We start from the raw sequence: 57671 nt of genomic DNA on the forward strand, positions 1-57671 counted from the left end.
AACTTCGGAACAGGCACTATCAGCCTTAAATAGTTCCCATACGAAGAATTCAAGCCAAGTATTGAGCACTATCAGCCTTAAATAGTTCCCATACGAAGGATTCAAAATCACGAACAAATAGGAGGGGTTTTTTGGATATTTTAGAGATCATTCATTCTCGACGCAATATAAAGAAGTTTAAATCGGACCCGGTCGATATGGAGAGTATTAGCAAATGGCTAAAGGCAGGAACGATGGCGCCCAATCATAGAATGACGGAGCCATGGGAAGTATATGTGGTTGGTTCGGAGACAAGGGAAAAGTTGAATCACAAAGCTGATTTTTGGAATGCCCCTGTTGTGCTTGCTATTTTATCCAAAAAGGGTGCAACAGAAATTGAAACCTATGAAAATATCCTTGCGACAGCCTGCTTTGTACAAAATTTTAATCTAGCTGCGTGGGCAGAAGGGGTTGGAACCTTCTGGTCATCGTTAGGGAACAATGCGCAAAAGCGTGAAATTCTAGGAGTTCCAGAGGGCCATGATGTGATTGGGATATTTGGTGTCGGCTATCCAGAAGAAATCAATCAACCAAAAGAAAGAATGCCGATTCAAGAAAAAATGAAGTTTCTACCGTAAAAAAAACAAGCACCCCTAGACGAGGTGCTTGTTTTTAACTAGTTTAATACTTAAATTGGGAAACCGCTCCGTATAATTCTTCTGCCATATCAGAAAGAGATTTTGAGGAAGCTGAAATTTCCTCCATTGAAGATAATTGTTCTTCCGTTGCTGCTGCCACCTCTTCTGAAGTCGCTGCATTCTCTTCAGCAATCGCGGAAAGCTCATTCGCAATCGCGGTAACCTCTTCAACGGCAGCTGCCATTTGTTGGGCTGCTGCTGAAACCTCCTGCATTTGTGGAGTCATTTCATTTGTAGAGTTGATAATGTGATTAAATTTATCAATGGCATCATGTGAAATCTGAACCCCTGTTTGAACATCATTCATCACTTTTGTCATGATGACTGCGGACTTTTCTGTATCGTGTTGAATTCTTTCGACAATATGATAGATTTCCTTCGCGTAATGCTGAGATTGCTCCGCCAATTTACGCACTTCATCGGCGACAACCGAAAATCCCTTTCCATGTTCACCTGCACGAGCGGCCTCAATTGCTGCATTAAGTGCAAGTAAATTCGTTTGATCTGCAATACCGGTAATGACATCTACGATAGAATTAACTTCCTTAGAACGTTCATTTAAGGTTTTAATAACGTTGTTAGATTCTGTCACTGTTTCAAAAATGGATTGCATTTGAGTCACCGTGTTCTTTACGGCCTTGCCGCCATCCTCAGCATACTGTGCAGCATGGAAGGAAAGCTCTGAGACCTTCGAGGAATTTTCTGCAATCCTCATGACGCCCTGTGATACTTCATGTAACGACTGGGTGTTTTCCTCCATCTTGTGTGTTTGTTTTTCAGCACTGGATGAAACCTCTTGAATCGCTGTCGCCACCTGTTCAGTAACGAGACCTGTTTGGTATGCATTGGTGGATAATTCTTCGGATGCATCTGTTACATGCTTGGCACTTGTTTCAATTTTTTGAACCAGTTCTCGCAGGCTGTCCTGCATTTCGTTAAAGGCCATGCCTAACTGGCCGATTTCATCATTTGTTTTGATTTCAATTGCTTCCGTTAAATCACCCTGGCTGATGGTGACAGCCTTTTCCTTAATTTTATTGAGAGGCTGAATAATCGCTCTAATAATAAAGAATACAGCGATTGAACCGATTAGGACAGAGGCAAGCATGACAATTAAGCTTGTGTTAAGTATAGAGGAAGTTCGATTACTAATCTCTTCAGATACGAGGTTTCCACCTAGCTTCCAGCCTGTCAATTCATTGGTCATAAAACTCATGATTTTCTGCTCGCCATTTAAGGAATACTCAAATTCGCCTTTTTCTTTTTCATAAAATTGATTGTAAAAGTCTTCTGCTGCTTCACTTCCACCTGCGTGCTCAGGGTGAGAAATGTAGTTTTTATTTTGGTCTAAAAGAAGTGCGTAGCCGCCGTCCCCGACCTTCACCTGGTTTGTTAGATCCTGCAGGAAGGCTAAATCAATATCAATGGCCATAACTGCAGATCCATCCGGTGTGGATTGCGAAAGGGTAACGACCATCCCATTTGTACTAGCCGAAACATATGGAGGCGATATCACTACTTCGCCTTTTTGCGCCATGGATTCCTGATACCACGGTCTTTCTCTTGGATCGTAATTCGGATCCATTTCTACATTCGGTTCCTGAATAAATGCTCCATTCTCAGTCCCTACATAGATGTTGGTAACCTCTGGATTCAACTGGATGTATTGAGCAAATTTCTCTCGTAAGTCAGTTACATTGCTCTCCTGATCGAGCCCTGACGGAATTAGTTGAGCATAGAACTCAACGTTTTGCATCTTGGATTCTATCTCATTAGTAATTGTGGTATTTAATAGATTTAAGCTTTCATTGATTCCTGCTAATACCTCATGCTCAACTGTATCCTTGGCTGTTATATAAGATAATCCACCCACTATAAGTATGGGAATAATTAAAATGATAGCAAAGGCTGTGATTAATTTAGTCCGGATGTTTCTAAATTTACGCATAGTTCTCATAGACCAACCTCTTCTTTATTATTATTTTTTTCTATTCTTGACAGTGATCTAAGCAACGAAAGTAGTCATATCCCTCTACTTCCTTATACCTATATATTCCTCTATAGATTTTACCTGATATATTATTATTTTTCTATAACAAGAATCACGCAAACAGCCTATTTTTTGAGCCAGGGGGACGGGTCCCGGCTCACCATTGAGCCGCAGGGACAGATCCTTTGGCCCGGTAGAGATACTTGTTTGGTGGACCGAGGGATTTTGTCTCCCGGTCTTTTTTATGATTTTATTTTGCTGATATCTTCATGTAAGCTGTTAGTAGATTGTAGCGGAATCTTGGCCCAAAAAAGGCAGACTCTGAGGTCCGTAATCTATCCAAAGGAGGGGTTTTATTGAAAGTAATTTGTAATAAATTAACCAGTCTATCACGCAAACAAATAGCGCTGTGCACCGTGCTAATCATATGTTTTCTCACTACAGTAATTTTTGTGAACTATAATTATTCTTTTTATAAGGTACCCATTGCAAAAGTTATCGAAACGAAGCTAGAAGGGACCACGGAAAAAGTGGATAACTTTCAAAATAAGGATCAAGTATTTACTCAGCGTATCAAGGCAGAAATAAAAAATGGGAAAGAAAAGGGGAGACTGATAGATTTAACCAATGAGTATTCTTCTTCCGGAGCTTATGATCACGAACTTCAGGCTGGGGATGAATTGTTTGTTTCCATTGATTTTGATTCGGACAAGGAAATACATAAAGAGTTGACTGGAACGATTAAAGAAGTAAAGCGCGATAAATATCTGTTGATGATGGCGTGGATATTTATGTTTACCTTATTATTGGTTGGGCAAAAGCAGGGGTTGTTTGCGATTATCAGTCTGGCCGTCAACGCGGTTTTGTTATCCTATGCATTGGATGTGTATATCCATACTGCAGGGATCAGTTTATTAGTGATATGTAGTGTGGGGGCTGTCTTATTTACCGTAATTTCTCTGTTCCTTGTGAATGGATTTAATGAGAAAACATATGCCGCGATTGTGGCGACGCTGCTCGGGACCTTTCTGTCACTGCTCATCACCTATCTCGTGATGGAGGTAACGTCCGAAAAGGGTCTAAAATATGAAGAAATTCAATTTATTACACGTCCGTATCAAATGGTGTTTATGGCGGGGCTTTTCATTGGATCTTTGGGTGCTGTCATGGATGTCGCTATTACGATGTCGTCTTCCATTTTTGGGGTGTACGAAGAGCATCCAGGCATCTCAGTGAAAGCGTTGAAAAAATCAGGATTGGATATTGGCAAAGACATTATGGGGACCATGACCAATATATTATTTTTTGCTTATATCAGCGGCTCCATCCCGATGCTAGTTTTATATTTAAAAAACGGCAACCCATTAGGGTTTACTCTCTCAATGAGTCTTTCTTTGGAATTGGCACGTGCATTAGCAGGCGGAATCGGTATTGTGTTAACCATTCCGATTGGTCTCTATACGACAATTTTTTTCGTTAAACGAAAGAGGGCAAGAGGATGAATGTACTAGTAGTATTAACATGTATACTGTTTATTCTAATGACGCTTGTTGGTGGGAAAAAGGGGGCAAAGTCATTTTTGGCGATATTTTTCAATTTTGCTGTCCTCCTTTTGATTATCTTGTTAATGAACGACCCTAATCTTGATCCGGTTATCCTAACCTTCATTGCCTGTATACTGATTAGCTGCATTACGCTTTTTTTTATTAATGATGTAAATAGCAAAACGACCATCGCCTTTTTTTCGACGCTGATTACAATTGTGATTTTGCTCTTTTTTATTGTCGTAGTGAACAAAATGGCGATGATTCAGGGCTTTGGGGAAGAAGAAATCGAGGAACTTAGTAGCTATTCCCTTTATATTGGCATTGATTTTGTAAAAATTGGTGCGTCCGTCATTATTATGAGTACCATAGGAGCCATCGTTGATGTAGCGATTTCCATTGCCTCACCCATGCGCGAAATCTATCTTCATAATCCAGCGATCAGTCGGAAAACCTTATTCAAAGCGGGCGTAAGCATCGGAAAGGATATCCTTGGAACGAGTGCAAACACCTTATTCTTTGCCTTCTTTGGCAGTTATTTAGGCCTGCTAATTTGGTTTAAGGATCTATCCTATTCTTTCGGAGAAATAGTCAACTCCAAAATATTTAACGCCGAAATGATCACCATTCTTTGGGCTGGTATCGGCGTCTCAATGAATATTCCTATCACAGCTTGGATTACCGCTTATTTTTTAGTGAAGGAAAAGTGAACCAGAGGGACGGGTTCTTTGGTTTGGAAAAAATGTATTATTGGTAATAACTTGAGCCAAGGGACCCGTCCCTGCGGACTAATTTCCATCCATCCCAGTGTTCCCACGGGTAATTTTTTATATTACAATAAGATTTGGAGTTTTATGAATAATTGGCGGTTTTACTAGCTATAAAAAACATAGGGGTGATTCGGTATGAAGCTTACGTACACAGGTAAAACAAAGGATGTTTATGAATTAGAGGACGGAAATTATCTGCTTCAATTTAAAGATGATGTAACGGGTGTGGATGGCGTATTTGATCCAGGCGCTAACACAGTGGGGCTAACTCTTGAAGGTGCAGGCCGTGCGGGTTTACGCTTAACGAAGCACTTTTTCGAGATATTAAAGGAGAAAGGAATTCCAACACATTACATTGATGCGGATATTGAAAAAGCAACGATGACAGTGAAGCCTGCTGAAGTGTTTGGAAAAGGCTTGGAGGTTATTTGCAGATTTAGAGCGGTTGGCAGCTTTTTACGCAGATATGGCTTATATGCAGAGGAAGGTCAGCAGCTTGATGCATTTGTTGAAGTAACCCTAAAGGACGATGGCCGCGAAGATCCTCCAATCAGCGAGGATGCGTTAGACATGCTTGGAATCCTATCTAAGGATGAGTACCAAGTGTTAAAATCACTAACACAGCAAATCGCTGGAGTTGTTAAGGGCGAGCTGGCTAAAAAAGATATCGAGCTATACGATATCAAATTTGAATTCGGCCGCGTAGGCGAAAATAAGGAAATTGTATTAATTGATGAAATCTCCGGCGGAAACATGCGCGCGTATAAAAAAGGCGAATATATCGAACCGCTTGAATTAGAAAAAATGTTCTTATAATTGATGAAGCCTGTCCCTGATGCTTGTTATGAGCATTGGGGACAGGCTTTTTTTGCCAGCATAGTAGGGATGGGAATTACAAAACACCTGTGGTACATCGAGATTCGAGGGAAATTACTCCAAAACCCCAAACACCAAAAAGAGTGTAAGGATCCCCCTACACTCTTCTATCATTATTATTTCTCTTTAAAGTAATCCATAAACGCTTGGAAAATTTCAATCCCTTGGTAGGATAAAAGAGTAAGAGCCGTTGCAGAAAACATTCCAATAATAATAAATCTCATCCAAATCATATTATTTCCTCCTTAAAATAAAATTGTAATTTAGTATTTTAAAGGAGGGACAATCACATAATTCGATTGATAAAAAATAGGTGTGAGCAGCCTTTTTCTTCTGATTAATTGAATGTAAAACGAATTTGCGTTTGTAAAAGGAAAGGGGAATAATAGCAAGGCAGCTAACGCACTTATGAAGTCTAGGTTATTCTTGTCATTCGTTGGATCAGGTTCGTCATAACTACTTTCGTGATCCATAATGAATTTGCTTTCGTAATTGATTGGGCTGTGATGGTCAAAATTCATGTGGAAAAGGTTGGCAAGCAGTATAAGAAACGTTAGTGCTATATATTTAACCATCCTCTCACGCCCCTTAAAAAATGTGGTGTTATCATTATATGCTAAAATCGAAGGAAATTGAAACTTTTTACTATGTTAATAGTGGAAATGTTATTTAATAATAATGATAAAGGGGTAGATCAAAGGGACAGACACATGGGCTTGGAGCCTAGGTGCCTGTCTCTTTGATCCGTTTCCTCGGGCCAAGGAACCCGTCCCTTTGGTTCCCCGCTTTTGAAATATATTGGTAGTTTCTATAATTTGATATTAAATTAGAAAGATATCTGATAGAATGAAAATTATTCTGATATAGTACAAAAGTAGGGGTGAACTGATTGAATAAATTAACCAATCGAGACATAATGTTTATTGGCTTTATGTTGTTTTCTATGCTGTTTGGTGCCGGAAATTTAATTTTTCCAGCCTATTTAGGTCATGCAGCCGGTGAAAATGTTTGGTTGGCTGTTACGGGATTTATTGTTTCCGATGCGGGTCTGGCTGTATTAGGCTTTATCGCAATTGCCAAATCAGGAACATTGGACACATTAGTTAACCGAGTGAATCCAACTTTTGCGCTTCTTTTCCCAATGTCCATTTATTTAGCAATAGGACCTGGACTTGCGATTCCGCGCGCAGGCAGTCTAGCTTATGAAATGGGAGTAAAGCCATTCTTGCCACAGACAATGGGAGCTTCACCGTTCGGACTTTTGATTTATACCATTGTATTTTTTAGTATTGTCTTTTGGTTTGCTAAATCACCGTCTAAATTAGTCGATCGATTTGGAAAAATTTTAACCCCTACTTTGCTGATTTTAATCACGATTGTTTTTATTAAAGCCTTATTTACCGATTTAACTGATTTTCAAGGAGCATCATTATCCTATAAAAATAATCCTGTTTCACAAGGATTTTTAGATGGCTACCAAACCATGGATGCACTTGGAGCCTTAATTTGCGGAATTGTCTTTACTAATATTTTTAAAAATAGAAAAATCACGAAGCCTGCATTACAGGTTAAATATTTAACTTTGTTTGGGCTCATTTGCGGTTTGCTGTTAACCTTTTGCTATCTAATTATCGCGTACCTGGGTGCATCTGCCTCCATCACGGGAGAAGTTGATAATGGCGCAATTGTGTTAAGTACCGCATTACAGCAATTGTTTGGCCAAAGTGGAACGATCGTTTTAGGATTAATATTTACAGTAGCGTGCTTGAGCGTTTGTATCGGCTTAATCACATCCTGTGCACAATATTTCTCGACTATTTTTCCAAAGCTATCGTATATAAAATGGACAATCCTGTTATGCTCCGTCAGCGGCTTTGTAGCTAACCTTGGTCTGTCGCAAATCTTAAAGGTATCTGTGCCTGTCCTTGGCTTAATGTACCCAATTGCGATCGCATTAATTGCATTAGGTCTTTTTCATGATCGATTGCCTTTCAACCAACGCCCGGTTTATATCATGACAATCAGTCTGGTTGGATTATTTAGTTTAGTGGAAGTGGTCAACACGACGTTCTTGAATGGATCATTGACAGGAGTATTATCCCATATGCCGTTTCAGCCAAACGGCTTTGGCTGGGTGATTCCTGGCTTACTAGGCCTCGTAATTGGAAGCATTATTGAAAAATTGAAGGTTCAAGAGGAAATTGTTGAGAAGAAAGCTGCATAGAGGAACATTTCTCAGGCTCTGATTAATGTCGAGGGAATTTGCCTGTGACCAATAGACCGCTGGAATAATTAGTACTAGGAGTAGTACTGGTTATTCCAGCGGTTTTTCTTTTGTCTGTTCAAGAAAAGGGAATCAGCTTAACGTGATGCTTAAATAGGTACAATAGGCCGAGCTGTCTGTCCGTATGCCTCCTCAACAGTTGAACTAGGGAACCCGTCCCCGTGGCTCGATTTATTTATCATACTAAAAGGAAATTGTGGGATTTTGTCGAATATTATGTATATATAGCGAATTATCTCCATTTTTTATTGGATTTATTTTAAAAAGGAAAGTGGTGAGGATCATTGATACCCAAGCAAACCGGAAAATGATAGAGATATTAGAGGAAATCTCTGAGGGCTGTTGTTTTTTAAATTCAAAAATGGAGATGGAATTCATTAATAAGGCAGGCGAAGCGTTACTGGAAAAGCCGAAGGAAGAAGTGCTGTATAAGTGCCAGTGGGATGTACTGCCAAAATATAAGGAAACCATTGTATATGAAAAATATACAAAGGCGTTTCAAGAACAATCACCGCAGTACTTTGAAGTGGTTACGGAATACACGAAAAAACATTTGGAAATTAGAGTGTTTCCGAATAAATACGGTCTGTTTCTTATTTTTAATGATATTACGGAAAAAAAGGAAGAAGAGAAGCGGCAAAAATACTATGATCAGCTGAAAATTATTGCTGAAATGGCAGCGGGTGTTGCACATGAAGTACGTAATCCAATGACGACGATTAAGGGCTTCCTGCAGTTAATGCTGAAAGACAATGATTTAACTAAATACAAGGATATTATGAACCTGATGGTTGACGAGGTCAATCGTGTGAATGATATTATTACAAACTTCCTCGATCTAGCCAAGGAAACGCCGAATAAATTAAACGATTGCAATCTAAATCAGATCATCACAACTCTATACCCTTTGCTCGAAACCAGGGCCAACAACGAGGGTAAGTTTATTTACCTGGAATTAGGGCAAATTCCCAATCTCTTTGTTGATAAAAATGAGATGAGGCAGCTGCTGTTGAACCTTATTAATAATTCATTTGATGCGATGGAAAAAGGGAAATCGGTCTATATTACAACTGTTGATGAAACTGAGCATGTTGTTTTATCGATAAGGGATGAAGGAGCGGGGATACCACCTGAAATTATCGATAAGGTTTCGGTCCCATTTGTTACCTCAAAATCAACGGGTACTGGTCTAGGGCTGCCGATCTGTTTCTCAATTGCCAAACGAAATAATGCGAACATCAGCTATACCTCAAGCTCTAAAGGAACCACCTTTCATATACGGTTTATGAAAAAGTAGTGCTTTAAGGCTGGAGAATCATCTGTCATCCAAAATCATAGCTGAATTCCCGGTTTAAGAGGGAGGGTACAGCCTTTTCTCTCTTAAACAAACGTTTGATTGAATTAGGAATGTATGTATAGATGTCAACTTCTATGCTTAATCTTTCGCAGAAAGTTTCGTCAACTGCTAGGGTAACGTAGTCATTAGGTGAAAATAAAGAGATTCTTCGCTTAAAGAAGAGTTCCTCCTAAAGAATAATTTAACTACTTATACTTAAGTAGAATTCATTCATTTAGGGAAAGCTGTAGTATAGCTAGTTGGATTGTTTGGGAGGTTGTTTAATTGGAGGATAAGTCGAAATTAAGGTTGACGGCTGCGGAGATGTCGAGTTTGTGGATGCAGTATATAAATGACTCATTGGCGGCTTGTGTTAGTTCGCATTTCTTAGAGAAAGTGGAGGATGAAGAGGTACGTCCCATTATTGAGTTTTCTTTAAAGACGGCGAAAGAGAACCTAAAAATCATGCAGGAGATTTTTGAAAAAGAGGAATTCCCTATACCGGTTGGATTTACGGATCAAGATGTCACGCCAAATGCTCCGAGACTTTTTTCAGATACTTTTGTCTTGATGTACTTTCATCAAATGGCAATTTTGGCTATGGCAGCTAACTGTGCTGCCCTTGGATTGGCTACACGCTCGGATGTTGTTGGTCTTCATCGGCGTGTATTGGAAAAAGGGGTGGAGCTGCAGAATCAGACACGTGACCTCATGTTAAAGCAGGGGACCTTTGTAAAACCTCCATATATTTCTACTCCCGATAAGGTCGACTTTGTAAAGAAACAGCAATTTTTAGCCGGCTTTTTTGGGAAAAAACGTTCTATTACTTCAGTAGAGGTAACACATTTATTTTTAAATGTGCAAACCAATGCATTAGGAAAGGCTTTAATCACAGGTTTTGCGCAAATTGCTCAAAGTGATGAAGTGAAGGAATATTTAGTAAGGGGGAAGCAGCTTTCACAAAAATATATTGATATTTTCAGTAACTTTTTAATAAAGGAAGACCTGCCTGCGCCTATGAGCTGGGATTCTTCCGTATTAGATACAACTTCTAGTATTTTCTCAGATAAGCTCATCATGTTTCATGTATCAGCCATGATTGCAGCAGGAATTGGCAACTTTGGCATGGCTATCGCTGCAAGTCCGAGAAGAGATTTAGGGATGAGGTACGCGACCCTGCTTCCGGAAATTGCACTCTACGCCGAAGACGGAGCCAACATCATGATCAAACACGGCTGGATGGAAGAACCCCCACAAGCAGACGACCGCGACGAACTAATAAAAAATTGAAATTGGAAGCAGGGGGACGGTTCTGCCGCTTCCACAAAGTCATGGAAGCAGAAGAACCGTCCCCGTGCTTTAATACCCAACCTCAACTGATGCAATGACAATGTACATTAGGTCATTTTTGTCGCCTTTTTCTTCGATGATGACTCCGCTTGTTGTCATCATCCCGCCATCCATAACCTCGACTGTGACTTGTCCGTATGGCAGGGCTGCTTTTACAGCATTAGTGTCTAGTGTTTCCTTCTCACATGGAACCGCTAATTTTACATTTACCTTCATATTCTCCAAGCTGTTTCCGGGCAGGACGGAGCGAAGTCCCGGCATCGAGTTAAAGTGAATGGCATTTTGTACCGCACGAACAGCTGCCTTCGTAATATCCTGACCATGGACATCAATGCCCATTCCTGTTTCAATAAACATAATTTTTTCCATTGTATCGTCCTCTTCCTTTCGGATTTTTCTGTCTATTCTATTTTAGCTATAATACTAGATTTGTGAAAGAGGTTGTCTATAGTAGGCTTCGGAAAGCTCTATTGCGAAATAATGAGCGATTTTCTATTAATATTCCTAATAACAATGTACAATGGTTACTACTAGGACGGCATTCTGCCATCTTATTTTTTTACTATTACTTTTCTGAAAATTTTAATTTATCAATAAAGAGAGGGAAACACATGAATGTTGTCAATCAAATAATGAAGGAGCCCCAGGTTGAGTCCAGACCGCAAGCTGCTTGGATCATCCTTGTAGGCATTATTTTTATCGCCATCAATTTACGAGCCCCATTAACATCTGTAGGGCCTTTAGTAGATCTTATCCGCGATCATTTGCATTTATCGAACACCTTAGCGGGCATGATTACAACCGTGCCTTTGCTCGCATTTGCCTTCTTCTCACCCTTTGTCCCCAAATTAGCACGAAGATTTGGTTTTGAAAGGGTTCTATTAGCAGCGATTATTCTTTTAACGATCGGAATTGGGCTGCGCTCCGTAACAGGGGTGGCGACATTATATATGGGTACAGCAGTCCTTGGATTGGCGATTGCTGCAGGTAATGTCCTGCTGCCTAGCTTGATTAAACGGGAGTTTCCTGGAAAAATGGGCGTGATGACTGGGGTTTATTCCATTTCGATGAATTTATTTGGTGCCATTGCGTCCGGTATTAGCGTTCCAGTCGCGTTAGGATTAGGCTATGGCTGGCAGGGAGCATTAGGCATATGGGGGATGTTAAGCTTTGTCTCGATTCTGTTTTGGCTGCCGCAAATGAAAAAGCGTTCAGGAGGCAATGCGGGGGCCGCTGTTTCACATCAAGCAGCCAATGAGAATGTGAACCTTTGGCGTTCCCCGCTTGCCTGGCAGGTCACCTTGTTCATGGGACTTCAATCAATGGTGTTTTATGTGCTGGTTACCTGGCTTCCTGAACTGTTAAAACAGCAAGGCTTAAGCGCAGACGAAGCAGGCTGGCTGCTTTCCATTTTGCAGATGACGGTGCTGCCGGTTACGTTTATCGCTCCGATTCTCGCCGGACGTATGGCTAACCAGCGTATATTAGTGACGATAACAGCTGTAAGTCTTTTCAGTGGGAATATTGGATTGCTTTATGGTAGTCAGAGTTTAATTCTTTTATGGGTCATTTTTCTAGGAATTGGGGCTGGATTTTCCTTTGGCTTGGCAATGATCTTTTTCGGCTTACGTACAAGGAATGCACAGCAGGCTGCTGAATTGTCAGGCATGGCACAGTCCTTCGGCTATTTGCTGGCTTCTACTGGTCCAACTTTGTTTGGCTTTTTGCACGACGTTACAAATAGCTGGACTACTCCACTCCTCCTATTAGTAGGTGCGTCTGTTTTGATCTTTGCTGTTGGGATGGGTGCAGGAAGGAATCTGTATGTAGGGGAAGGGGAAAGGCTGCATCAGAGTATTGAGTAATAAGAGAGGCTTTCCATACGAGGGACGTGTGTTGTCTCGTATAGAAAGCCTTTTTTAGCCACTTTTTTTTAAAAAGTGAACGTTTATCTCGTGTGTTTATTCAATGATTTGCTTTCTTTCCTCCATCTGAGGCGGCTCTTCCATCCAGCCATTCTTAATCATGATTTTTGCTGCTTTATGGGCATATTCAAAGATATCCTTCATGAACGCAGCATTTTTCGCTGCTAAATCATTTCGTAAACTGAAAGCTGTTCCTAACGAGTTACTGCCCATCGCAAAGCTGCAAAATAAACTAGTGCAATACATCATTAATTTATCCGAAAATGGTGCAGAAGTAGAGCGAGTTACGTGGCCACCCGATGGTTCTGGTGATAGTACATTACTTTCTAATAATACCTCTCTTATTTCCTTAATGATACTTTTAGAAAGCTCTGCGCCTTCTAGGAAGTATTTTCTAATCTCTTCATTACTTGCGCATTGAGCAAAGCCTGTAATCATCTGCATCCCGGTGACATTTGACTCAATGGAATGGTGGAGATGGGAGACTTCCACCGTATTTAATGTCCGTTTTTTATTATTAAATGGGTTCATAGGGAACCCGCCTAAATAATCTTTGTCCTTCACAAACTCAACCGATTTTGGCATGGAAACATAAGGAGAGCGGGGTAGCAGTCCTTTTTCCAGCAAATATTGCGTACAAAGAAGGTAATACTTTTGCGTAACTGCCGTCATTTCTTTAAACATTATGGTGATATCCTCCCGAAAGGACATCGTAATATTAAGTGAGTGCAAGCCCATGCTTATTTCATTTAGCAAGCGGACGAACATGATATCGAATCCGCTATCATATAATTTTGGCACTCCAATATTCACATCCTCAGAAGTAAACCCTACTGGTATCACGGCACCTTCCTGTTGAAACGTTGCATTTATTTTCTCGATGAAATGTTCTACTTCTTCATATAGATTTGTGATAATATCCTTGGCTTGGTCATCATCAGCTTTCAATTTAAAGTATTCTAACAATCGTAAAGCCATTGTCTTTTCTTGATATGTAAGCCATAATGTGCCAAGCTCCGATGAAGAAATGGCCGGTTTATCAGGCATAACGATACCTCCTCCAAAAGTCTCTACATTTAGCTTAAACAGTAAATGATGGAAGTATGCAGAGGGACGGTTCTGTTGCTTCCTTTTTGTTGGGGGATGTTTAGGGCTTAAAAAGTATTATTAAACCAATCCTACCTTTATAATTGAAAATAGAACTTTGCCATAAGGAGGATACAAAATGGATAAACCCGTCATTGTCTATACGATGGATGATTGTGTGGAGTGTAGTGTTGTCAAACAGATGCTGACCGCGGAAGGAATTCCGTTCGAGGCTAGAAATATTACAAACAGTGAGGAATATAAAAAGGAGGTCGAGAAATACGGCTTCTTGGGTGTTCCAGTGACTGTTGTGGGAGAGCGGGCTGTGAAGGGCTTTAACCCTGAACTGATTGAACTGATTCAATCGAGAAAACAATAAAAGTAAACGAGCTGTGGTTGATAGCCTGGCTCGTTTTTTTTATGCATCGAACAGATGTGATCACTCCACATATTGTTTTTGAAATAAATAGAATCTTGACATAATTCAATTAAGTAGGTAAATACTATTGACATATTAATTATAACGTTTTATAGTTACCTTTAGTAATAGTTATCCTTAGTAACTATTTTAGGAAGGGATGAAGGAAGTGCAGGGATTTTTTCAGCGATATTTAAGTTTGTATCGACCGCTGATTACCACGTTAAATGAATTGATGAGTTCTCAGCAGCTATCCTATTCTTTATGGCAGGTTATTTTTTATATAAAAAACAATGGTGCTTCAACGCTTGTAGATATATCTAATTATTATCATGTTGAAAAGCCTACCATAACAAGAAGGGTCCAACGATTGGAAGAGCTGCAAATTGTCGAGCATATTCCGGGTAAGGACCGGAGGGAAAAAGTAATTCAGCTAACGGCATCAGGGGAAGAGATTTACAAGGAAATGAGAAAAAAAATTACAGATTTAGAACATCAGGTGATGGAAGGCATCACGCATGACGAGCAATTGGTTGTGTACGAAACCCTTCCGAAAATTCAAAGTCATATTATGCGTCGAGAGGGGAGCAAAAGTGAATAAACCGAAATTATGGACAAAGGATTTTATTATTGTATCCAGCGTCAATTTTTTATTAACATTAGTGTTTTATTTATTGATTGTTATTATTGGGAGCTATGCGGTAAATGAATATCACGCTTCAGCCAGTCAGGCAGGGCTTGTGACAGGGATTTTTATTGTTGGGGCATTAATCGGGCGTCTGTTAATTGGACGACTGATGGATTCAATTGGTCGTAAAAGAACATTATTCCTTGGATTAATTCTTTATCTAGCAGCTACAAGCTTATATTTTATCCAAATTGGGATTTCTTTTCTGCTTATTACACGCTTATTGCATGGGATTACATTGGGAATTGCGAGTACGGCTACTGGAACCATAATCGCCCAGATCATCCCAGCAGAGCGAAAGGGAGAAGGTATCGGGTATTTCAGCATGAGTGCGACATTGGCGACAGCCATCGGACCATTCATTGGACTTTATATGACTCAGCATACAAGTTCTCAAGTGATTTTTACTCTATGTCTCGCATTAGGAATCATCAGTTTGATTACCGCATTCTTTGTGTATGTGCCGAAATTAGAGAAATCAGCAAAAACAGCTGAGGTAAAAGGCTTTAAGCTGTCTCAATTTATTGAGCCAAGGGCCATTCCGATTGCTGTGATTACACTGGTTGTTGCTTTTTGCTACTCAAGCGTTTTGTCCTTTATTAATTTCTATGCACTTGAAATTAATCTTGTTAGTGCAGCAAGCTTCTTCTTTCTTGTTTATTCGATTGCCGTGCTGATTTCGCGTCCATTCACAGGTCGTTTAATGGATATAAAAGGGGCAAACTATGTGATGTACCCGGCTTTTATTCTCTTTACAGCCGGATTGCTGCTTTTAGGCTCAGCACATAATAGCCTGATTTTGTTATTGTCGGGTATTTTCATCGGACTAGGATTTGGAAATATGCAGTCATGTACGCAGGCGATTGCTGTTAAACTGACTCCGGCCCATCGAATGGGACTCGCTACATCAACATTCTTTATCTTTCTTGACGCAGGACTCGGATTTGGGCCGTACGTGCTTGGATACATCATTCCATACACAGGCTATAGTACCCTTTATATGATCCTGGGAATTGTTGTCATCGCCTCAATGGCTCTATACTTCTTACTGCACGGCAAAAAAGAAAAAGCAAGCATCAATGCCTTAGCACGATAACGGGTGTCAGGCACCGCAAAAAGACAATTGCAAGCAATTGTCCATCTGCGGTGCCTGACACTATTTTTTTGTAGAATGGCAGTTTTTGAATGATAATGTGCCGTTTTTTATCTTGAACGTGGCAGTTTTGGCGAAAAATGAAGAATTTTGTAGATATTTTACTAGAAATGTTGTGATATTTATTTCTTTTGGGTACAAGATTCGCCTTCATTCGAAGTTATTTTATGATAATTTAATACTATCAATACATGAAGATACTAGATTATGAATAAACGAACTTATATATAATAGAAAAAATTACTAGATAATAACTATATTCTTAAAAAGGGGCTAGAGTAATGTTAGTTAAGTCCAAACATGATGAAAAAAAAGACCTAATCAACGCCATTGATTCAATTCGTGAAAAAATGATACAAGCTGGCATGCAAGAAGGACTTGCTAGCATGAAAACCATCACCCTAAGCCAAACCCTTGACGAATATATCACAAAATACCAATCTATCCAATTAACCAAATAAACAAGAAGAAAGCAGAAAAGCCGAAGCAGAGGGTCGGTTCTTCTGCTTCTTTTTTGTTCGTCCATAAGGATGATGGAGTGAAGGGATCAAAGGGAACCGCTCTTCTTGGTTTAGGAAGGGAAAGTGCTTTTATGAAATATTGAATGACATATGCCTTCATGTGAGGTCATATAGAGCATATTTGGAAGCGGGAGAACCGTCCCCCTGTTTTTTTATTAGAAATAATTTTCTTAAAATAGTAGAAGTTGGGTTTAATCTGTTATATAATCAAATCATAAATTAATAAATTGTTATATAACAAAAATGAGATGTTTTTAAAAAATGATAGAAAGAGGTCAGTGGGGATGAACAAAAAAGATACAATCGTGCGTGAGATATTAGGCTGGAAAACGTATAGCAAAAATAGCTGGTATGATGTTGAGAAAGATTCATTTGTCCATGAATCCTACTTTCATCCTGAGAAATTTATGGAGCATGCGATGTTAATTGTAAAAAAACTAGAGATGTTTGGCGTTGACTATCGTACAAACGGAGTTTCAGAAGTATATTTTGATGATGCAATCGGAAGGGGTGCTACCTTACCAGAAGCCATTACAAATGCAGCGTATAAACTAGTTAAGAATTATTATGCAGTAGCAGGGAAATAGATAGTATTGGAATTATTAAATAGTAAGGGTGAGGTCAAAAAAGCATTTTTACTGCCTTGATAAAAGAAAGAAAACCGCCGATATATGTGTTATGGTGTGAACCATATGCCATATACCGGCGTTTTTTTGCATTTATCTTCATTGCTTGCGAATGAAATACTTTATGGAAGCAGGAGAACCGTCCCTCCGCTTCCTAAAAATCAAATACAACTCCGGTTAGTTTTTCCGATATTTCCCATAGTTTGTTTATGACATCTTCGTCGTTTGCGACTGGATGTGGTGTGTCTAATGCCGGGTAGCCTTTTCGGCGTCCTTTTCCATCTGGACCGATGTATTCGCCGCCTTTTAAGGATGGATGGGTTGCTGCATAGATGGTTGGAAGTGCTCCCATGTCAGCTGGCTGCAGGAGCTTGTCCATTAGGCTCTTCATAAAGTTTGGAGCGTCTTTTTTTCCAAACTTAAACAGATTGGTGGACGAAATTCCCGGATGGCAGGCAAGGCTGATCGTTTCCAAGCCATGCTGCTTTAATCTCTTATCTAATTCTCTGGCAAACATTAGATTGGCCAGCTTACTTTGCCCGTAAAATTGGAACTTCTTATACCCCTTTGACCCGTCCAGATTATCGAACAGAATTTCTGATCCTTTGTGGGCTAGGCTGCTGACTGTGACGACACGCGAACCGGGTGTGTTTTTTAACAAAGGGAGCAGTTGACCGGTTAAGGCGAAATGACCAAGATGGTTGCTGCCGAATTGCAGCTCAAAGCCGTCCTTTGTTTTGGAGTGTGGCGGCATCATAACACCTGCGTTGTTGATTAATAGATCAAGCGAATCCAGTTGGCCTTTAATAGCATCTGCAAAGCTCCGAATACTCGCAAGGTCAGCTAAATCAATTCGCATCACGTCAATCGCAGCTTGAGGATTTTCCTGCAAAATCCTCTCCCTTGCTACCTTTCCTTTATCCTCGTTCCTTACAGCCATAATGACCCGAGCACCATTACGAACAAAATCTTTCGCTGCTCCATATCCGATTCCGCTATTTGCCCCTGTAATAATAGCGGTTTTTCCTGTTAAGTCTACCTGTGTCATCGAATTCATGCTCCTATCACGGCTCCTTTTCAATGGTATTTATACTTTAACATCCTACATGAGTGGAAGGTAATGTCTATTTTCGTAACAAAATGTAATGAAGCAGAGGGACGGTTCTCTTGCTTCCTTTCTTTTAGCAATGACAGTACAGTGTTTGATTCTTTAAAGAGTCATTCAAACAATAAAAGAGTTTACTAGATGGTCAAGCTCTTTTTTTAGTATGGAGATTTTAGCCGCATCTGATTGCAGTTTATATCTCCAGGGTTATTCTACCTTATTATAAGTATATGAAAACCAATCAGCCATATATTCAACTCCCTAATTGAGCACCCAAACTAAATATGGTAAAATAAACTTCCTTGGCAGGGGCACTTAGGAAGCAGGGGGACGGTTCTCCTGCTTCCATCCATAAAATAAAAAGGGCAGAGAAGATAACCGTTATTCTGGTTATCTCCTCTGCCCTTTTAACCTTTCTTACTTCATTTCAGCACCATATCCAAATCCTCATCATCCTCTTTGTTTCGCTTGACGATATAATTCAATTGCCCATTTTCCCAAACCAGGGCTATCCCCTTTTTTGGATCATAGAAATAACTCTTGGTTTTCCTTGAATCTGATTGAATTAGAGCAGAACAAAGGTCTGCTCCCAAACCCAGCAGGTCTTGAAGGGTATTCACCTTTATATCAACATCAATTGAAGGTCCATTTTTCAATACTACAGTTGTTTTATTTATCCTATAGCGGTGGATTTCTTGAATTTGAGAGCAGATGAGCCAAATGATGCCATCTTGATTTGGTGCTTTGCAGCGGATGAGGATTAGGTTATGTGCTGCAGATAACGCGATTGGAATGTAATCAGACCTTTTCAGGATTTTTCGAGCTAAATGGATGGCTCCTTCGAGGCTTTGTTCATAGTAGTGGAAAGATGCCCTGACAATTTCTTCAAGAGTTTGCCGGACAATAAAAACCTCATGGCCCTGCACAACTCGGGTATATTCGTGGCCCAATTCAAAATGAGAAGCTAGTGCGGATGTTCTGCTGTTAATAATGTAGTGTGATCTCGTATTCATTCAAGTATACTCCATCCATTTATATTTGTAGTATGCTAGGTTTTCATACATAGTAATTCCTTCTTTGTTTAATAATGAAAGAGTTTACATATAAGGAGATAATAATGGATATACAAGGTAAAGACAGGTAGGTTTGCACAAATGTGTTATATTTCACAATCTAAATAATATCAATCTACCATAGCTTAATCAATAGGAATATGGGTTAACTTGGAAATATTATCTCGCTACTTCAAAAGTTAGACAATACTCCATCAGTTTTCAATAGATATTAATCAATCAATAGAAATAGTAAGAATCAGGAAGCAGGAGAACCGTCCCTCCGCTTCCAAATAACAAAAGAAGAAGCAGGAGAACCGACCCCCCGCTTCCTTATTGTTAGCACTGTACTAATAGTGTTAATTCGCTTAATAAATTTAGGCTGTTTGTGTGGTAGTTAGAATCTTCAGAATATTCTACTATATAAATAGTATTCAATATGATTCATTCCGTAAGAGCGATGTTGTTATTTAAGTATAAATAATAATGAAAAAAGGGGCCATTTTATGGATCAAAGAGAATTTCGGAATACATTGGGTACGTTTGCTACAGGGGTTACCATTATTACTTTGAAGAATGATAAAGGGGAATACATTGGATTGACGGCTAATGCCTTCTCATCTCTTTCATTAGAACCGCCATTAATCTTGGTTTGTATTGATAAGAAAAGCTATAGTTTACCAGCCTTTGTAGCTGGTCGTCCGTTTGTCGTGAATATTTTATCAGAGGAGCAGGAGGCTGATTGCTGGACCTTTGCGAAAAAGGGTGCTGATAAATTTGCGAATGCACAGTATGACCTTTCAACGGATGGTATTCCTGTTTTAAAAGAAAACCTTTCATCGATTATATGTAACGTTCACGAGGTACTTGAAGGCGGAGATCACATCATTGTCACTGGGCTAGTGAAGGAGATTGCGAGAGATGAAACGAAAAAACCGCTGCTATTCTACAAAGGGAAAATTAGCACACTTCCCGCTTCATCGACTCCTAATCAATAGTTTCCTACTATAAAAGAAGAAAAACGAATTAGCGAGGCTACACCACTTTTTCATTATTCAATAGTAAGTTAACTGTTCTGACATTCACTCATTGCTATTAAAAAAACTGAAAACTAATCAAAATACTACAAACCATAAAGCGAGGTGACCACGATGACTTTTAAACAGACCGTACAGCAAACTGTAAAACGGACGACAGGAAAACAGCCTGTAAATCAGCCTGTACAACCTCTAAAACATTATGATGGCTATCGTTCGTTTCAACACCTGACACCGGGGAAGCATTATAAACCATACCAGCTCCCTGGAACAGAGAGATATCAAAGCACCTATGACCTGAAGCTGACTGAAGCAGAGGAACGTATTTTTGACACGCTGCTAAAATATTATCCCATTGTTTCACTAAGGGACCATGGTTTTATCGTTCCTAAAAACCCAGACGACATCATTCCATATTGCCGACAACTTCATACAGCGTATGACTATGAGGGCCTTGCTCGCTCGGGAATAGATGTGATATTCGAAAACTTTATGGATGGAATCTCTCTTATCACATCGCAAAACGGACTAAAGTGGAACGATGTGATTTTAACCCTGGGGATTCGTTACTGTGATATCGCCAAGCAGGACACGGTATATATCGCACACACGTATCAGGATCTACTGAAGGCAAAACAATCGAATCGAATGGCTATTTTACCATCATTAGAGGCTGCTAGCATCCTTGAAAATGAGGTTGACCGTGTCGATGTCCTTTATGGACTGGGTATCCGCTGTATGGGAATTACTTATAATGATGCTAATACACTAGGGTCCGGCCTGACGGAACCACATGACGGCGGGTTAACGAAGTTTGGTAGAAAAGTAGTCGAGCGAATGAATCAGCTTGGCATGGTCATCGATATCTCACATTGTGGGGACCGCACAAGCCTTGATGTCATTGAAGCAAGTGAAGCACCGGTGATGATCACACATGCCGGCGCGAGAGGAGTGTGGAATTCACCTAGAATGAAGCCGGATGTCGTCTTGCAGAAATGTGCGGAAAAGGGAGGTGTGATTGGCGTTTGTGCTGCTCCAAATACAACATTATCTGCGAAAAATCCGAATGATCATAACCTTGAATCGGTCATGGAGCATGTTGAATACCTCATCGATTTAGTAGGAATAGACCATGTCGGGTTAGGACCTGATACCTTTTTCGGTGATCATGTGGCACTGCAAAATGAGTTTGATGCGATGCTATCGCTTCATGACTCCCATGGAAATCAGGAATACGAATCCTTTCCCTATGTAACAGGGTTAGAAAATCCAACAGAAGCGATGAGTAACATGATTAAGTGGCTGATAAAGAAAAATTATAAGGTTCTAGATATTGAAAAAATCATTGGCGGAAATGCTTTGCGGATTCTGGAAGGTATTTTGGTATAAAACATAAGCGGATCAAGCTTTGCCACCTCTCATTCGTAATCTGCTTCTTATCATTAAAGAGTCTTCCTGTAAAAAACCCCTCCGAATCAATGATTGAAACGGAAGAATAGGTAAAGTATAATCGAAAATATACAGAAAATAATGAAAATTAAAAAAACTAAGGAGATGACCATAATGAGTGAAATGAAACATGGTGCCCCAATTATTCCAGAAAAGTTACGAGTATTTATCACATTTGAGTCAACAGGGTGGTTTGATACAACACAAGGGCAAAAAGAAACAGAAATACTCCCTTTATTGAATGAGGTTGTACAAGGTTGGAGTCAAAATGGTTCAGAATTACTAGGGACATTTGACCGTGATATCCTGACAGCCGGGCACGCGGGTCCTACAGGATGGCATGCATGTTTCCTATACAATGTTCCCAATCTGCAAACAGTGACAGATATGACTCATTCATTCCGAGCTACAGGATTGGATCGTTATTTTAGATTAGAAGCATCCATTGGCCGTCCGTTTTTCTTATTGGAAAAGTAAGGAGATCATTGAAAACTGAAAAAATAGTAAATGGAGAAGGAAGGACTGAGAGATGAGTCTTTCCTTTCTCTGATAGATAAAAAAGCATACAGCATTATACATGGGGGTATGAGGATGGATAGGGATCAATCAATTCCAGTCATAGATGATCAGGCAAAAGTGAATCTCTATGATAAAACCGTTAAAAGATCAAAATCAAAGTCTACCAATTTATTTTTTACGATGGTCGATAAAATGAATGAAGGCTTAGCATGGATTGCAGGAGCAGCAGTTGTCTTATTAATGCTATTAATTGTTTTGAATGCGATCAAACGGATGTTTTCAGATCCCTTTGCTGGAACAGTGGAGGTGGCCACTTGGCTTGGAGCGATCTCAGGTATATTTTCACTTGGGTATGCACAATTACATAAAGGCCATGTTTTTATGGATCTGCTGATTAACAAATTCCCAGAAATAGTGAGTAAGAGTATTCATACCCTTGTAAATATCGTGAGTGCCATCTTCTTCCTCGTAGCAGGCTGGCTTATATTCCAGCATGGGATGAATATGATGGGAAGCGGAGTGGTATCTGAAACCTTACGAATTCCGTTTTATCCAATTGTCCAGCTATGTTCATTAGGATTCATTGGGATAGTTCTTGCCATCATTAAAGAAACGATCTTGATTTGGAAGGAGTAACAGTATGGATCCAATTCTCTTATCTATCATCGGAATTATTATTATGTTTGTGCTAATGTTTCTGCGCATGCCGATTAGCTTCGCAATGTTTATTGTCGGGTATATTGGGTTAATCCTGGCAGCATCTCCAAGGGCAGCCAACAATGTATTAAGTGCTGATTTATGGAGTCAGTTTACGAGTTATTCCTTGAGTGTTATCCCTTTGTTTATCCTAATGGGTGAAGTGGTATACCGAACAGGGATTGCAGAAAAGCTCTTTTATTCAGCCTATACATGGGTAGGTCATTACCGCGGTGGGATGGCAAGTACTACAATGCTAGCGAGTGCTGTCTTTGGCTCTATTAGTGGATCTAACTCTGCAACAGCGGCTACGATTGGAACAATGGCATTACCAGAATTGGAAAAATATAAATACAATAAAGCCCTAAGTACAGGAAGTATTGCTACAGGTGGAACATTAGGCGTTATTATCCCACCTAGTACGGTGTTAATCGTGTTAGCGTTACAAATGGAGCAGTCTGTACGAGATTTATTTTTAACGAGTATTGTTCCAGGAATTATATTAACCATTTTATTGATCCTGACGATTGTGTTTATTTGTTGGAAAGATCCGACTCTTGGACCTGCTGGGGAAAAGACGGATATGAAAGAACGGATTCGCTCGTTAAAAGGAGTTGTTCCAATCGGCATTTTATTTGTCTTTGTTATTGGAGGTCTGTTCTTAGGCTGGTTTACACCAACAGAATCGGCTGCCGTTGGTGCCTTTGGTGCCATTATTCTAGCCCTTATTATGCGTAAATTAACGTGGGAGAACTTAAAGGAATCAATCGCGAGCACGCTGCGTTCATCGATTATGGTATGGATGCTAATTGTTGGGGCGATGGTGTTTGGACGATTTTTAGCCATTACGAGAATGCCTTTTGATGTGGCGGAATGGGTGAGTGGACTTGCAGTGCCTGCTGTCGTTATCCTCCTTGCCATCCTTGTGATCTTTATCATTGGTGGAGCGCTTATGGATGCAATGGGCTTCTTAACAATTGCCTTACCAATCTTCTATCCAACGGTGCTTGCGTTAGGATACGATCCGGTTTGGTTTGCTATCGTCCTTTGTGTCGTAACGAGTCTTGGCGCGATCACTCCGCCAGTAGGAGTAAATGTATTTGTCGTCCAGGGGTTAACACCTTCAACGCCAATAACGACTGTTTTTAGAGGAACATCCTATTTTCTTATCCCATATTTTGTGTTTATTGGATTGCTCATTCTATTCCCGCAAATTGTGACGTTTATTCTTTAGGTGGAATCGTCTGACCTGCATTCCATGGTGATTGGTAATAACTAGGAAACTAGTAAGAAATTTAGATGAATAAATAAAAAACAATGATAAGGGAGATGAAGGTATGTCGTTCAAAAAAAAGTTCAGGATGAAGGCTTTGGTAGTAATGAGTGCTGCAATGGTTTCTTTATTAGGGGCATGTAGTTCAAGCAGCTCTTCAGGCGGTGGGGATGACGAAAAAATTACTCTATCCTATGCCTTTTTTGCACCAGATAATACGTTTCCAGCTGTTCAAATGAAAAAATGGGGAGAGGAATTAGAGAAGAGAACGGATGGGAAAGTAGAGGTAGATATGTTCTTTGGTGGAACATTACTCGAGGCAGATAACATGTTTGATGGAGTGTCAAATGGTACTGCTGACATTGGTTTAACTTCTACCACGTATGAACCAGGACGTTTTCCATTGTTAGAAATTTCAGATTTACCAAATGGTTATCCAAATTCTGAAGTAGCTAGCCAAGTGGTGGCAGATTTGATCGAGGAGTATCCACCAGAAGCACTGAAGGATTTTAAAGTAATTACTGCTTTTGCAACAGAGCCTGCGTATATCCAAAGCACGAAGAGTATTTCCAATCTAGATGAACTTTCTGGTACTCAATTGCGTATTTCAGGTGCGTTAACGCCAGTAATGGAAGTATTAGGAGCAGCACCGGTAGGGATGGCACAATCAGAAGTACCAGAAGCGTTACAAACAGCGGTAGTGGATGGAAATGTTTCCTCGCGTGAAGTATTAAAGGATTTAAAACTAGCTGAATACGTTAAATTTGTAACCGATTATCCTTTAACGATCAATACCTTTGTAGCTGTCATGAATAAAGATAAATGGGAAAGCCTTCCTGAGGACGTCAAGAAAGTGATAGATGAATTGAATGGAGAAATGACTGTTTTCACAGGAAAATATTTAGATGAACACACAGCAGAGTCCATGAAATGGAGTGCTGATGAACAAGGACTAAAAGTTGTTCCTTTAACGGATGAAGAATCAAAAATTTGGGATGAAAAGATCAAACCGGTTCAAGAAGCAGCAGTAAAGAAAGCAGAGAAACAAGGGTTACCAGGTGCAGAATACCGAGACCGAATCAACGAATTAGTTGAGCAATACTCGAAGTAAGAAACAAAACACTCATATACAAATAATGAATGGAGGAATATAGATGAAGATTGCGGTGCTTGGTGGAGGAAATGGAGCTTATGCGGCAGCAGTAGATTTGACGGAACAAGGTCATGAGGTCAATCTTTGGAGACGAAATGAAGAAGCCTTTCAAAGGGTTTTGGAAACCAAAACGATCCTAGTAAAGGACTATAAGGGGAATAGAACGGTTACGTTAGCGAACGCTACAACCAATCTGAAAGAGGCGATTCAAGGAGTACAGCTCATTGTCATTCCCCTGCCCGCAGTCACGCAAAGCTCACTTGCCAAGCAATTGGCACCGATCTTAGAGGATGGACAAGTTATTTTCTTACCACCTGGAACATTCGGCAGTTATGTCATGTCCAAGGCTCTTGTTGAGGAAGGCTGTAAAGCGAATGTGATGTTTGCGGAAACAGGAACCCTGCCATATTTAGCAAGAAAGCATGATGAAGAAACCGTTTCGATTTCAGGACGCGGGACAAGGCTTCCAACAGGGGTGTTCCCTAGTAATCAATCAGACTATGCCTTTCGTATTTTAAAAGAAGCCTATCCTGCTGTTGAAGAGATCCAAGATGCTCTAGATGGAGCGTTGATGAATGCAGGTCCGATTATTCACCCGCCACTCATCTTAATGAACGCTGGACCAATTGAACATTTTGATAAGTGGGATATTCATGATGAAGGTACCCAGCCTGCGATTCGGAATGTTCATCGAGCACTCGATGCTGAACGAATCAAGATTCGTGAGGCATTAGGATATACCGCCCCTCATTTTCCGCTCGAGGATCACTATAATCATGACGGAGACGAGTGGATGTATGGTAACGGCGCACACGAGAAGCTCGTGGATGGGCATGATTGGCATGAACCTCTTAACCTTTATCATCATCGCTATATGAGGGAGGATGTGGCATGCGGACTTGCATTCCTTGTCTCCTTAGGTGAATGGTTAAATATTCCGGTGCCGGTTGCGTCCGGGCTGCTAGCTCTTGCCTCCAGTGTGATAGGGGAAGATCTGAACAAGACAGGACGAACAATGGGGAGCCTAGGACTATCTACTAAAACGGTAGAGCAAGTGAAAGACATTTTAGATAAAGGCGTGATCCAATATGAAATTAACTAATGGGGTCATCGCAGTAGCGGGGGCAGGAAGGATGGGGAGAGGAATCTCCCTTTCTTTCGCCTATCAAGGATATCCCGTCATTTTAATTGATATAAAAGATAGAACAAAAGAAGAGTTCCTCTTGTTAGAGGAGCAAGTCTTTAACGAATTAAGGAACCAATTAGAAATCCTAGTCGCAACGAATGTAATAGTAAGAGAGTCGGTTGAGACGATTTTAAGTAGTATTGAAGTCTGTTCAATAAAAGACCACAATCAGTCCTGGCAGAACGCAGATGTACTATTTGAAGCGGTTCCGGAAATTTTAGAAGTAAAAAAATCTGTTTTTGCTTCGATTTGTGACACGTTGTCAGAGGAAACGATCATTGCTTCTACTACATCTTCTTTTTCAGCTAATGACCTAGTGAATTATGTTCAAGGGAAAGAGCGATTTATGAATACACATTGGTTGAATCCTGCTTACTTAATGCCGTTAGTAGAAGTAAGTCCATCGGAATCAACTAGTTCTGAATACTTGCAGAAAATGATTCAATTACTTGAAGGCATAGGGAAAGTACCTGTCACTTGTGCCCCTTCACCAGGCTTTATTGTTCCAAGGATTCAGGCGTTAGCAATGAATGAAGCATCTCGCCTTGTGGAAGAAGGAGTAGCCACCGTTGAAGACATTGATAAAGCATCTACAGTAGGATTTGGTCTGCGTTTTGCTATTCTAGGACTCTTAGAATTTATTGACTGGGGTGGTGCGGAGACGCTTTACCATGCGAGTCATTATTTAAAGGATTCAATGAAACAGGAACGATTCTCTCCGCCAAAAATTATTGAAGAGAAAATGAATACAGGCGAAATCGGCATGAGAGCAGGGCAAGGCTTTTATTCATTTGAAGGAAGGAATATTGATGAATATCAAGTGGAAACCCTACGGAAATTTGTAGATTTACTGAAGCATTTAGGGTACATATCAGATGCTAAAATCAATGCAACTAAGTAAAAGTCTATCTATCTCAGATTGGATTCTTGCCATCTAAGGAATTTTTGACTTTTTCAAAAAGGAGTGGAGTTTGATGGAAATGAATGACCAAAGAGTCGCGATCGTTACTGGAGCAAATAAAGGCCTTGGGTTAGACATCGCCGAAAATTTTGTGAAAGAAGGAAAAAGGGTCGTTTTTGTGATTAGAAACAAGGAATATCTTGAACAAACTAGGCAGCGGTTTTTACAGGAGGAAAGACAAAAGCAAGTGATGTTTATCCAATTGGATGTATCTGATATTAACGGGATAAAACGTGCGGTCAACCAAGTGATAAATGAGTGGGGTCGAATCGATATTCTAGTTAATAATGCAGGAATTCGTTTTGAAACTCCGATAGAAGAGATCAATGAGGAAGAATGGGATCAGGTTTTATCTGTCAATTTAAAAAGCACCTTCTTTTTTTCACAAGCTGTCATTCCTATCATGAAAGAGAGAAAGTGGGGACGAATCATCAATATGTCCTCCATTGGAGGGCAGGCAGGTCCATTAACGTCAGGTGCACATTATTCTGCTTCTAAGGCAGGTCAAATTGTGTTAGGTAAAGTCTTTGCTAGATCGTTAGCGGAATATGGAATTACGGTTAATACAGTTGCTCCAGCTGCCATTCGTACACCAGAGATGGATAAAATGGATCCAGAAAAATTAGCCAAAATGGTAGAGACCATTCCGCTTAAACGTGTGGGTGATCCGCGAGAGGTTTCAGACCTAGTATCCTATTTAGCCTCTGATTCTGGTGGATTTACAACCGGAGCAACCTTCGACATTAATGGCGGTAGGTTTATGAGATAAAGTATTGATACATTTACCATTTGAATGGGTCGTTCGCTAACGAGAGCATGTACAAAGGTGCTGTCTCGGTATTCTCGGACGTCCTGGCAATGAAAGGCTGTATGATGATAATACAAGAACACGTCCAGTTGATGGGGGTGTTCTTGTTTTGTTTAGAAGAAATGAATAAAATGTCTCGTCTTGTCCTGCTTTTACATTCTTAGTTTAGAGCAAACGTGCAGGGTTTTTGGATAAAGATAACCCTTTTATTCCTATTTTTTTATGACTGACGAATCGTACGAATTATTTTATGTTATTCAGACCTAATGTGTTGTAGTTAGAATATTCAAAATATTTTACTATAAAAATAGAAAATAAACCTTGGAGGCGTGCCTGTAATTATCTGTTGACGTATCAAAGTCCCCCAGAAATGACTGTTTTTTCGAGCCTGCGGATTCGTTAATGATTCTTGACTCGAAGAAATAGCTGGCCGCCTTTTTAGTATTGGAGAAAACTGATTAATCATTAGCTGAAATTACAGGATATAGGGAGGAATGAATCATGACTATTCATATGGAAAACCCAAATCAATTCCAAAAGCAACTACTACTCAAGGATGTGTTGACCGAAATACGTGCCCGTCGCGAAGAATTTGATACGAAGCGACATGTGCCTAGGGACATGATCGAGCAACTGAAGCAGCTGGGCGTGTATCGCGCTCATGCACCGCGTTGCTTTGGCGGCGATGCTAGTACACCTATGGAGTTCCTCAAGTTGATTGAGGCCATTTCAGAGGCTGACGGCTCCGCAGGCTGGGTAGCAAGTTTCGGCTCTGCTGCAGTCTACCTAGCGGCCCTGCCGCGCGAAACGCTTGCACGTGTGTACGCAAATGGACCGGATGTGGCCTTTGCGGGTGGTCTGTTTCCAGTCCAGCCTGCAGAAAAGGTTGAGGGCGGCTGGCGTGTAAACGGTCTTTGGAAGTTTGCAAGCGGATGCAAGGGCGCTGACCTTCTAGGTGTCGGCATTGGTACTGGGGAAGGCGGCAAGCCTCTCACAGCGGTACTTAAGCCGGAAGATGTGGAAATCGTTGAGAACTGGGAAGTGCTCGGGATGCGTGGAACAGGCAGCCATGACCTTCGGGTGAAGGACGTATTTGTCTCTGATGAATGGACCTTTGTCCGTGGCGGGGTACCTTCGATAGATGAGCCAATCTACAAGTATCCATCGATTGCCTATGCAGCGCAGGTGCTAGCGGTGGTAAATCTCGGCGTAGCCCGCGCCGCGCTTGATGAAGTTTCACAGGCAGCCGGTCGTTCTAGTATCACCGGCGCACCGAAGATGGCCGATCGCGCTTACGTACGAATCTCCGTGGCAAAGGCAGAAGCATCATTAAGATCTGCTCGTGCATTCTTCTATGAGGCTACCGAATCCGCTTGGGAGTCTATTTTGAAGGGCGACGATGTATCCCCTGACCAAACAAGCATGCTGCGCCTGGCAGCTACTCAAGCGGCACGCGAAAGTGCGAACGCAGTACAGTCAGCCTACTTGCTTGCCGGCACATCGGCCATTTATGACGGGCACCCGCTGCAGCGTTATCTGCGCGACGCGATGGTTGTGACACAGCACGCGTTCTTAAACGAAAGCATGTACGACGGTGCAGGATCGGTATTATTGGGCGTACCGCCGATGAAAGGCTACATCTAATCCTGACACACAAGATTAGTAGAATAAATCCGCTATTCCAAAGGTCGAGCGCCTTTGGAATAGCATTTTCATAGGATTGGAAGCGAAAGACTCTCCGCTTAGAAAGGAAGTCAATGAGATGCTAGTAATCATAGGGTATCTGGTGGTGTTAGGTATCGTTGTCCTAGATTTTTATTATCATATGTACATGAATAAGGGAAAGAACAGGTATATCTATACACCATTTGACTATCTATCAGGGCAGATTGGGGATTTTGATAAAGGTGAGCCTTCACAAGAAACACAGCCACATAAAAAGCAAGGAATATAAAACAGCAGCCATTTTCATAGATTACACAATGACCCTTACTATATATTGTGAAAATCTAAGATAGCTCCAAAATAACGATGATCCTTAAAGATAGAAATCTCCCTATAATCACCGGCCCAATACCTCACTAGTAACCATGAAGTCAGCGATGAAAGGACCATGGCATATCATCACCAAGTGGAAAATATAGTATAAATGAAATCAAGATTGTGGCTGAAAATGCCGAACGCCCGCAAGCTAGCCCCTGAATTCCCAGGGCGCAACGATTTTCCTCGTGTAAAAACAAATGTGTAATCAAAAGAAGGGAGAGGTTGGAAATAGGAAACGAAGAATTAGTAGGGGTAACCCCGTTACGAATAATAGAAGAAGAACGTCACTATCGCAAAAATAGATTAGCTGGTGCCTTTCGATTGTTTTCAAGGTTTGGCTTTGATGAAGGGTTGGCCGGACATATTACGGTACGTGACCCAGAATATACAGACCATTTCTGGGTAAACCCCTTCGCTGTTCATTTTAGCTTAATCAAGTCCAGTGATTTGGTGCTTGTAAATGAAAGGGGAGAGGTTGTAGAGGGAAAAACAAAGGCCGTTAATAAGGCAGCCCTTGCGATTCATATCCCAATTCACCAGGCTCGCCCGGATGTCGTAGCTGCCGCACATACACATGGTTTATATGGGAAAACGTGGTCAACACTCGGTAGACTCTTGGACCCGATTACCCAGGATGCCTGTGCTTTTTATGAGGATCACTCCCTATTAACCGATTATGGCGGTGTGGTATACGATGAAGAGGAGGGGCAGAAGATTGTCAAAACTCTAGGTAATCACAAAGGCATTATTTTACAAAATCATGGCCTGCTGACGGTCGGCGGCTCTGTAGAAGAATGTGCCTGGTGGTATATCAGCATGGAACGCTGCTGCCAATCACAGTTGATGGCAGAAGCGGTTGGAAAGCCGAAGAGGATTGATCATGATAGTGCCAAGCTGACCTGCAAGCAGGTTGGGGCGCCGTGGGCTGGTGAGGTTCAATTTAATCTACTCTATGAGCGGATTGTGAAGGAGCAGCCGGACCTATTAGATTGAGTTTCTCCTAAACTATTAAACTACGGACATTTTTTCTACCATTTCTTATGACATACCGTTAAAAAACCTGTTACTCATCTATTGAGCAGCAGGTTTTTTAGTAGAGAAGAGGATTAGAGACAGGCTGATGATTCCCCTAATAGATGCATGCCCTTCAAAATGATGAAATAGTTTAGAAATTATATAATTACCTAAAAATTCAGAAAAATACTGGAAGATAATCTAACAATAGAGTAGAATATGATTAATAATATTGATACTGTATTAATAGTACTAACTCCAAACCTCCATTTAGACCGAATATGCTGTGTCGTGAATATTCCAAATATTCTATCATTAGTATAGGTAAAGTAGTTGGAGGCGAGTCTGACTTGAAATTTGGTATCTATGTTGAAATGCAAAATCCAAGAAGTAACCACAAGCCACATGCACAAATTTACAAGGAAGTTTTAGAGCAAATTGAACATGCTGATAAAGCTGGTTTTTCTACCTTTAATACATTGGAGCACCATTGGTTTGAAGAGTTCTCTATTTCAACCAATCCAATGGCCCTTTTCGCAGCTGCAGCACAAAGGACAAAACACATTCGCTTCAGAACATGCTCGCATGTATTGCCGCTTCATAACCCAATGGTGTTTGCTGGACAGGTGGCGGCCACTGATATTCTGACAGGCGGTCGCTTTGAATTAGCTATCGGACGAGGCCATGCCTGGGTGTTTCCGAAGGCCTCCATTCCATTAGAGGAATCACGCGGCCGCTTTAATGAAAGCTTAGATATTCTTGAGCTGGCGTTGAAGGAGGAAACCTTCTCGTATCATGGGAAGTACTATGATGTGGAAAATGTCAGTGTTGTACCAAGACCCATTCAAATGCCGCACCCTAAAATCTATACAGGCGGCGCCAGTAATTTTAACTATGCAGTAGCAGGGCGGAAAGGGTACGGTGTATTAATCACCCCCATGCTGCCTCTTGAAAAAATGATCCACCAATTAGAGGTATACAAGGAAGCATGTGCGAAGCATGGCAATAAGCCAGAAATTATCTTCGTTCAAGCGCTGTACTTAGATGAAGACGGTGACCGCGCCCGTACCGAAGCAAAGGACTATATTCTACAGTTTATGAAAGGAAATGTCTCACCATCGAAAGACCTGCCTTCACGGGAGGAAATGATGGCGAAGGATTTCGGCTTCTACGCCTCCGGTGCACTAGAATCATTAGCAACGATTCCATATCAGCAGCTAATTGATGAAGAGTATGTTTGGGTTGGATCACCTGAAGAAATCAAGGAAAAGGTACAAAGGGTTGTTGACGCTGTTCCTGAGCTGTCTGAAATTGCTGTACTCTGTACCTTTGGCGGCTTAGAGCACTGGAAAACGATCCGTACACAGCAGCTTTTCAGTGAAAGGATTCGACCGGTAATCAAAAAAGATGAAGTAACGACAGCTTCTAAATAAGTAAAAGCGCTGTTCCATAAGAGGGATTTTTATGGAACGGCGTTTTTTACAAGGATAGTGAGGTGACAAACAAAACATGATTCAGACCATTCGTATTGTTAATGAATCTTTACTAACAAATCTTCCTGATAAAGCGTTCTTTGATTATTGTCATGAATGCTACGGTGTGAACCGCGGTGTCTATAATGTGATTGATCAATGGTTATATCAAAGCGGCAATCAAGCGATAGAGGCAAGACGTGATGCCATTCTTCACTTTTTGGATTATTTACAGCAGCAGGAGATAAAGAAATTTGGCAAGGGAGGCGTGAAAAGCTACTTAGAAGGATTTATGTCAAATCAAATGGGAAAAGAGGTTGGATGAGTTGACTTCAGCTGAGAAAAAGCCATTAACAAATATCTTTTCTTTTTTTAATAATGGAGGGGATCATTACCTTCAGGAAAAGCGAATGATTCTTTCCAGTACAGATGCTTGGGGCGTTCTACGTAAGGATTTAATTGATACGTTAGGTGTTCAGCGTGCCAAACGATTTCTCCTCCGCTATGGATGGAACTGCGGAAAGCATGAAGCAAGAATGCTAAAGGATATGATTGAGTGGGAAAGTGACATCGATTGGGTTGTGGCCGGTTCGCAAATGCACCAAATCGGAGGCCGTGTTTTTTCCTATCCGGAAGAATTTCATGTTGATATGAAAAAAGGAACCTTTAACGTGACCGGCTACTGGATTGACTCCTATGAAGCCAAGCAGCATCTGCAGCATTATCCCCTCTACCATGAGCCGATTTGTTACTTTCTAATGGGGTATGGCGGCGGCTATAACAGTGAATGTCTCGGGAAAAAGGTCATTTTCAAAGAGACGCACTGTGTTGGCAAAGGGGATAAACAATGTCGCTATGTCGCTAAGACAGTAGACGAATGGGGAACTGAGATTGCGGATGAACTAATCAATTATGAGGAGCAGGATATCGCAGATGAACTCGATATCGTGTACCGCCGGGTCGAAAAACAAAGTGAAATCCTCCATATTGGTACATCGATTACGAAAAAATTAACATCGGCCCTGCTACAGGGGAAAGGGATGGATGTTTTTGCTGAGCTGCTGGCGAATGAATTGAAAACTCCAGTCTTCATCCATAACCAATATGTTGATTATATCGCACATTCTGTTCATGAAGGCTATAGCGATGAAGAGAAGCCAGATGAGTTAAAGAAGATCGAAGCCTTCATTGAAAAGCAATGTCATAACCGCAGCTTGACGCAAACAGAAGCCTTTACACTAGAGACCCACCAGCATATCCTAATTTCCCCGATTATTATTCAAAATGATGTCTATGGTTATATCTCCATCGTACGAGAAGGGAGAAGCTTTGGCGATGCTGAGATTGACTTTTTAGAAAGGGCAGCCAGTATCTGCGCCGTTAAAATGTTAAATGAGCGGACGGCCATTCAAACAGAGGAAAGCATGAAGGGAGACCTCTTGGAGGAGCTTTTTAAAGGAGAAATTGACCCTGATAATATTATCAAACGTTTCTCCTACTTTGGCTATAACATCAACCAGCCGCAATATGTTGTAATTATAGATTTTCAGGATACAGAGGTTTTTACCCATGATGAGAATAAAACACAAAGTACCGTGAAGAACATCATGGACTATTTTAACCGAGAGGAAATGCATTACAATACGAACTTTGTCAAGCTAGTGAAGTATAATCGTGCCGCTATCCTAATACCCACAGAGTACCTCGACAAGAAAAAGACAACGATCAAGCAATTTGCCCAGGTCTGCTATGAAATGGTCAATCTCAATAATGAAAAGAACCCGTACTATATCGGAGTCAGCAAGCTTTGTAAGGATGTTGGCCAGTACGGGAAAAAATTTAAAGAGGCCAAAAAGGCGATTGACATGGCGAAAGCAAAAAACAGGGTTATGAATGCAGCCAATTACGGTGTCGTCCATGCAGATGAGTTAGGGCATATTATGATCTTAATGGATGCAAGGCAGCCCGAGGAATTATTGGAGTATGCTCATGAGTTTCTATCAAACCTGAAGGCCTATGATGAAAAGAACTCCTCGGAGCTGTTACGAACACTCTATTATTATATTGAAAATGAATGCAATCTCCATAAAACCGCTCGAGAAATGAATGTTTCCATCAGCGGGATGAGATACCGCATCAATCGCATTGAAGAACTAATAGAGATTGATTTATCGAAAGCATCATCAAAATTTGAGATACAGCTCTCATTACAAACGTATATGGCCTTTAACCTTATTTAATTAATGAACCTGAGGTGTGTGTACCTTACATCCGCAGCTAAAAAGTACCCAGAATATTATAAATTATTATCGAGAAGCTTGCCTCTCTTTCATAGCTTCTATTTTCATATAAAAAAATAGAAGCCCTTTATTTTTTCAAAATGAAAGGCTTACGGAGTGATGGGATTGACTTTAACTAGAAATACGATTATTCGGATTGCCTTCTATCTCATCGGCATTCTGCTGCTCTCCTTTGGACTCAGCTGCTCGATAAATTCTCAGCTTGGAGCGGCCCCCATGCCATCCATGCAGGTTGGCCTGCAGCAAACCGTCGGGCTGACGGTTGGAAGCTGGGAATTTATTATGGGATCTGTTTTTGTGACCATTATGGCTGTCGTCCGACGCAGCCGGCCTGATTTACTGGCCTTTCTCACTTCCTTTTTGACTGGTTTAGGTATTGATATGTGGCTGTATGTTTCGAAGCAGGTCTATATTCCAGACCAATTGGCAGGTCGTATATTGTTCCTTTGTTTTGGGTTAGTCTTCATCAGTCTAGGTATATCACTTTATCTTCAAGCAAAGTTTTCACCTGCGCCGTCTGATGGCATGATCATCCTGCTTGAGGAAATCTGGCATCTGAAACGGCAGACATCAAGAACCATTTTTTCAGCAATGATTGTTCTGCTCGCGTTTTTCTTAAGCGGGCCTGTCGGAATTGGTACGTTGATTATGGTCGTATCGCTTGGCCCCATTGTCGCGTTCTTTTACCCTCGAATGGAGCAGCTTTTTCTAAGGTTAATTGAAAAGGATCAGACTGTTATTCAAACGATTAATAAGGAGGGTTGAGGATGTTGTGAAAAAAACATAGGAGTTCCTGTGTTTTTTCGTCACGTTTCTTTCTAAAACGATTAATTAACAAGGGAATCGCATTTTTCTAACCAAACAATACAGAATAATCTATATTTTCCTACAGAATATGTAGGATACGAAGATACTGAATTTTCAGTATAATTATTTTACAACTTAACGATAGTAAAAAGGGGTGGAAGTATAAGTCCTACTAGAAATCGAAAAATCATTCAAACGTAGTAACGTGGGTAGTCTTGTCCCCTCAATCTATTAATCTTCGGAGGTGTTGGTATGTCTAACGTGAATAGAAGTGAAATTTCAGACAAGAAGATGGCCAGAAGGGCTCTGGTAGGGTCTACCTCTGGAGCTATTATCGAATGGTATGACTTTTCGCTTTATGCTATGGCATCTGCTGTAGTGTTTCCCAAATTGTTCTTCCCAAATACAGACCCGTTTATTGCAACCATTCTATCATTCGCGACCTTTGCAACTGGCTTCTTAGCAAGGCCGATAGGAGCAATTATTTTTGGTCATTTTGGTGATAAAATTGGACGCAAGAACGCATTGATAGTCACGTTGTGGATGATGGGATTGAGCAGTGCAGCAATGGGGTTAATCCCCAGCTACGATACAATTGGAATATGGGCTCCAATCCTTCTTGTTTTGATGAGATTAATACAAGGAGTTGGAGTTGGAGGCGAATGGGCAGGCTCCATCCTATTATCAATGGAATGGGGAAAGAAGAAGCAGCAAGGGCTTATGGCGAGTATTCCCAATGCGGGGGTAGGGGCTGGGATGCTTCTATCATCAGCAGTTGTAGGATTGAGTATCACGCTTGCAGGGGATAGCTTTTATACATGGGGATGGAGAGTTCCCTTTTTAGGAAGTTTATTGCTATTAGTTGCAGGACTAATTATTCGTGCAAAAATTACAGAAACACCATCATTCCGCAAAGTTCAAGATGGGGCAGCCGTTTCAAAATTTCCAATTGTGGAGGTTATGAAACAACATCCTAAACAAGTACTCTATACTGGATTAGCTAAATTAGCTGAACATACGCCATTTGCTATCTACACGACATTCTTAATCAATTACAGTATCAATCATTATAATGTAAGTTCATCCTTTATGGTCAATGCCAATACCGTGGCAAGTTTATTATTATGCTTATTCATCCCATTATTTGGTTACCTTTCTGATAAAGTGGGAATTAAACGCCTTTATATGATAGGTATTGCTGCAACCTTTGTTTGGGGATTTATCTTTGTAGGTTTAGTCAATACAGGTGTGTCCTCTCTTATTGTAGCCGCCATGCTCATTTCAATGGTTCCTTTCTGTACGATGACGGGGGCTCTTCCAGCTTTAGCTTCACAGGCATTCCCAGCCCGCTTACGATATAGCGGTGCTTCATTAGGGACACAGATTCCTGCCATCTTTGCAGGAGGGATTGCACCAATGGTTTGTACCTATTTGATACAAGCAACAGGAACCTTTTATTCCATCGGAATTTACATTGCGGTAGTGTCTGTTCTTGGCTTTATCGGAACGAGCAAACTTAAGAATTTTTCAAATGAAAATGCGGTAAGTACAGACAACCAAAGTAGTATGATGATAGATACGACGAAAGATGTAAAAGCATAATCATGTTCATAAAAACAGGAATGCTTAAGTAAGGGTAAAGAAATGTCCTTCCTCCAATCGGTGAAGGACATTTTTTGTGAAAAATCATAGACCTATCGGATCTTCTCCTTGTTCCAATAGGATGTCTGATAGTTTTCCAAAAGCAATATAGATATCCAAGGCCATTTGTACCTCACGCCGAGTAACAGAATCCATCATATCGATGTTAAATCGTTCTTTTATGTTTACAAGGCGGTACCGCATTCCGCCAATTGATAGATTAAGGATGCGGGCGGTTTTATGCAAATTACATTCATTATTTAAATAAAAATAAAGAGTTTTCAACAGCTCAGATGATTTTTGCCTATCGTAGTCAAAGATGGAGCCTAGGATGCTATCAGCATAGTTCTCTAATTCCTGCGGATTTCGCGCATCCAATAGGATTGAGATATGTCCAATCGCCGAGAATAAGAACACCTGCTGTTTAAGCTGATTGATTTGAGCGATTTCCAATGCCTTATTAGCCTGTTTGTATGCTTCATGGGATTTATACATACTTGGACATATATTGCTTATTCCGATGAGTGGGAGTGCAGAGGGTAATTTCTTTTTCACTTCTTTTAAAATGGTAGCCGCGAATTTCTCTTCACTCATATTGTAAGCCTTAAGTAAATCCACGGAAATCAGGGCCTGAATCTGTCCAAAGGAATGCGAGATTAATATATTTTCTCCCTTAATAGGAGATGAATATTTCCTAAGGATAGTTATAATGACTTCTTTTTCATCCATTACAAATTCATCCTTTTGAAAGGATAGATTTTGTAAGCTAAAAATAAACACATAATGAGGTTTGTTAATTTTATAACCTAGCAGTGATAGCTTTTTCGTTATGTTAGATTCTAAATTTGGCTTCGTTAAGACCTCATCTAGCAGCTCTCCTCTCATTCGCTGCTCTGTATCAATAGCTGTTTTTTCATTTAGAATATGAAGAGCACAAATATTTGCTGCTCGTTCAGCAAAAGAGGACTCTAGTTCTTCCGTTTCTTTTGAATTTTTAATGATCGAAATATACCCATACTCACGGTTTTGTACAATGATAGGTGTGATTAACGGATAATGGGAAAAATTGATTTCCTTTAAAAAGTTAAGCTGTATCGTAATTTGCTGCTTTAACATGTTATTGATTTTATCCTGGTCTGATACGTTAAGATTTTCCTTGTTCTCAATAATGTTTTTTAAGGAATAATCATGAATATCTCCATATTCTGATAGGGTATCAAAATCCTTATTAGAAATAACAATTCCGCAATTCAAGCTGCGGCCGAGTGTCTGAGCGATCGAGTCAAGCCCTTTCCCCTGTAAGACAATTTCTGTCAATTGGTGACTTAACAAGTTTCCTCTTTTTAACATTTCACTCTGCCTTTCAATTCGTTTATGTGCTAGATCTAGTTCATCCCTAATATCCTCGCGTTCATAGTCAACCAATTCAGGTGAAATGTCACCCCCCCAAAGATCTAGTGTTTTTCCAATAAAACGACAATGTGGATCGCCCTTCCCGATACACTCTACCTCTTGATACACCACCTTTGCTCCCAGAGAGGTACTGCAGTAGCCACTTGCATATCCCTCAAGAAAATAGCAGACAGGCTCAGAATGAATCGGGAAGTGCTGCAAATAGTGTTGGGCCTCATAAGAATCCTTCCAATATCCTTCCACATCCAATTCCTGGTTTTCGATATCGATATGAACTTTAATCGGAACGGAGGTTGCCCGACCGGTAATGCCATGCATGGTGATACCTCCCATAATCCATTCCTTATGACTTTCTTGATTAAACATGTCCTTCAGCATTAAGGCCTCGTGCCTACCGCATTGATAGCCAAAACGTAATAGAAAGCGTTTGGCTCTTTCAATTCCTAGAGCTAATACTAAATCCTTGTTTAACGCACCCCAGGCATCGGCACTTGAGATGAACATTCGGTTAGACCGAAGAAAGTTGCCATTCTCAGGGTTCATTTTAAATAAATCGCTAAAGGTAAGTGTGTTTGCTTTTATCGCCATTTAGTGCCCTCCAAACGAATTGATGATTGATTACTATCATAACATAAAGATTGAATTTTCTGTAAAAATTACCACTACAAACTATACGTTTCGGCTGTAAAAATCAATTTTTCCTACCTAATCGTGAATTGTTTCCTTTCCTTTAAATTATTAAGATGTAAATATAAATTTAATTTTCTGAATAATTTGGAAAACACCAAAAATAAATGAAGTTTTTCATTTAAATGTAAAGGGGAATGAAGGATGAGACGTTCATTAAGTGATCAGGTTTGCATAGTCGGGGTAGGTGAAACAGATTACGTAAGAGGAACAGATAAATCATTAACTCAATTGTTAACGGAAGCCGCTGTAAACGCTTGTAAGGATGCTGGAATTCATCCATCTGAAATCGATGGTGTCATCAATCCATGGAGATATAATGTCCGCTGTGAAGATTTAGTTGCTGGATTAGGGATTAAAGAACTTAAATTCAGCGGTAGAAGCGAAATGGGGGGCGCAAGTGCCGTTGCAGCCATCCAGCAGGCTGCTCTTGCTGTTGAACATGGTGTAGCAGAATACGTGGTTGTCACGACTGGTCAGAAAGGTTTCTCAGGACCGAGATTAGGAGGAACGGATCCGAGAATACTAGATTTTAATAATACCATTATGCCAAATCCAGAGTATCGCGATAATATGGAATACCCATACGGTTTAATGGTTCCAATGCAATATTTCTCCCTACATGCTAACCGCTGGTTCTATGAATATAATCCAGACCCAATCGGTATGCAAATTGTAGCCATGACCTGCCGCGAGCATGCTCAAAATAATAGCAAGGCCTATATGAAAGGCAGGGTTATGACCGAGGAAGACTATCAAAACTCTCCGATGCTAGTTAATCCTTTTCGCTTATTCGATTGCTCTTTAGAGGTAGATGGAGCTGGTGCCGTGATTGTCACATCAAAGCGCAATGCCCACCGTTTCAAAAAGCCTGTCTATATCGCCGGAATTGCGGAAGGACATGCGAACCAGCCTGATGATATGCCAACTCGTCCGGATATTTTAGACATGGGGATTAAATATGCAGCACCAAGAGCCTTTGAGATGGCCGGCATCTCAAGAGATGAGATTGATTTTGCTGAAATCTATGATTGCTTTACGTTTATCGTCTTACGTCAAATTGAGGAAATGGGTTTTTGTGAAAGAGGAGAAGCGCCTGAGTTTGTCAAAAATGGACGAATTACGTATGGCGGACAATTGCCGATTAATACGCATGGAGGCTTATTATCACAAGCGCATATCGTGGGAATTAATCATGTGGTTGAAGCAGTCCATCAGTTACGAGGCGAAGCAGGAGCCGCACAGGTAGAGGATGCAAAAATAGGGTTAGTGACAGGGTATGGCGATATGGGTGATGGCTCCATTGCCATTTTACACAATTAAATCGATGAATGAATGGAAAGAGGGGTTGTTAAAATGAATCATGTAGAACTGCAGGCCATTAGGCCTTTACCAAATAGAGATTCTGATTGGTCACGTGATTGGAACTTATATAAGCCTTTTTGGGAAGGAACAAGAGAAGGCAAGCTGTTTGTCCAGGAATGTACAGCTACTGGAAAGAAAATCTGGCCGCCGAGGTTTTTATCTCCATATGAACCCGGAGCTGAGGTCAAGTGGGTTGAGGTAGGAACAAGAGGGGTTATTTACACATTTAATATTGTTCATCGATCCTTTTATCCTTATTTTAATGATCAAATCCCATATGCACTTGTTGTTGTTGATGTCGGGGATGGAGTAAGGTTTCTTGGAAATACAGTCGGAATGGACCCAACAAAAGTAAAGATAGGTATGGAAATGGAAGCGGCATTTGAAAAAGTCGATGATGAAGTCACATTGGTTCAATGGAAGCCTGTGAATGGAGGGATATAACATGAACGTCCAACAGGATCTCTTAACTGGCATTCGCGTTCTTGATTTTACCTGGAGTGTTTCAGGCTCAACGACAACAAGAATATTGGCTTCCATGGGTGCTGAGGTCATTAAAGTAGAGTGGCCAAAGACACCTGATATGATGCGGTTTTCCATGTATGCCAAGGATGATGAGCCGGGCCTGGATAATGGAGCGTTTTTTAACAGCTTAAATGTTGGGAAACGAAGCTTTACCGTTAATATCAAATCCGCTGAAGGCATGAATATTGTGAAAGAGCTGATTCGAAAGTCAGATATTATTACAGAAAACTTTAGTGCCGGTGTGTTTGAAAAATGGGGACTGGATTATGAATCTTTGAAAGAAATCAATGAAGGAATTATCTATATGAGTATCTCCGGATTAGGCCATACGGGGAGACAAAAAAATTATGGCACATGGGGTCCGACGGCGGCTGCATTATCCGGCATGACCTATATTTCCGGCTTGCCAGATAAGCACCCTAGCGGCTGGGGCTATTCAATTTTAGACATTGTTGCTGGCTATACGGGGGCCTATTCTGTCTTAACAGCCCTACTCTATAAGAATCGGACAGGTGAAGGTCAATATATTGATATTTCACAGGTTGAAACAGCATTGCCTTTGGTCGGTACCAACCTATTAGATTACTTTGTCAACGGCCGTTCCTCCAATAGGCCGGATTTTCCAACAGGGAATCGTTCGACCCTTTCCGCTGATGGAAACAAATCAGATTTTAGGGGAGCGATCGCCTGCCCGCAAAATACCTATCGCTGTGCGGGTGATGGACCGAATGATTATTGTGTCATTGCTATTTACAATGATGAGGAATGGGAACGATTCAAGGAAGCAATCGGCAAGCCCGAGTGGGCAAATGATTCGAAATTCTCAAGTTTAACAGGGCGTATTCAACATCAGGATGAGCTAGATCAACATATTGGAGAGTTTACACGCAAGCTTAGTAAGTATGCTGTAATGGAAGCATTGCAGAAATATGACTTAGTGGCTGCTGCCGTCCAACAGAATGAGGATATTGTGGAATATGACCCTCAATTAAGTTTTAGAGGCTTGTTTGAAACGGTTCAACATCCGCTCTTAGGTGAAAGATTAGTAGAAGGTGTTCCGATTAAAATGTCTCAATCATCCCCTTTTATTCGTAAATCTGCTCCACTCATGGGTGAGGATAATGATTTTGTGTTAAAAGAAATCCTAGATTATTCAAATGAAGAAATTGAATTATTAGATACACAGGGTGTTTTCTGGCCATTGGATATGCCAAAAGAGTCGTTTAAAGCGGTCAGGCCATTATGGTAAAAGGGAGGGAGTGAAATGATGGTGGAGAAGGCAGCTTTAAAAGGAATAACCGTACTTGAGATAGGAGATCAGTTGACCCAATTTGCTGGAAAGTTACTAGCAGATATGGGAGCAGAAGTGATCAAGGTGGAGCCAAAGGAAGGTGCTCCATCAAGAAAGATAGGACCATTTTACAAAGATATTCCCGATCAAAATGGGAGCTTGTATTTTTGGAACTATAATACATCTAAGAAATCAATCACATTACAGCTCGAGACAAAAGAGGGACAGGAAAAGGTGACCCAGCTGCTTCATGATGCAGATGTTATTCTTGAGGGAAATAAACCAGGTCAAATGAAGGAATGGGGTTTGGATTACGTTACTTTGTCAAAGAGGTTTCCAACACTCGTCTATTGTTCTGTTACTCCTTTTGGCCAGGAAGGACCATGGAGTCAATACCAATCATCTGACATTGTCCAATTAGCACTAGGCGGCATTATGGCAGTTACCGGCTATGATGATGTTCCTGACGCACCACCTATTGCCCCAACCGGTGGCCAATCCTATCATTTAGCAGGATATTTTGCCGCGATGGGAATTGTGAGCGCCCTCTTGCATCGTGATTTTAAAAAGGAAGGCAAATTCATAGATATATCCGTTCATGATTGTGTAACGGTCTCTACTGAGATGTCTCTTCCATATTGGATTTATCAAAAGGAGCATGTCATCCGCCAAACAGGCCGGCATGCCTTACCAAATCGTTCTGTACGCTGGAATCTGAAATGTAAGGATGACAAATACATTCTCGTTTTAAATACGTATTTGGATACAAAGCGTTGGAAAGGTTTGGTTTCTTGGCTGTCCTCCTATCAGCTTGAAGAGGATTTGGCGGACGAAAGATATGTGGATGATAAGTACCGTGCACAGCGTATGGAGCATGTAACAGATGTGTTAGAACGTTTCTGTATTCAATTTGATTCGGAATATATTTATCATAAAGCACAAAGTATCGGCCTGCCGTGGGCACCAGTCCGTGCACCGGAAGATATGATACATGATAAACATTTACGTGAGGATCGAAAGGTCTTTGCATCCGTATATCACCCTGAGGTAAATGAATCGTTTACTTACCCAGGTGCTCCGTATAAACTCCATGAAACCCCTTGGGGTATTAGTAAGAGACCGCCATTATTAGGGGAACACAATGAGGAATACTCTATCAATCTAAGAACCTCTAATCTTTCAAACTAATAGTGAAATTCTATTCAGTTAATGAGTTGATGGACCAGTCAACTCATTAACTACGGAGATTTTGGTATTGCTTGATGTGTTTGAAAATAAAGGGGGGTAACTTCGTGGGGATAGTCATTTCATGGATGAATCAGTATGTATATATTCTGTACACCCTTACCTTTACCCTTTACATAGTTACGATTTTTGTACCGAACGAAGAGCTCCAGTACGTGATTGGCGTTATGGCCATTCTGCTCATCCTGATCTCGTTCAAGGGAGCAAGTACACTCTTTAAAATTCTCTGCCTCATTTTTAGTTTTACAGGACTTCTATTTTATATGAATGCCGGCCTGCCTATCGTTCATCTTCCGTTGTATATGTCTTCAAACATGTCCCTTCTTTCTTTGTTAACCGTGCTTCCCTTGATGACAAGTGTAGTACATGCAGGCCGATTTGATCGAAGGCTCAATGAATTAATGAAAGGGAAAGTAGAGAATTTAGGAAATCTATATGTTAGGAGTTCGATGACAACCTATCTATTAACAGGATTTATTAATATATCTGCCTTAACCCTATCGCAGGAGGTATTACAAGCAAGCCTGCAAAATATCCCGCAAAAAACAAGGAAAATCTTTATTAGTAAGACGACACTTAGAGCATTAGCTGTTGCATTAATCTGGAGCCCGACAGAGATTATCGTGGCCATAACGGTGGATTCAACCGGTATCAGTTATTTATCCTTATTGCCCTGGCTGTTACTCTGCTCCTTACTTGTCATTTCTCTTGATTGGATTATCGGGAATAGAAGCTTTCGCTCGATAAACGTTGCACACGATGAAGGGGTAAATCAAAAGATACATGCCAAGAAAATGGTCATTCAAATCATGAAATTAGTGATGGCTTTAGCCATTTTTTTATTCGTTGTGGTGCTGACAGGGAGCCTTTTGCAACTGAGTTTTATTTTATCTGTAGCCATTGTGATTCCGGTGTTCTCTCTAAGCTGGGCGCTTCTTTTGAAGAGATGGAAGAGCTTTAAGGTAGTTGGTTGGAGGAATTGGAGGGAACGTACAAATAAAATGCAGAATTTTATTGTCCTGTTTCTTTCTCTTTCACTCTTTTCCAACAGTTTAAGTAAGACTTCCTTTCATGATGTGATAAAGGCGCCGTTTCTTGCCTTTAGTGAATATCCCATACTGATTTTAATTTTTATTCAGGTTGTTTTTTTACTGGGCGGGTTAATCGGTGTACATGCAATCGCCACGATAGGGGTTTTATTTGACGTAATCCAACCTCTATATGGGGTGATCAATCCGGTTAGTATTGGAATCGTGGTAATCACAAGTGCACTGGCTACCGCAACTGTTGGAGCCTATGGGGTTACGGTTACCATGACTTCTGTGGCAACCCAGCAAAACCCCTACCGGATTACGTTACATAATTTGCCTTTCTCCTTACTTTTCGGAGCCATTGGCATATCAATCGGTTATTTTCTTTTGTAATTTTTTATAAACTTCTTTGGAGGTAGAAATATGGTGATGACGCCGCAAAAAAGTGAAGTGAAAGGCAGGATTGGAAAGCAATTTGATGGATATCAATCCTTTCAATACTTAACTCCTGGAAAGGATTATAAGCCGGTTCAACTGCCACAGTCAGAGAAATATCGGCAGACAGTAGAGATAAAGCTTAGAGAGGATCAGGAAAGGGTTTTTGAGACTCTATTAAAATACTACCCGATTGTCTCTCTTAGGGATCATGGTTTTGTGGTCCCCAAGAACCAGGAGGACATTATTCCTTATTGTCGCCAACTCCACACAGCATTTGACTATGAAGGGCTGGCCTTATCCGGAGTAGACGTGTTATTCGAGAACTTTATGGATGGAATCTCCATTCTGACCTCATCAAATGGCTTAAAGTGGGATGATGTCATTTTAACATTAGGAATACGCTATTGTGATATGGCAAAACAGGATACCGTTTATATTGCCCGAAATTATCAAGATTTGTTGGATGCAAAAGGGTCAAATCGAATGGCCATTCTGCCTTCATTGGAAGCAGCAAGTATTTTAGAAAATGAAGTGGATCGTGTTGATGTTTTATATGGTCTAGGGATCCGATGTCTGGGGATTACCTATAATGAAGCCAATACATTAGGCTCTGGTTTAATGGAAAAACAGGACGGTGGGTTAACAAGATTCGGCTATAAGGTCGTGGAAAGAATGAACACCTTGGGGATGGTCATTGATATCTCGCATTGCGGGGATCAGACAAGCCTGGACGTGATTGGGGCAAGTGACGTACCGGTGTTTATTACACATGCGGGTGCGCGAGCGGTTTGGAATTCCCCAAGAATGAAATCGGATGAGGTATTAAAGGCCTGTGCAGAAAAGGGAGGCGTTATCGGGGTTTGTGCAGCACCCAATACGACTCTCTCAGCAAAGAACCCAAATGAACATACGATAGAGTCTGTTATGGAGCATCTGGAGTATTTAATTGACCTTGTTGGGGTCGACCATGTGGGGCTAGGTCCTGATACGTTCTTTGGAGATCATGTGGGATTACAGCATGCATTTGATGATCTGTTGTCCCTTAGTGAATCGCATGGGGAACATTTCGAGGAATCCTCCTGTGTGATAGGATTGGAAAATCCAACCGAGGCCACGAAAAATATGATGAAATGGATGATTACACAAAACTATAGCATTCACGATATTCAAAAGATCATTGGCGGCAATGCATTGCGGGTTTTACAAGATATATTAACTTAATCGGAATCATGATCAAAGTAAGAACATCTCTATTTTATAGGGATGTTTTTTGTGTGTATGAAGTTAGATGAATGGATATTCGTGGACCCGAAGGGAAGATAATCAGTATTTTAAAATAGCTTGTAAAGGGCATATTTTATCCCAACTCTAAATTAACTTTTAAAATTACTATATGTTTAGGTTATAAAAAAAGAATTTTCCCTACCTAAAGCTACATTGTTTGAAAAACGATAATTGATTAGTATAAAACTACTATTTAAATATTCAGAATTATCATAAAAAGTTAGGGGGCTTTACATGTTATCAAAAACAGATAATCAGTTGTTAACTCGTACAGGACCAGGTACACCAACGGGTGAATTATTTCGCCGCTATTGGATTCCGGCCCTTTGTTCCGATGAACTGGATCAAGACGGGAAGCCAAAACGTGTGAAATTATTAGGTGAAGATTTAATTGCGTTTCGCGACTCGCATGGTGAAGTGGGTCTAATGGATGAAGCCTGTCCTCATAGAGGAACATCCTTGTATTACGGAATCAATAATGGCTGTGGTTTAACCTGTATGTATCACGGATGGAAATTTGATGTAGATGGCCATTGTGTTGATATTCCATCAGAGCCAACTGACAAACTAAAGAAATCAATAAAATTAAAGTCATATCCTATCCATGAGCAAAACGGTATTATTTGGACTTATATGGGTCCTAAAGAAAAGATGCCACCTGTACCAAACTTTTATTGGATGAAGCTTCCGCAGGAAAATTTAATGGCTGAACGAGTGTGGCAGGACTGTAATTATCTTCAAGTAATAGAAAATGATTTAGATTTTGTCCATGCCGCCTTTCTACATAAAGCCCTCATTAATCAAGATATACAAGAGAATGTCTTATGTACGGATTTAGGGATTAATCCTGATCATCCGTTAGTGAAAAATCCTCCAGTAAAGCAGGCTGTACAGGATACCAATTACGGAAAACGTTGTGTGGCAGTGGGGATTGGGGACGAGGTAAATAACGCTTATATGGAAATTCATTATATTTTCCCGTTTTATTCCTATCCACCAAGGTTTGCAGGTGAAGATGGAATGTTCCATGCGTTTATCCCTCGAGATGATGAAAGCACATGGAGCTGGGATATCCAGTTTGCTCATCATAATCCAATTGATGTCGAAACACAACATATTCGAAGAGGTTTATTAGTGGATGAAAACCATCGAAAGTTACGGAATGTAGAGAATGACTATGAACAGGATCAAACCTTGATGAAGACACTTAACTTTAGCGGAATTCGCGGTATTGCCACACAGGACCACGCTGCGACTGAGAGTATGGGAACCATTGTTGATCGTTCTACGGAACATTTAGGGACAAGTGATCTTCCGATAATTCATATGCGGAAAATGCTGTTGGATACTGTTAACGATTTACAAGAGGGGAAAGATCCATTGACACTTGAAAATCAGTCACTGCAAACGTTACTGAGCGAGGGGCTCTATGCACCGAAGGAGAAGTCCTGGCAAGAAGCATTTCCGTTAAAAGAAAGATTTGATAAAAGTTCTAATGTCATGAAGTAAAAATGTCCATTTGTAAGGTTCTTAATGTTATCTAAAAAATTAATCGTCAGGAGAGAAGAAATATGAAAAAATGGCCCATAGCAATACTTACGATTGTACTGCTCACATTTACAATCCTTGCTGGTTGTTCTTCAGGTTCAAGCAAAGAAGCAAGCAGCAGCGGTGGAGATGCTAAATCCAAGGAGACACAAACATTGAAGCTGATTTCCTTTTTATCAGTGGATCATATGCTGACAAAAGAAATTATCCCGATGTGGATCGATATGGTTGAAAAGGAATTAGACGGTGAAGTGAAAATTGAATGGACTGGCGGTCCGGAATCCATCCCTGCAACTGAACAATTTAATGCGGTGAAAAATGGTTTGGTTGATATTAATTTCAATGCCTCATCACAATTTTCAAACCTGATGCCTGAATCAGATTCAATGCTAATGTCACCCTTTACACCAGCAGAAGAAAGAGAAAATGGTTATTTTGATTACTTAGGCCAATTGTTTGAAAAGAATGGTGTTGTCTATTTAGGACGTTGGTTAAGTGAAGAACCGTTCTACTTCTGGAGTAATAAAGAAGTTACTAGCTTGGCAGAATTAAAGGGTGCTAAATTCCGTTCAAACCCGATTTATCATGGAACGATGGATCAATTGGGAATGGTACAGGTTGACGTACACCCATCTGATGTATATACATCACTCGAAAGAAATCTAGTAGAAGGATTTGGATTTACATTATTGGGACCAAGAGAGAGCGGATGGACTGAAATTACGAAATACGTGATCGATGAACCATTCTTAAATCAAAATACGATGATCATGATTAATCCTAATTCATTTAACGGCTTATCTGACGAAGCACAGAAGAAAATGATTGAAGTAACAGCAAAATTTGAAACGGAAATGGCAAAATATTTTAAAGAAAAGAATGAAGAAGAATGGAATGCCCTTAAAGAGGACGGGGTAAAAGTAATTGATATTAGTCAGAAGGATCGTGATTTATTACAAAAGCATATCAAAGAACAGACATGGAAATCGCTAGAGCAGAATATTGATAAAGCTACTGTCAAGGAATTAAAGGAGCTGTTAAATAAATAAACTCTCTATGAAAAGGGATAGTTACTATCCCTTTTCAATTAATAGAAGGAGGCGGTAGTTTGAAAACATTCTTTAAGTGGTTAGATAAGATTGAAAATATATTCGCCGCTATTGGGATGTGGATGATTGCTTTCATGATGGGCCTAGTTGTCTTTGAAGTCATCATACGTAATTTATTCAATTATTCTTTTGGCTGGTCGATTGATTACACAAGCTATGCACTGTTATACATTGCCTTTCTAGGAGCTGCATGGTTGTTACGTGAGGGTGGCCATGTTTCGGTAAACATACTCGAGGAATATCTGCAGGAAAAAAGTATTAAATTTCTAGATTACATTATTGTTATTTCCGGGATCCTATTAAGTCTTGTCTTAGTATATTACGGTATAGGTGTTACATGGGATTTGTATAGTAACGATGTAAGGAGCCTCTCAGTCGTAAAAACCCCGCTTGCCTATGTAGTAATGATTATTCCGATTGGGAGTCTGTTATTGCTGTTTGAATTTTTCCGTAAAGGATATTTGTTAGTGACAGTTAAGGTTCCGGCTGAAACCATCGATACGAAGAAAGCAACTACCAATATCAATAGGGATGTAAGTATTAACCCTAAAACAAATGTATAAGAGGTGGTGAAGGTATGGAATGGTGGTTAGTACTGATTATTATATTATTCAGCCTGCTCACGCTTATGTTTATGAGAGTCCCAGTGGCATTTGCTTTTATTCTCGTAAATATTGGCGGAGCACTAGCGTTTTGGGGAATGGAAGGAATGGATCAGCTTGTCATGAGCATCAAAGACTCACTAGTCAATTTCTCTTTAATTCCTATCCCTCTCTTCGTATTAATGGGTGAAATCATGTTCCATGCTGGCCTAGCAGGAAACCTCATTAATACGATTGATAAATGGTTTGGTAAAATTCCAGGCAGGCTAAGTCTCATTGCTGTTGGAGGTGGAACAGCGCTTTCCACGTTAACGGGTTCCTCCGCCTCCACTACGGCGATTTTGGGTTCTACACTACTGCCTGAGATGGAAAAGAAAGGCTACAAAAATGAATTAGCTTTAGGTCCTATTTTGGGCAGTGGTGGGTTGGCTGTCCTCATTCCACCTAGTGCTTTAGGTGTATTGCTAGCGTCCATCTCCAAAGTTTCCATTGGTACCTTTATGATTGCTATTATTTTACCAGGAATATTAGTCGCCGCTTTATTTGCACTATACGTTATTATTCGGGCAAGGACTCAGCCGCACTTAGCACCTGCCTATTCAACGGAAAAAATAACGTTGAAAGAAAAAGTTGTTGATACGATTAAATATGTCCTTCCGTTAGGATTCATTTTATTCCTTGTCATCGGCTTAATTTTGTTAGGAATCAGTTCACCAACTGAATCAGCAGCACTGGGTGCCTTTGGAAGTCTAATCCTTGCGGCAGCTTATCGAAAATTAACTAAAGAGAGTTTAGTAAATGCCTTCAAGGGCACAATGAAAATCTCCGTCATGATTTTAATGATTGTGACAGGATCTACTGCCTTTAGTCAAATCCTTGCTTTTTCAGGAGCTACCCAAGAGATGATTCGTTTAATTGCAGGTCTAGACATTGCTCCAATCGTACTTTTAAGTTTAATGTTGTTTGTTATTCTTATCATGGGTACATTTATGGAAGGTTTGGCTATTATCATGATTGTATTGCCAATCTTTACACCGGTAGCTATGACCCTTGGATTTGATCTTTACTGGTTTTCAACCCTTGTTTTGATAGCTGTTGAGGTTGGAGCAATTAGTCCTCCATTTGGATTGGGATTGTTTGTCCTAAAATCCGTAAGTAACTACAAAATGAGTGCGATTTATAAGTCTGCCATTCCTTTTGTTGCCTTGTTTGTTGTAGCACTTGTCATATTAATCGCATTTCCTGAGATTACGTTGTGGCTGCCTAGCTTAATAAAGACATAGAGTTAAGATTTATTGATAAGTCGACAGGGGGTGGCTCCATTACTTTTAATTAGTAGAAGTAATGGAGCCACCCCAGTTTTTATGATAAACAGGAACATTTCATTTAGAGTGAGATGTTCTTTTTATTTGGAGTTTTAAAGATAAATACTATGAATCTGGATGGCGATTTTCATGGTTTCCTAATGCAAAAGATGCCTTAATCGAGTGAAGAAAAAGGCATACTGTATGATTCGGTTGAACAAGTGTATTAATTTCTAACCTATTCATACATTGTATCTAATCATTTATTTCACTAATATATAATTATAATTTAAATTTTCAGAAAATAATCTTACGATAAATTAGGAGGTAATGAAATCATGTTGACAAAACAAGATAATTATTTATTAACTCGTACGGGCCCGGGTACACCAATGGGTGAGCTGTTCCGCCGTTATTGGATTCCGGCATTAAAGTCTGATGAGTTACAACCTGATGGAAAGCCACAGCGTGTGAAGCTACTTGGGGAGGAATTAATCGCATTTCGTGATACAGAAGGGAAAGTCGGCTTGATGGAGGAAGCCTGCCCACACCGCGGGACGTCTCTTTATTACGGCATCAATGATGGGTGCGGCATCCGCTGTATGTATCATGGCTGGAAGTTCGACACGAATGGTGATTGTACGGAAATCCCGTCAGAGGAAGGCGATCCGAAGTTCAGAAAGAAAATCAAAATCAAAAATTATCCGGTTAAAGAGGTTAAAGGCATGATTTGGACTTACATGGGACCAGAGGAGGAGCAGCCGGATTTCCCTGAGTTCTATTGGATGGGGCTACCTGATGAAAATACGATGTCAGAACGAGTGTGGCAGGAATGTAACTATGCACAGGTAATGGAAAATGACCTGGATTATGTACATGCAGCATTTCTTCACAAAGCACATGGCAAGCAGGAGACAGGAGAAGGAATTCTAAGTACGGATTTAGGAATTGACCCGAACCACCCGCTTGTGAAAAATCCACCGGTTAAACAGGATGTAGAGGATGCAAATTACGGAAAGCGTTGTATTGCAGTAGGGATTGGGAATGAAACAGACAATGCCTTTATGGAAATTCACTACATCTTCCCGTTCTATACCTATCCGCCACGATTTGAGGGTGAAGATGGCATGTGGCATGCGTTCATTCCAAGGGATGATTACAGCACATGGTCATGGGATGTTCAATTTTCCCATAATCGCCCGATTGATGTGCAGGCCAATCATGATCGCCGCGGCTTGAAGCTTGATGAGCATTTCAAAAAGCAAATCAGTCTTGAAAATGAATATGCACAGGATCGTGAACTGCAAAAGACAGGAAATTTTACTGGTATCCGCGGAATCGCGAACCAGGATCATGCGGCAACTGAAACAATGGGACCGATTGTTGACCGCTCCAAAGAACATCTTGGAACAAGTGATCTGCCAATCATTCATATGCGCCGCTTATTGCTTCAGCAGGTAAAAGCATTCCAAGAAGGCCAGAAGCCAATGGCATTAGAAAATGCTTCTCTGAAAAATCTGTACAGTGCAGGACTTTATGATAGCAACGAAAAATCCTGGCAGGAGGCCTTCCCAATGCAGGATCAGTTTAAACAGGATGAGCAGGAAGTGAAGTCTTAATCTGAAGAAATTTGGTGGCAGTACTATTAGGTAGGGATTGAAAGGCAAACGATTAGCCATTTTATTCGGGCAACCTCTTTTCGATAGCATTTTTTATTGAGCTTATCGGACAGGGTATCTCCCTGCTGGCACCTTTTTTCTTTTTAAAATAAAGCTATGTTGAATTGGAGTGTTGATTTTTTGTAAGCAGGTTGATTGTAGTGGAAGGCACGAAGACTCCTGCGGTCGCCCGCGGAAAGCGAAGTGCCTGGAACGGAAATCAACAATCAAGTTTACAGTGCTTAAAATTGAGAATTTCATAACGAAAGAGGGATGACATGACGTTAGAAGAATACCTGCGCACGATTTTAGATGACGAGGAAATAGAATTAGCAACGCTGGAGCCTGCCTATACTTTTAATCTAGAAGATTATGAGGAGAAGTGCCATGACTGAACTTCTTTTTGAAACGATAAAAACAGCAGGTAGCGCCATTAAAAAGAAACAGATTTCACCGGTTGAACTAACGAAAATGACCTTAAACCAAATTCGCGAGCATGAACCAAGAGTGAATGCCTTTATCACCGTTATGGAAGAAGAAGCCTTGGAGCAGGCGAAGCAATTGGAAGCGGAGCTAGTGAACGGTGAGGTCAGGGGACCGCTTCATGGGATTCCAATTGCGGTAAAGGATATCTTACAAACAAAGGGTGTAAAAACAACCGGAGGCTCGAAAATTTTTGAAAACTGGATTCCCTCTGAAGATGCGGCAGCAGTTCAAAAGTTGCGGGAAGCGGGAGCCATTATTATCGGAAAGGCTAACCTGCATGAATTTGCGATGGGGGCAACGACAGAAAATCCTCATTATGGAAGCGCCAAGAACCCTTGGAATCTAGCAAGAATTCCAGGCGGCTCAAGCGGAGGCTCTGCAGTTGCTACTGCAACAGGAATGGCCTTTGGTGCCGTTGGGTCAGATACAGCCGGGTCCATTCGGCTGCCGGCAGCTATGTGTGGCACCGTCGGGTTCAAGCCAACCTATGGCGTCGTCTCAAGACGGGGCTGTCTTCCGTTCAGCTGGTCATTAGATCATGTCGGTCCGATGACAAGAACGGTCCAGGATGCGGCCATCATGCTTGAGGTTATGAAAGGGCATGACGCAAAGGATCCGGCCTCTGTGAAAAGACATGTTCAGGTTGGATTTGACGAGTCATTAAGTGACTTAAAGGGTGTAAGACTTGGATTCTATGAGCCTTATATGTTTGCCGGAATGGATGAGGATGTAAAACGGGTAGTTGTTGAAGCCTTCCGCCAGCTAGAATCAATTGGTGCAGAGATCGTTCCAATTGCTTTACCTGGAATTGATGAAGCACTGAATGCTTTAAAAACAATCGCTCAATCAGAGGTTGTCTCCGTTCATGAGCCATTATTGAAAAAATATGGACATTTATACGGAGATGATTTGAAATATCGCTTTGAATTTGGCAGTGATATTTCCGCAACAGCCTACCTTCGTGCCCAGCGCAGAAGAGACCAGTTTGTGCGAGAAACGATTCAACAAATGCAGGGAATTGACGCATTAGTCGGCCCAACAAACGTTCAGCCGCCATTTGAGATTGGGACAATGGTTCCATCCATGGCAATCAGCAATATGTTTACCCTTGGCAAAACACCGTTAGCCAATATCCTAGGCTTCCCAGCCTTATCAGTTGCCTGTGGCTTCACAGCAGAAAACCTCCCAGTAGGACTTCAACTAATCGGAAAACCCTTCTCCGATCAAAAAGTCCTCCAAATTGGCGACTGCTACGAAAAATCAGCCCCATGGCTCAAAGCCCTACAAACGCACGGCACTGGCTCCTTTGCCTCTCAATGAAGCAGGGGGCGGTTCTAGGAAGCAGAGGGACGGTTCTAGTGCTTCCTTGAGCCGAATGAAGCAGAGGGACGGTTCTCTTGCTTCCTCGAACGAAGGATGCGGAGGGACGGTTCTCTTGCTTCCTACAACAAAATGATGATTAAGAGGAGAATTACATGATACAAAAAATGGAGCACGTGGCCATCATGGTTCGCGATATGGATCAATCGATTCAGTTTTATTCTGAAATCTTCGGCTTTAATGTTCGTCTACGCGGAAGCAAACCGGATCGTGAAATGGCTTTTTTATATCTTGAATCACAGCCGGATATGGAAATAGAGCTGATTCAAGAAAAAACGGCAGCTACAGAATATAGTGAGACGGGGATTGTAAACCATCTTGCTTTTACCGTTGAAAACATTGATGAAACGATTACCTTTTTAAAAGGAAAAGAGATTGCCTTTACTTCTGATGAAGTGAAGCCGACGCTCGAAGGCGGGCGCATGATCCTCTTTCATGGACCGAGCCGGGAACTGCTGCAGTTAGTAGAAAAAGTAAAATAAGGCGGGTCAGCATGTTCAATACGGCATGCTATTACTCATAGAAACTACATATATAAGGAGGAGAAAAAATGGCAAGAATTATGCGTTTAGGCCGTGTGGAATTAAATGTATTAGACTTAGAAAAATCAGTAGAATACTATACAAAGGTTATTGGCTTAGAAGAAACAGGGAGAATGGGAAACAGCGTTTACTTAAAAGCATGGGATGAGTTTGATCATCATAGTTTAATTTTAACAAAAACGAACAAGGCGGGCTTAGCCCATATGGCCTTTAAAGTAGAGACGCTTGATGATCTTGCCTATTATGAAAGAAAAGTAGAGGAATTTGGCTGTACGACTACACGTATTTCCAGCAATACTAGATTAGCTGAAGGAGAAGCCGTCCATTTTATTTTGCCAACTGGGCATCACTGTGAGCTTTATCATGAAATCGGTTTCTTAGGAACATCCGTTGGAACACTAAACCCTCATCCATGGCCATTAGAAGCAAAAGGAATTGCGCCGCATCGTCTTGACCATTGCTTACTTACCGGTGATGATCTTAAAACTGTAACGAGATTCTTTATTGAAGCCCTTAATTTTAGACAAAGTGAAAAAATCACAACGGTCGATGGAGAGGAGCTATTAGGCAGCTTCTTATTCTCAACTAATAAAGCCCATGATTTAGCGTTTGTTAAAGGGCCTGATGCTAAGCTTCACCATGCTGCATTCGCAGTGGATTCCCTGCATGATGTTTTTAAAGCAGCGGATCTATTATCTATGTATGATGTACCATTTGATGTCACACCAACTCGCCACGGCATTACACGTGGACAAACCATTTACTTCTTTGATCCATCAGGAAATCGTAATGAGGCCTTCGCTGGCGGTTATCTTTCATATCCTGATATGCCGACCATTACTTGGACGGAGGATAAAATTGGACAAGGTATTTTCTATCACCGCCGTGAACTGTCTGAATCCTTTATGAAGGCATTAACTTGATCAAGAATAGTGTAGGATATCAAAGAGTAAAGGGGAGAAATCATGTATAAAGTATCACTGAAGGCAAGAAATCAACAATTTGAATATCAATGTGCTCCGGAGCAAACGCCTTTAAGGGCGGCAAGAGACCAGTTTATTCCCTTTCCAACCGGCTGCCAGCGTGGAGGCTGCGGAATGTGTAAGGTAAAGGTATTAGAAGGCGAGTACAACCATGAAGAAACCCGCTCCCACGAATATCTATCCGACGAAGAACTAAACAACCAATTCGCCCTAGCCTGCTGCATGACACCAAAAAGTAACCTGAACATCATCACCATCGAAGACTATGAGAAGCAGGGGGACGGTTCTCTTGCTTCCTTAGATGGAGCCAAAGAATAAGTGTAATGGAAGGAAGCGGAGGGACGGTTCTCCCGCTTCCTTTCTTTATTTAGATGAGCCATGTATTAATAAAACTCAAAACCGAGTGGGGCCCTCAGAAAATTATTTTCCACCTAAGCGCTCCGGCAGGCTTTGTATGGATTGAACAACGCTATCCAGTTTTGCTTCAATACGATAAAGCAAGAAAAGGGTAACGACAATCGGAAAGCCGACCTCACCTATGAAGGGAATGAACTGTTCCACGAAAGACACCTCGTTTCTTCATTAATATTTGAAAAGGCTGCCTCCGGAAGGATAAGTGGTTCCGTTTCGGCGGATAAACATATCAAATAGTGAGCAGACTCCTTTTTGAGTAACGAGAGATAATTAATATAAACGGAGATTTTTCGGTTAGACAGCAGAATAGAGCTCGGTTCGGGGGAAATAAGCGGAGGTTTTCCGATTAAGCAAAGCAATATGACTCATTTTCACGTTTTTCAAGCCAATAGTCGGAATCCTTCCGTCTATTTAGTCTATTTTCATCGCTATTTTTTAATTAAGAGAGATTTCTCCGCTTATTTATCAAACTCACTTTGGCGTCTAATGAACTTGTACAAATTCACCTTTAATAAAAACAAGAAAAACATATGAAGGACAAAAGCTTGGGGAAATCCCAAGCTTTTGTGTGCTAATTATATTGTTATTCAATGCTACGAAATCTTA

53 protein-coding genes are annotated in these 57671 nt (G+C 40.8%); 45 read left to right on the forward strand and 8 right to left on the reverse strand.

Annotation, left to right across the window (positions count from 1 at the left end):
- Positions 1 to 131 precede the first annotated feature (131 nt).
- Entirely contained in the window at positions 132 to 617 is a 486-nt protein-coding gene (locus ACHUFV_RS19710; protein WP_394237089.1) for a nitroreductase family protein, read from the forward strand.
- Positions 618 to 660: 43 nt separating this feature from the next.
- Here ACHUFV_RS19710 and ACHUFV_RS19715 read toward each other — a convergent pair whose 3' ends face one another.
- Positions 661 to 2634 (reverse strand): methyl-accepting chemotaxis protein, encoded by a 1974-nt coding sequence (locus ACHUFV_RS19715; protein ID WP_394237091.1) that lies wholly within the window; start codon positions 2632 to 2634, stop codon positions 661 to 663.
- A 389-nt stretch (positions 2635 to 3023) separates the two neighbouring features.
- Here ACHUFV_RS19715 and ACHUFV_RS19720 point away from each other — a divergent pair, with 389 nt between their 5' ends.
- The 3 genes from ACHUFV_RS19720 (at position 3024) to ACHUFV_RS19730 (ending at position 5797) form a co-directional block, all read left to right on the forward strand.
- Positions 3024 to 4169 (forward strand): YibE/F family protein, encoded by a 1146-nt coding sequence (locus ACHUFV_RS19720; protein ID WP_394237092.1) that lies wholly within the window; start codon positions 3024 to 3026, stop codon positions 4167 to 4169.
- On the forward strand, positions 4166 to 4921 hold the full coding sequence (locus ACHUFV_RS19725; protein WP_394237093.1) for a YibE/F family protein: 756 nt from the start codon (positions 4166 to 4168) through the stop codon (positions 4919 to 4921). Before ACHUFV_RS19720 ends, ACHUFV_RS19725 begins: the two co-directional genes overlap by 4 nt.
- A 195-nt stretch (positions 4922 to 5116) precedes the next feature.
- Complete coding sequence (locus ACHUFV_RS19730) at positions 5117 to 5797, forward strand: phosphoribosylaminoimidazolesuccinocarboxamide synthase (RefSeq protein WP_394237094.1); 681 nt, start codon at positions 5117 to 5119, stop codon at positions 5795 to 5797.
- A gap of 323 nt (positions 5798 to 6120) precedes the next feature.
- Here the strand turns inward: ACHUFV_RS19730 and ACHUFV_RS19735 are convergent, their stop codons facing one another.
- Positions 6121 to 6432: a hypothetical protein gene (locus ACHUFV_RS19735; RefSeq protein WP_394237095.1), complete on the reverse strand. Its 312-nt coding sequence runs from the start codon at positions 6430 to 6432 to the stop codon at positions 6121 to 6123.
- 314 nt (positions 6433 to 6746) lie between these two features.
- Between ACHUFV_RS19735 and brnQ the strand changes: the two genes are divergently transcribed.
- The 3 genes from brnQ to ACHUFV_RS19750 all read left to right on the forward strand — a co-directional run bounded on the left by brnQ (position 6747) and on the right by ACHUFV_RS19750 (position 10767).
- Entirely contained in the window at positions 6747 to 8081 is a 1335-nt protein-coding gene (gene brnQ, locus ACHUFV_RS19740; RefSeq protein WP_394237097.1) for a branched-chain amino acid transport system II carrier protein, read from the forward strand.
- Between the two features lie 367 nt (positions 8082 to 8448).
- A complete protein-coding gene (locus tag ACHUFV_RS19745) occupies positions 8449 to 9438 on the forward strand; it encodes a two-component system sensor histidine kinase NtrB (RefSeq protein WP_394237099.1) in 990 nt (329 codons plus the stop codon).
- Positions 9439 to 9762: 324 nt separating this feature from the next.
- Positions 9763 to 10767 (forward strand): DUF3231 family protein, encoded by a 1005-nt coding sequence (locus ACHUFV_RS19750; RefSeq protein WP_394237101.1) that lies wholly within the window; start codon positions 9763 to 9765, stop codon positions 10765 to 10767.
- A 69-nt stretch (positions 10768 to 10836) separates the two neighbouring features.
- Here the strand turns inward: ACHUFV_RS19750 and ACHUFV_RS19755 are convergent, their stop codons facing one another.
- A complete protein-coding gene (locus ACHUFV_RS19755) occupies positions 10837 to 11196 on the reverse strand; it encodes a Lin0512 family protein (RefSeq protein ID WP_394237111.1) in 360 nt (119 codons plus the stop codon).
- Between the two features lie 242 nt (positions 11197 to 11438).
- On the opposite strand from ACHUFV_RS19755, the gene ACHUFV_RS19760 reads away from it, so the two are divergent.
- The gene (locus ACHUFV_RS19760; protein WP_394237113.1) at positions 11439 to 12692 is read left to right on the forward strand and encodes a CynX/NimT family MFS transporter; all 1254 of its coding nucleotides are present in this window, start codon (positions 11439 to 11441) and stop codon (positions 12690 to 12692) included.
- A gap of 96 nt (positions 12693 to 12788) precedes the next feature.
- Here ACHUFV_RS19760 and ACHUFV_RS19765 read toward each other — a convergent pair whose 3' ends face one another.
- A complete protein-coding gene (locus ACHUFV_RS19765) occupies positions 12789 to 13799 on the reverse strand; it encodes a DUF3231 family protein (protein WP_394237115.1) in 1011 nt (336 codons plus the stop codon).
- 178 nt (positions 13800 to 13977) lie between these two features.
- On the opposite strand from ACHUFV_RS19765, the gene ACHUFV_RS19770 reads away from it, so the two are divergent.
- The 5 genes from ACHUFV_RS19770 to ACHUFV_RS19790 all read left to right on the forward strand — a co-directional run bounded on the left by ACHUFV_RS19770 (position 13978) and on the right by ACHUFV_RS19790 (position 17205).
- A complete protein-coding gene (locus tag ACHUFV_RS19770; RefSeq protein WP_394237117.1) occupies positions 13978 to 14217 on the forward strand; it encodes a glutaredoxin family protein in 240 nt (79 codons plus the stop codon).
- A gap of 208 nt (positions 14218 to 14425) precedes the next feature.
- A complete protein-coding gene (locus tag ACHUFV_RS19775; protein ID WP_394237119.1) occupies positions 14426 to 14857 on the forward strand; it encodes a MarR family winged helix-turn-helix transcriptional regulator in 432 nt (143 codons plus the stop codon).
- Positions 14850 to 16040 (forward strand): MFS transporter, encoded by a 1191-nt coding sequence (locus ACHUFV_RS19780; protein WP_394237121.1) that lies wholly within the window; start codon positions 14850 to 14852, stop codon positions 16038 to 16040. Before ACHUFV_RS19775 ends, ACHUFV_RS19780 begins: the two co-directional genes overlap by 8 nt.
- A gap of 338 nt (positions 16041 to 16378) precedes the next feature.
- A complete protein-coding gene (locus ACHUFV_RS19785; protein ID WP_394237123.1) occupies positions 16379 to 16558 on the forward strand; it encodes an aspartyl-phosphate phosphatase Spo0E family protein in 180 nt (59 codons plus the stop codon).
- A 344-nt stretch (positions 16559 to 16902) separates the two neighbouring features.
- On the forward strand, positions 16903 to 17205 hold the full coding sequence (locus tag ACHUFV_RS19790) for a BC1872 family protein (protein ID WP_394237125.1): 303 nt from the start codon (positions 16903 to 16905) through the stop codon (positions 17203 to 17205).
- 193 nt (positions 17206 to 17398) lie between these two features.
- Here the strand turns inward: ACHUFV_RS19790 and ACHUFV_RS19795 are convergent, their stop codons facing one another.
- Positions 17399 to 18292, reverse strand: coding sequence for an oxidoreductase (locus tag ACHUFV_RS19795; RefSeq protein WP_394237127.1), 894 nt, complete (start codon positions 18290 to 18292; stop codon positions 17399 to 17401).
- Positions 18293 to 18771: 479 nt separating this feature from the next.
- Positions 18772 to 19362, reverse strand: a complete 591-nt coding sequence (locus ACHUFV_RS19800; RefSeq protein ID WP_394237129.1) for a competence protein ComK — start codon at positions 19360 to 19362, stop codon at positions 18772 to 18774.
- Between the two features lie 545 nt (positions 19363 to 19907).
- Between ACHUFV_RS19800 and ACHUFV_RS19805 the strand changes: the two genes are divergently transcribed.
- The 17 genes from ACHUFV_RS19805 (at position 19908) to ACHUFV_RS19885 (ending at position 37721) form a co-directional block, all read left to right on the forward strand.
- Complete coding sequence (locus ACHUFV_RS19805) at positions 19908 to 20399, forward strand: flavin reductase family protein (RefSeq protein WP_394237131.1); 492 nt, start codon at positions 19908 to 19910, stop codon at positions 20397 to 20399.
- A 153-nt stretch (positions 20400 to 20552) separates the two neighbouring features.
- The gene (locus ACHUFV_RS19810) at positions 20553 to 21827 is read left to right on the forward strand and encodes a dipeptidase (protein ID WP_394237133.1); all 1275 of its coding nucleotides are present in this window, start codon (positions 20553 to 20555) and stop codon (positions 21825 to 21827) included.
- Between the two features lie 174 nt (positions 21828 to 22001).
- Positions 22002 to 22364, forward strand: a complete 363-nt coding sequence (locus ACHUFV_RS19815) for a hypothetical protein (protein WP_394237135.1) — start codon at positions 22002 to 22004, stop codon at positions 22362 to 22364.
- A 114-nt stretch (positions 22365 to 22478) separates the two neighbouring features.
- Positions 22479 to 23042, forward strand: a complete 564-nt coding sequence (locus ACHUFV_RS19820) for a TRAP transporter small permease (protein ID WP_394237137.1) — start codon at positions 22479 to 22481, stop codon at positions 23040 to 23042.
- A 4-nt stretch (positions 23043 to 23046) separates the two neighbouring features.
- A complete protein-coding gene (locus tag ACHUFV_RS19825) occupies positions 23047 to 24336 on the forward strand; it encodes a TRAP transporter large permease (protein ID WP_394237139.1) in 1290 nt (429 codons plus the stop codon).
- Between the two features lie 103 nt (positions 24337 to 24439).
- Positions 24440 to 25486 carry a TRAP transporter substrate-binding protein gene (locus ACHUFV_RS19830; protein ID WP_394237141.1) on the forward strand — a complete coding sequence of 349 codons (1047 nt, stop codon included), beginning with the start codon at positions 24440 to 24442 and terminating at the stop codon, positions 25484 to 25486.
- 43 nt (positions 25487 to 25529) lie between these two features.
- Entirely contained in the window at positions 25530 to 26630 is a 1101-nt protein-coding gene (locus ACHUFV_RS19835; RefSeq protein ID WP_394237143.1) for an NAD/NADP-dependent octopine/nopaline dehydrogenase family protein, read from the forward strand.
- Complete coding sequence (locus tag ACHUFV_RS19840; RefSeq protein WP_394237145.1) at positions 26617 to 27615, forward strand: 3-hydroxybutyryl-CoA dehydrogenase; 999 nt, start codon at positions 26617 to 26619, stop codon at positions 27613 to 27615. The genes ACHUFV_RS19835 and ACHUFV_RS19840 overlap by 14 nt, the downstream gene beginning before the upstream one ends.
- Positions 27616 to 27688: 73 nt before the next feature.
- Positions 27689 to 28444: an SDR family NAD(P)-dependent oxidoreductase gene (locus ACHUFV_RS19845; protein ID WP_394237147.1), complete on the forward strand. Its 756-nt coding sequence runs from the start codon at positions 27689 to 27691 to the stop codon at positions 28442 to 28444.
- Positions 28445 to 28984: 540 nt separating this feature from the next.
- Entirely contained in the window at positions 28985 to 30127 is a 1143-nt protein-coding gene (locus ACHUFV_RS19850; RefSeq protein WP_394237148.1) for an acyl-CoA dehydrogenase family protein, read from the forward strand.
- 118 nt (positions 30128 to 30245) lie between these two features.
- On the forward strand, positions 30246 to 30437 hold the full coding sequence (locus tag ACHUFV_RS19855) for a hypothetical protein (protein WP_394237150.1): 192 nt from the start codon (positions 30246 to 30248) through the stop codon (positions 30435 to 30437).
- A 311-nt stretch (positions 30438 to 30748) separates the two neighbouring features.
- Entirely contained in the window at positions 30749 to 31519 is a 771-nt protein-coding gene (locus ACHUFV_RS19860; RefSeq protein WP_394237151.1) for a class II aldolase/adducin family protein, read from the forward strand.
- Positions 31520 to 31890: 371 nt separating this feature from the next.
- Entirely contained in the window at positions 31891 to 32973 is a 1083-nt protein-coding gene (locus tag ACHUFV_RS19865) for an LLM class flavin-dependent oxidoreductase (RefSeq protein ID WP_394237153.1), read from the forward strand.
- A gap of 76 nt (positions 32974 to 33049) precedes the next feature.
- Complete coding sequence (locus ACHUFV_RS19870; protein WP_394237155.1) at positions 33050 to 33337, forward strand: hypothetical protein; 288 nt, start codon at positions 33050 to 33052, stop codon at positions 33335 to 33337.
- Position 33338: 1 nt separating this feature from the next.
- Complete coding sequence (locus ACHUFV_RS19875; RefSeq protein ID WP_394237157.1) at positions 33339 to 35252, forward strand: XylR N-terminal domain-containing protein; 1914 nt, start codon at positions 33339 to 33341, stop codon at positions 35250 to 35252.
- 165 nt (positions 35253 to 35417) lie between these two features.
- Positions 35418 to 36077 (forward strand): YczE/YyaS/YitT family protein, encoded by a 660-nt coding sequence (locus ACHUFV_RS19880; RefSeq protein ID WP_394237159.1) that lies wholly within the window; start codon positions 35418 to 35420, stop codon positions 36075 to 36077.
- Between the two features lie 294 nt (positions 36078 to 36371).
- Positions 36372 to 37721, forward strand: a complete 1350-nt coding sequence (locus ACHUFV_RS19885; protein WP_394237161.1) for an MFS transporter — start codon at positions 36372 to 36374, stop codon at positions 37719 to 37721.
- Positions 37722 to 37805: 84 nt separating this feature from the next.
- Here the strand turns inward: ACHUFV_RS19885 and ACHUFV_RS19890 are convergent, their stop codons facing one another.
- Positions 37806 to 39761 (reverse strand): XylR N-terminal domain-containing protein, encoded by a 1956-nt coding sequence (locus ACHUFV_RS19890; protein ID WP_394237163.1) that lies wholly within the window; start codon positions 39759 to 39761, stop codon positions 37806 to 37808.
- Positions 39762 to 40004: 243 nt separating this feature from the next.
- On the opposite strand from ACHUFV_RS19890, the gene ACHUFV_RS19895 reads away from it, so the two are divergent.
- The 15 genes from ACHUFV_RS19895 (at position 40005) to ACHUFV_RS19965 (ending at position 56969) form a co-directional block, all read left to right on the forward strand.
- Positions 40005 to 41183: a thiolase family protein gene (locus ACHUFV_RS19895; RefSeq protein ID WP_394237164.1), complete on the forward strand. Its 1179-nt coding sequence runs from the start codon at positions 40005 to 40007 to the stop codon at positions 41181 to 41183.
- A 33-nt stretch (positions 41184 to 41216) separates the two neighbouring features.
- The gene (locus tag ACHUFV_RS19900; protein WP_394237166.1) at positions 41217 to 41669 is read left to right on the forward strand and encodes a Zn-ribbon domain-containing OB-fold protein; all 453 of its coding nucleotides are present in this window, start codon (positions 41217 to 41219) and stop codon (positions 41667 to 41669) included.
- Between the two features lies 1 nt (position 41670).
- Positions 41671 to 42999 carry a CaiB/BaiF CoA transferase family protein gene (locus tag ACHUFV_RS19905; protein ID WP_394237168.1) on the forward strand — a complete coding sequence of 443 codons (1329 nt, stop codon included), beginning with the start codon at positions 41671 to 41673 and terminating at the stop codon, positions 42997 to 42999.
- A gap of 15 nt (positions 43000 to 43014) precedes the next feature.
- On the forward strand, positions 43015 to 44229 hold the full coding sequence (locus tag ACHUFV_RS19910) for a CaiB/BaiF CoA transferase family protein (RefSeq protein WP_394237170.1): 1215 nt from the start codon (positions 43015 to 43017) through the stop codon (positions 44227 to 44229).
- A gap of 104 nt (positions 44230 to 44333) precedes the next feature.
- Positions 44334 to 45710, forward strand: coding sequence for a hypothetical protein (locus tag ACHUFV_RS19915; RefSeq protein WP_394237171.1), 1377 nt, complete (start codon positions 44334 to 44336; stop codon positions 45708 to 45710).
- 30 nt (positions 45711 to 45740) lie between these two features.
- The gene (locus ACHUFV_RS19920; RefSeq protein ID WP_394237173.1) at positions 45741 to 46976 is read left to right on the forward strand and encodes a dipeptidase; all 1236 of its coding nucleotides are present in this window, start codon (positions 45741 to 45743) and stop codon (positions 46974 to 46976) included.
- 297 nt (positions 46977 to 47273) lie between these two features.
- On the forward strand, positions 47274 to 48548 hold the full coding sequence (locus ACHUFV_RS19925; RefSeq protein WP_394237174.1) for a Rieske 2Fe-2S domain-containing protein: 1275 nt from the start codon (positions 47274 to 47276) through the stop codon (positions 48546 to 48548).
- 62 nt (positions 48549 to 48610) lie between these two features.
- On the forward strand, positions 48611 to 49636 hold the full coding sequence (gene dctP, locus ACHUFV_RS19930; RefSeq protein ID WP_394237176.1) for a TRAP transporter substrate-binding protein DctP: 1026 nt from the start codon (positions 48611 to 48613) through the stop codon (positions 49634 to 49636).
- A 59-nt stretch (positions 49637 to 49695) separates the two neighbouring features.
- Complete coding sequence (locus ACHUFV_RS19935) at positions 49696 to 50259, forward strand: TRAP transporter small permease (protein WP_394237177.1); 564 nt, start codon at positions 49696 to 49698, stop codon at positions 50257 to 50259.
- Positions 50260 to 50273: 14 nt separating this feature from the next.
- Positions 50274 to 51581, forward strand: a complete 1308-nt coding sequence (locus ACHUFV_RS19940) for a TRAP transporter large permease (RefSeq protein WP_394237178.1) — start codon at positions 50274 to 50276, stop codon at positions 51579 to 51581.
- A gap of 359 nt (positions 51582 to 51940) precedes the next feature.
- Positions 51941 to 53221 carry a Rieske 2Fe-2S domain-containing protein gene (locus ACHUFV_RS19945; protein ID WP_394237180.1) on the forward strand — a complete coding sequence of 427 codons (1281 nt, stop codon included), beginning with the start codon at positions 51941 to 51943 and terminating at the stop codon, positions 53219 to 53221.
- A gap of 426 nt (positions 53222 to 53647) precedes the next feature.
- Positions 53648 to 55066 carry an amidase gene (locus ACHUFV_RS19950; RefSeq protein ID WP_394237182.1) on the forward strand — a complete coding sequence of 473 codons (1419 nt, stop codon included), beginning with the start codon at positions 53648 to 53650 and terminating at the stop codon, positions 55064 to 55066.
- Positions 55067 to 55221: 155 nt separating this feature from the next.
- Positions 55222 to 55608 (forward strand): VOC family protein, encoded by a 387-nt coding sequence (locus ACHUFV_RS19955; RefSeq protein ID WP_394237184.1) that lies wholly within the window; start codon positions 55222 to 55224, stop codon positions 55606 to 55608.
- Between the two features lie 68 nt (positions 55609 to 55676).
- The gene (locus ACHUFV_RS19960) at positions 55677 to 56591 is read left to right on the forward strand and encodes a catechol 2,3-dioxygenase (RefSeq protein WP_394237186.1); all 915 of its coding nucleotides are present in this window, start codon (positions 55677 to 55679) and stop codon (positions 56589 to 56591) included.
- A 42-nt stretch (positions 56592 to 56633) separates the two neighbouring features.
- A complete protein-coding gene (locus tag ACHUFV_RS19965) occupies positions 56634 to 56969 on the forward strand; it encodes a 2Fe-2S iron-sulfur cluster-binding protein (protein ID WP_394237188.1) in 336 nt (111 codons plus the stop codon).
- A 102-nt stretch (positions 56970 to 57071) separates the two neighbouring features.
- Here the strand turns inward: ACHUFV_RS19965 and ACHUFV_RS19970 are convergent, their stop codons facing one another.
- Positions 57072 to 57212 (reverse strand): YvrJ family protein, encoded by a 141-nt coding sequence (locus tag ACHUFV_RS19970; protein WP_394237189.1) that lies wholly within the window; start codon positions 57210 to 57212, stop codon positions 57072 to 57074.
- Positions 57213 to 57671 lie beyond the last annotated feature (459 nt).

Source organism: Niallia oryzisoli, assembly GCF_043641075.1.
GTDB lineage: Bacteria > Bacillota > Bacilli > Bacillales > Cytobacillaceae > Bacillus_BD > Bacillus_BD oryzisoli_A.

What these genes read in the sequence shown, in the direction of transcription:
- ACHUFV_RS19735 (WP_394237095.1), bottom strand. Translation starts at nt 6,432, where the DNA reads ATGGTTAAATATATAGCACTAACGTTTCTTATACTGCTTGCCAACCTT.
- ACHUFV_RS19815 (WP_394237135.1), top strand. Translation starts at nt 22,002, where the DNA reads ATGAGTGAAATGAAACATGGTGCCCCAATTATTCCAGAAAAGTTACGA.
- ACHUFV_RS19920 (WP_394237173.1), top strand. Translation starts at nt 45,741, where the DNA reads ATGGTGATGACGCCGCAAAAAAGTGAAGTGAAAGGCAGGATTGGAAAG.
- ACHUFV_RS19885 (WP_394237161.1), top strand. Translation starts at nt 36,372, where the DNA reads ATGTCTAACGTGAATAGAAGTGAAATTTCAGACAAGAAGATGGCCAGA.
- ACHUFV_RS19840 (WP_394237145.1), top strand. Translation starts at nt 26,617, where the DNA reads ATGAAATTAACTAATGGGGTCATCGCAGTAGCGGGGGCAGGAAGGATG.
- ACHUFV_RS19900 (WP_394237166.1), top strand. Translation starts at nt 41,217, where the DNA reads ATGAATCATGTAGAACTGCAGGCCATTAGGCCTTTACCAAATAGAGAT.
- ACHUFV_RS19745 (WP_394237099.1), top strand. Translation starts at nt 8,449, where the DNA reads ATGATAGAGATATTAGAGGAAATCTCTGAGGGCTGTTGTTTTTTAAAT.
- ACHUFV_RS19785 (WP_394237123.1), top strand. Translation starts at nt 16,379, where the DNA reads ATGTTAGTTAAGTCCAAACATGATGAAAAAAAAGACCTAATCAACGCC.
- ACHUFV_RS19950 (WP_394237182.1), top strand. Translation starts at nt 53,648, where the DNA reads ATGACTGAACTTCTTTTTGAAACGATAAAAACAGCAGGTAGCGCCATT.
- ACHUFV_RS19715 (WP_394237091.1), bottom strand. Translation starts at nt 2,634, where the DNA reads ATGAGAACTATGCGTAAATTTAGAAACATCCGGACTAAATTAATCACA.
- ACHUFV_RS19790 (WP_394237125.1), top strand. Translation starts at nt 16,903, where the DNA reads ATGAACAAAAAAGATACAATCGTGCGTGAGATATTAGGCTGGAAAACG.
- ACHUFV_RS19940 (WP_394237178.1), top strand. Translation starts at nt 50,274, where the DNA reads ATGGAATGGTGGTTAGTACTGATTATTATATTATTCAGCCTGCTCACG.
- ACHUFV_RS19760 (WP_394237113.1), top strand. Translation starts at nt 11,439, where the DNA reads ATGAATGTTGTCAATCAAATAATGAAGGAGCCCCAGGTTGAGTCCAGA.
- ACHUFV_RS19770 (WP_394237117.1), top strand. Translation starts at nt 13,978, where the DNA reads ATGGATAAACCCGTCATTGTCTATACGATGGATGATTGTGTGGAGTGT.
- ACHUFV_RS19825 (WP_394237139.1), top strand. Translation starts at nt 23,047, where the DNA reads ATGGATCCAATTCTCTTATCTATCATCGGAATTATTATTATGTTTGTG.
- ACHUFV_RS19835 (WP_394237143.1), top strand. Translation starts at nt 25,530, where the DNA reads ATGAAGATTGCGGTGCTTGGTGGAGGAAATGGAGCTTATGCGGCAGCA.
- dctP (WP_394237176.1), top strand. Translation starts at nt 48,611, where the DNA reads ATGAAAAAATGGCCCATAGCAATACTTACGATTGTACTGCTCACATTT.
- ACHUFV_RS19925 (WP_394237174.1), top strand. Translation starts at nt 47,274, where the DNA reads ATGTTATCAAAAACAGATAATCAGTTGTTAACTCGTACAGGACCAGGT.
- ACHUFV_RS19870 (WP_394237155.1), top strand. Translation starts at nt 33,050, where the DNA reads ATGATTCAGACCATTCGTATTGTTAATGAATCTTTACTAACAAATCTT.
- ACHUFV_RS19730 (WP_394237094.1), top strand. Translation starts at nt 5,117, where the DNA reads ATGAAGCTTACGTACACAGGTAAAACAAAGGATGTTTATGAATTAGAG.
- ACHUFV_RS19755 (WP_394237111.1), bottom strand. Translation starts at nt 11,196, where the DNA reads ATGGAAAAAATTATGTTTATTGAAACAGGAATGGGCATTGATGTCCAT.
- ACHUFV_RS19845 (WP_394237147.1), top strand. Translation starts at nt 27,689, where the DNA reads ATGGAAATGAATGACCAAAGAGTCGCGATCGTTACTGGAGCAAATAAA.
- ACHUFV_RS19820 (WP_394237137.1), top strand. Translation starts at nt 22,479, where the DNA reads ATGGATAGGGATCAATCAATTCCAGTCATAGATGATCAGGCAAAAGTG.
- ACHUFV_RS19895 (WP_394237164.1), top strand. Translation starts at nt 40,005, where the DNA reads ATGAGACGTTCATTAAGTGATCAGGTTTGCATAGTCGGGGTAGGTGAA.
- ACHUFV_RS19890 (WP_394237163.1), bottom strand. Translation starts at nt 39,761, where the DNA reads ATGGCGATAAAAGCAAACACACTTACCTTTAGCGATTTATTTAAAATG.
- ACHUFV_RS19905 (WP_394237168.1), top strand. Translation starts at nt 41,671, where the DNA reads ATGAACGTCCAACAGGATCTCTTAACTGGCATTCGCGTTCTTGATTTT.
- ACHUFV_RS19955 (WP_394237184.1), top strand. Translation starts at nt 55,222, where the DNA reads ATGATACAAAAAATGGAGCACGTGGCCATCATGGTTCGCGATATGGAT.
- ACHUFV_RS19725 (WP_394237093.1), top strand. Translation starts at nt 4,166, where the DNA reads ATGAATGTACTAGTAGTATTAACATGTATACTGTTTATTCTAATGACG.
- ACHUFV_RS19910 (WP_394237170.1), top strand. Translation starts at nt 43,015, where the DNA reads ATGATGGTGGAGAAGGCAGCTTTAAAAGGAATAACCGTACTTGAGATA.
- ACHUFV_RS19850 (WP_394237148.1), top strand. Translation starts at nt 28,985, where the DNA reads ATGACTATTCATATGGAAAACCCAAATCAATTCCAAAAGCAACTACTA.
- ACHUFV_RS19795 (WP_394237127.1), bottom strand. Translation starts at nt 18,292, where the DNA reads ATGACACAGGTAGACTTAACAGGAAAAACCGCTATTATTACAGGGGCA.
- ACHUFV_RS19765 (WP_394237115.1), bottom strand. Translation starts at nt 13,799, where the DNA reads ATGCCTGATAAACCGGCCATTTCTTCATCGGAGCTTGGCACATTATGG.
- ACHUFV_RS19855 (WP_394237150.1), top strand. Translation starts at nt 30,246, where the DNA reads ATGCTAGTAATCATAGGGTATCTGGTGGTGTTAGGTATCGTTGTCCTA.
- ACHUFV_RS19805 (WP_394237131.1), top strand. Translation starts at nt 19,908, where the DNA reads ATGGATCAAAGAGAATTTCGGAATACATTGGGTACGTTTGCTACAGGG.
- ACHUFV_RS19800 (WP_394237129.1), bottom strand. Translation starts at nt 19,362, where the DNA reads ATGAATACGAGATCACACTACATTATTAACAGCAGAACATCCGCACTA.
- ACHUFV_RS19830 (WP_394237141.1), top strand. Translation starts at nt 24,440, where the DNA reads ATGTCGTTCAAAAAAAAGTTCAGGATGAAGGCTTTGGTAGTAATGAGT.
- ACHUFV_RS19960 (WP_394237186.1), top strand. Translation starts at nt 55,677, where the DNA reads ATGGCAAGAATTATGCGTTTAGGCCGTGTGGAATTAAATGTATTAGAC.
- ACHUFV_RS19945 (WP_394237180.1), top strand. Translation starts at nt 51,941, where the DNA reads ATGTTGACAAAACAAGATAATTATTTATTAACTCGTACGGGCCCGGGT.
- ACHUFV_RS19965 (WP_394237188.1), top strand. Translation starts at nt 56,634, where the DNA reads ATGTATAAAGTATCACTGAAGGCAAGAAATCAACAATTTGAATATCAA.
- ACHUFV_RS19810 (WP_394237133.1), top strand. Translation starts at nt 20,553, where the DNA reads ATGACTTTTAAACAGACCGTACAGCAAACTGTAAAACGGACGACAGGA.